The sequence below is a fragment of the Roseicyclus sediminis genome (assembly GCF_025515305.1).
GTDB lineage: Bacteria > Pseudomonadota > Alphaproteobacteria > Rhodobacterales > Rhodobacteraceae > Roseibacterium > Roseibacterium sediminis.
Genome location: NZ_JAOPHT010000015.1, coordinates 1 through 56635, shown reverse-complemented (window position 1 = coordinate 56635; position 56635 = coordinate 1). Strand labels below are relative to the sequence as shown.

53 protein-coding genes are annotated in these 56635 nt (G+C 68.6%); 33 read left to right on the top strand and 20 right to left on the bottom strand.

The genetic code is table 11. The annotated features are described in order from the left end of the window. Positions 1-41 precede the first annotated feature (41 nt). On the bottom strand, positions 42-3569 hold the full coding sequence (dnaE, locus tag N8I71_RS16510) for a DNA polymerase III subunit alpha (RefSeq protein ID WP_406676165.1): 3528 nt from the start codon (positions 3567-3569) through the stop codon (positions 42-44). 49 nt (positions 3570-3618) lie between these two features. On the opposite strand from dnaE, the gene N8I71_RS16505 reads away from it, so the two are divergent. The 15 genes from N8I71_RS16505 (at position 3619) to N8I71_RS16435 (ending at position 20115) form a co-directional block, all read left to right on the top strand. Continuing rightward, a complete protein-coding gene (locus tag N8I71_RS16505) occupies positions 3619-4602 on the top strand; it encodes a glycoside hydrolase family 5 protein (RefSeq protein WP_262879112.1) in 984 nt (327 codons plus the stop codon). A gap of 168 nt (positions 4603-4770) precedes the next feature. Next, positions 4771-6153 (top strand): xanthine dehydrogenase small subunit, encoded by a 1383-nt coding sequence (gene xdhA, locus N8I71_RS16500; RefSeq protein ID WP_262879111.1) that lies wholly within the window; start codon positions 4771-4773, stop codon positions 6151-6153. Continuing rightward, positions 6150-8585: a xanthine dehydrogenase molybdopterin binding subunit gene (gene xdhB / locus N8I71_RS16495; protein ID WP_262879110.1), complete on the top strand. Its 2436-nt coding sequence runs from the start codon at positions 6150-6152 to the stop codon at positions 8583-8585. Before xdhA ends, xdhB begins: the two co-directional genes overlap by 4 nt. Next, positions 8582-9340 carry a xanthine dehydrogenase accessory protein XdhC gene (gene xdhC / locus N8I71_RS16490; RefSeq protein ID WP_262879109.1) on the top strand — a complete coding sequence of 253 codons (759 nt, stop codon included), beginning with the start codon at positions 8582-8584 and terminating at the stop codon, positions 9338-9340. Before xdhB ends, xdhC begins: the two co-directional genes overlap by 4 nt. A gap of 16 nt (positions 9341-9356) precedes the next feature. Next, positions 9357-10889 (top strand): ABC transporter ATP-binding protein, encoded by a 1533-nt coding sequence (locus N8I71_RS16485; protein WP_262879108.1) that lies wholly within the window; start codon positions 9357-9359, stop codon positions 10887-10889. Then, on the top strand, positions 10886-11971 hold the full coding sequence (locus tag N8I71_RS16480) for an ABC transporter permease (protein ID WP_262879107.1): 1086 nt from the start codon (positions 10886-10888) through the stop codon (positions 11969-11971). The genes N8I71_RS16485 and N8I71_RS16480 overlap by 4 nt, the downstream gene beginning before the upstream one ends. Further along, positions 11968-12228, top strand: coding sequence for a hypothetical protein (locus N8I71_RS16475; RefSeq protein WP_262879106.1), 261 nt, complete (start codon positions 11968-11970; stop codon positions 12226-12228). Before N8I71_RS16480 ends, N8I71_RS16475 begins: the two co-directional genes overlap by 4 nt. Next, complete coding sequence (locus N8I71_RS16470) at positions 12225-13145, top strand: ABC transporter permease (RefSeq protein WP_262879105.1); 921 nt, start codon at positions 12225-12227, stop codon at positions 13143-13145. Before N8I71_RS16475 ends, N8I71_RS16470 begins: the two co-directional genes overlap by 4 nt. Positions 13146-13153: 8 nt before the next feature. After that, a complete protein-coding gene (locus tag N8I71_RS16465) occupies positions 13154-13930 on the top strand; it encodes an ion transporter (RefSeq protein WP_262879104.1) in 777 nt (258 codons plus the stop codon). Between the two features lie 5 nt (positions 13931-13935). Beyond that, positions 13936-15018 (top strand): BMP family ABC transporter substrate-binding protein, encoded by a 1083-nt coding sequence (locus N8I71_RS16460; RefSeq protein ID WP_262879103.1) that lies wholly within the window; start codon positions 13936-13938, stop codon positions 15016-15018. A 175-nt stretch (positions 15019-15193) separates the two neighbouring features. Next, the gene (locus tag N8I71_RS16455) at positions 15194-16285 is read left to right on the top strand and encodes an NAD(P)/FAD-dependent oxidoreductase (RefSeq protein WP_262879102.1); all 1092 of its coding nucleotides are present in this window, start codon (positions 15194-15196) and stop codon (positions 16283-16285) included. 64 nt (positions 16286-16349) lie between these two features. Next, positions 16350-16850 carry a hypothetical protein gene (locus N8I71_RS16450; RefSeq protein ID WP_262879101.1) on the top strand — a complete coding sequence of 167 codons (501 nt, stop codon included), beginning with the start codon at positions 16350-16352 and terminating at the stop codon, positions 16848-16850. Between the two features lie 4 nt (positions 16851-16854). Then, entirely contained in the window at positions 16855-17484 is a 630-nt protein-coding gene (locus tag N8I71_RS16445; protein WP_262879100.1) for a class I SAM-dependent methyltransferase, read from the top strand. Between the two features lie 122 nt (positions 17485-17606). Next, on the top strand, positions 17607-19427 hold the full coding sequence (locus N8I71_RS16440) for a patatin-like phospholipase family protein (protein WP_262879099.1): 1821 nt from the start codon (positions 17607-17609) through the stop codon (positions 19425-19427). A gap of 154 nt (positions 19428-19581) precedes the next feature. Next, positions 19582-20115, top strand: coding sequence for a dihydrofolate reductase family protein (locus tag N8I71_RS16435; RefSeq protein WP_262879098.1), 534 nt, complete (start codon positions 19582-19584; stop codon positions 20113-20115). A gap of 3 nt (positions 20116-20118) precedes the next feature. Here N8I71_RS16435 and N8I71_RS16430 read toward each other — a convergent pair whose 3' ends face one another. The 4 genes from N8I71_RS16430 to N8I71_RS16415 all read right to left on the bottom strand — a co-directional run bounded on the left by N8I71_RS16430 (position 20119) and on the right by N8I71_RS16415 (position 25249). Beyond that, positions 20119-20511: a hypothetical protein gene (locus N8I71_RS16430; protein WP_262879097.1), complete on the bottom strand. Its 393-nt coding sequence runs from the start codon at positions 20509-20511 to the stop codon at positions 20119-20121. Continuing rightward, entirely contained in the window at positions 20508-23009 is a 2502-nt protein-coding gene (locus N8I71_RS16425; protein ID WP_262879096.1) for a GcvT family protein, read from the bottom strand. The genes N8I71_RS16430 and N8I71_RS16425 overlap by 4 nt, the downstream gene beginning before the upstream one ends. Positions 23010-23123: 114 nt before the next feature. Next, the gene (locus N8I71_RS16420) at positions 23124-24062 is read right to left on the bottom strand and encodes a polysaccharide deacetylase family protein (RefSeq protein ID WP_262879095.1); all 939 of its coding nucleotides are present in this window, start codon (positions 24060-24062) and stop codon (positions 23124-23126) included. Between the two features lie 200 nt (positions 24063-24262). After that, positions 24263-25249 carry a 2-hydroxyacid dehydrogenase gene (locus N8I71_RS16415; RefSeq protein ID WP_262879094.1) on the bottom strand — a complete coding sequence of 329 codons (987 nt, stop codon included), beginning with the start codon at positions 25247-25249 and terminating at the stop codon, positions 24263-24265. Positions 25250-25620: 371 nt separating this feature from the next. Between N8I71_RS16415 and N8I71_RS16410 the strand changes: the two genes are divergently transcribed. Together N8I71_RS16410 and N8I71_RS16405 are read left to right on the top strand one after the other, a co-directional pair. Further along, on the top strand, positions 25621-26109 hold the full coding sequence (locus N8I71_RS16410) for an SH3 domain-containing protein (RefSeq protein ID WP_316249261.1): 489 nt from the start codon (positions 25621-25623) through the stop codon (positions 26107-26109). Between the two features lie 30 nt (positions 26110-26139). Next, positions 26140-27270, top strand: a complete 1131-nt coding sequence (locus tag N8I71_RS16405; protein ID WP_262879093.1) for an MFS transporter — start codon at positions 26140-26142, stop codon at positions 27268-27270. On the opposite strand, the gene N8I71_RS16400 is transcribed toward N8I71_RS16405, so the two are convergent. The 9 genes from N8I71_RS16400 to N8I71_RS16360 all read right to left on the bottom strand — a co-directional run bounded on the left by N8I71_RS16400 (position 27267) and on the right by N8I71_RS16360 (position 35984). Next, a complete protein-coding gene (locus tag N8I71_RS16400; protein ID WP_262879092.1) occupies positions 27267-29294 on the bottom strand; it encodes a M3 family metallopeptidase in 2028 nt (675 codons plus the stop codon). The genes N8I71_RS16405 and N8I71_RS16400 overlap by 4 nt on opposite strands. A 66-nt stretch (positions 29295-29360) precedes the next feature. Continuing rightward, a complete protein-coding gene (locus N8I71_RS16395; RefSeq protein ID WP_262879091.1) occupies positions 29361-29780 on the bottom strand; it encodes a DUF4399 domain-containing protein in 420 nt (139 codons plus the stop codon). 70 nt (positions 29781-29850) lie between these two features. After that, positions 29851-30651: an amino acid ABC transporter permease gene (locus tag N8I71_RS16390; RefSeq protein WP_262879090.1), complete on the bottom strand. Its 801-nt coding sequence runs from the start codon at positions 30649-30651 to the stop codon at positions 29851-29853. 61 nt (positions 30652-30712) lie between these two features. Further along, a complete protein-coding gene (locus N8I71_RS16385) occupies positions 30713-31504 on the bottom strand; it encodes a substrate-binding periplasmic protein (protein ID WP_262879089.1) in 792 nt (263 codons plus the stop codon). Between the two features lie 71 nt (positions 31505-31575). After that, positions 31576-32628 carry a HesA/MoeB/ThiF family protein gene (locus N8I71_RS16380; protein WP_262879088.1) on the bottom strand — a complete coding sequence of 351 codons (1053 nt, stop codon included), beginning with the start codon at positions 32626-32628 and terminating at the stop codon, positions 31576-31578. Then, complete coding sequence (gene dut, locus N8I71_RS16375; protein ID WP_262879087.1) at positions 32628-33095, bottom strand: dUTP diphosphatase; 468 nt, start codon at positions 33093-33095, stop codon at positions 32628-32630. Before dut ends, N8I71_RS16380 begins: the two co-directional genes overlap by 1 nt. A 48-nt stretch (positions 33096-33143) precedes the next feature. Beyond that, positions 33144-34340: a bifunctional phosphopantothenoylcysteine decarboxylase/phosphopantothenate--cysteine ligase CoaBC gene (gene coaBC, locus N8I71_RS16370; RefSeq protein ID WP_262879086.1), complete on the bottom strand. Its 1197-nt coding sequence runs from the start codon at positions 34338-34340 to the stop codon at positions 33144-33146. 29 nt (positions 34341-34369) lie between these two features. Then, a complete protein-coding gene (locus tag N8I71_RS16365) occupies positions 34370-35134 on the bottom strand; it encodes a hypothetical protein (protein ID WP_262879085.1) in 765 nt (254 codons plus the stop codon). Between the two features lie 37 nt (positions 35135-35171). Next, on the bottom strand, positions 35172-35984 hold the full coding sequence (locus N8I71_RS16360) for a ChaN family lipoprotein (protein WP_262879084.1): 813 nt from the start codon (positions 35982-35984) through the stop codon (positions 35172-35174). Between the two features lie 98 nt (positions 35985-36082). Here N8I71_RS16360 and N8I71_RS16355 point away from each other — a divergent pair, with 98 nt between their 5' ends. Then, positions 36083-36535: a hypothetical protein gene (locus N8I71_RS16355; RefSeq protein ID WP_262879083.1), complete on the top strand. Its 453-nt coding sequence runs from the start codon at positions 36083-36085 to the stop codon at positions 36533-36535. 1 nt (position 36536) lies between these two features. Here N8I71_RS16355 and N8I71_RS16350 read toward each other — a convergent pair whose 3' ends face one another. Next, positions 36537-36671, bottom strand: a complete 135-nt coding sequence (locus N8I71_RS16350) for a hypothetical protein (protein WP_262879082.1) — start codon at positions 36669-36671, stop codon at positions 36537-36539. A gap of 53 nt (positions 36672-36724) precedes the next feature. After that, complete coding sequence (locus tag N8I71_RS16345; RefSeq protein WP_262879081.1) at positions 36725-37606, bottom strand: RNA polymerase factor sigma-32; 882 nt, start codon at positions 37604-37606, stop codon at positions 36725-36727. Between the two features lie 97 nt (positions 37607-37703). Here N8I71_RS16345 and cobU point away from each other — a divergent pair, with 97 nt between their 5' ends. From cobU to N8I71_RS16325, 4 genes are read left to right on the top strand one after another with little or no spacing between them, the layout of a single operon-like run. Next, positions 37704-38315, top strand: a complete 612-nt coding sequence (gene cobU / locus N8I71_RS16340; protein ID WP_316249259.1) for a bifunctional adenosylcobinamide kinase/adenosylcobinamide-phosphate guanylyltransferase — start codon at positions 37704-37706, stop codon at positions 38313-38315. Continuing rightward, entirely contained in the window at positions 38309-38890 is a 582-nt protein-coding gene (locus N8I71_RS16335; RefSeq protein ID WP_262879080.1) for a histidine phosphatase family protein, read from the top strand. The genes cobU and N8I71_RS16335 overlap by 7 nt, the downstream gene beginning before the upstream one ends. Positions 38891-38948: 58 nt before the next feature. Then, a complete protein-coding gene (locus tag N8I71_RS16330; protein WP_262879079.1) occupies positions 38949-39815 on the top strand; it encodes a glutathione S-transferase in 867 nt (288 codons plus the stop codon). A gap of 24 nt (positions 39816-39839) precedes the next feature. Beyond that, positions 39840-41381, top strand: a complete 1542-nt coding sequence (locus tag N8I71_RS16325) for a YifB family Mg chelatase-like AAA ATPase (protein WP_262879078.1) — start codon at positions 39840-39842, stop codon at positions 41379-41381. On the opposite strand, the gene gshB is transcribed toward N8I71_RS16325, so the two are convergent. From gshB to rsmI, 3 genes are all read right to left on the bottom strand, one after another. Next, a complete protein-coding gene (gene gshB, locus N8I71_RS16320) occupies positions 41378-42316 on the bottom strand; it encodes a glutathione synthase (RefSeq protein WP_262879077.1) in 939 nt (312 codons plus the stop codon). The two genes, N8I71_RS16325 and gshB, sit on opposite strands and share 4 nt — an antisense overlap. A gap of 64 nt (positions 42317-42380) precedes the next feature. Further along, positions 42381-42758, bottom strand: a complete 378-nt coding sequence (locus N8I71_RS16315) for a YraN family protein (protein ID WP_262879153.1) — start codon at positions 42756-42758, stop codon at positions 42381-42383. Positions 42759-42816: 58 nt separating this feature from the next. After that, positions 42817-43773: a 16S rRNA (cytidine(1402)-2'-O)-methyltransferase gene (rsmI, locus tag N8I71_RS16310; protein WP_262879076.1), complete on the bottom strand. Its 957-nt coding sequence runs from the start codon at positions 43771-43773 to the stop codon at positions 42817-42819. Between the two features lie 169 nt (positions 43774-43942). On the opposite strand from rsmI, the gene N8I71_RS16305 reads away from it, so the two are divergent. The 3 genes from N8I71_RS16305 to murJ are packed head-to-tail and all read left to right on the top strand — an operon-like array spanning position 43943 to position 49503. After that, a complete protein-coding gene (locus N8I71_RS16305; RefSeq protein ID WP_262879075.1) occupies positions 43943-45112 on the top strand; it encodes a penicillin-binding protein activator in 1170 nt (389 codons plus the stop codon). Further along, positions 45093-47897, top strand: a complete 2805-nt coding sequence (locus N8I71_RS16300) for a [protein-PII] uridylyltransferase (protein WP_406676152.1) — start codon at positions 45093-45095, stop codon at positions 47895-47897. The genes N8I71_RS16305 and N8I71_RS16300 overlap by 20 nt, the downstream gene beginning before the upstream one ends. 1 nt (position 47898) lies before the next feature. Continuing rightward, positions 47899-49503 (top strand): murein biosynthesis integral membrane protein MurJ, encoded by a 1605-nt coding sequence (gene murJ, locus N8I71_RS16295; protein WP_262879074.1) that lies wholly within the window; start codon positions 47899-47901, stop codon positions 49501-49503. Here the strand turns inward: murJ and N8I71_RS16290 are convergent. Then, a complete protein-coding gene (locus tag N8I71_RS16290) occupies positions 49500-50183 on the bottom strand; it encodes a rhomboid family intramembrane serine protease (RefSeq protein WP_262879073.1) in 684 nt (227 codons plus the stop codon). The two genes, murJ and N8I71_RS16290, sit on opposite strands and share 4 nt — an antisense overlap. Positions 50184-50281: 98 nt before the next feature. Between N8I71_RS16290 and trpS the strand changes: the two genes are divergently transcribed. The 8 genes from trpS (at position 50282) to N8I71_RS16250 (ending at position 56585) form a co-directional block, all read left to right on the top strand. Then, on the top strand, positions 50282-51307 hold the full coding sequence (gene trpS, locus N8I71_RS16285) for a tryptophan--tRNA ligase (RefSeq protein WP_262879072.1): 1026 nt from the start codon (positions 50282-50284) through the stop codon (positions 51305-51307). Positions 51308-51437: 130 nt separating this feature from the next. After that, positions 51438-51920 carry a VOC family protein gene (locus N8I71_RS16280; RefSeq protein WP_262879071.1) on the top strand — a complete coding sequence of 161 codons (483 nt, stop codon included), beginning with the start codon at positions 51438-51440 and terminating at the stop codon, positions 51918-51920. A gap of 375 nt (positions 51921-52295) precedes the next feature. Further along, complete coding sequence (locus N8I71_RS16275) at positions 52296-53162, top strand: branched-chain amino acid aminotransferase (protein WP_262879070.1); 867 nt, start codon at positions 52296-52298, stop codon at positions 53160-53162. 69 nt (positions 53163-53231) lie between these two features. Then, positions 53232-53687, top strand: a complete 456-nt coding sequence (locus N8I71_RS16270; protein WP_262879069.1) for a universal stress protein — start codon at positions 53232-53234, stop codon at positions 53685-53687. An 85-nt stretch (positions 53688-53772) separates the two neighbouring features. Beyond that, entirely contained in the window at positions 53773-54336 is a 564-nt protein-coding gene (locus tag N8I71_RS16265; RefSeq protein WP_262879068.1) for a NifU family protein, read from the top strand. Beyond that, complete coding sequence (gene tsaB / locus N8I71_RS16260) at positions 54323-54985, top strand: tRNA (adenosine(37)-N6)-threonylcarbamoyltransferase complex dimerization subunit type 1 TsaB (RefSeq protein ID WP_262879151.1); 663 nt, start codon at positions 54323-54325, stop codon at positions 54983-54985. Before N8I71_RS16265 ends, tsaB begins: the two co-directional genes overlap by 14 nt. After that, positions 54982-55428, top strand: coding sequence for a GNAT family N-acetyltransferase (locus N8I71_RS16255; protein WP_262879067.1), 447 nt, complete (start codon positions 54982-54984; stop codon positions 55426-55428). The genes tsaB and N8I71_RS16255 overlap by 4 nt, the downstream gene beginning before the upstream one ends. A gap of 158 nt (positions 55429-55586) precedes the next feature. Further along, positions 55587-56585 carry a BMP family lipoprotein gene (locus N8I71_RS16250; RefSeq protein WP_262879066.1) on the top strand — a complete coding sequence of 333 codons (999 nt, stop codon included), beginning with the start codon at positions 55587-55589 and terminating at the stop codon, positions 56583-56585. The last annotated feature ends 50 nt before the right edge of the window (positions 56586-56635 follow it).

Below are 56635 nucleotides of genomic sequence, written 5' to 3'. Positions count from 1 at the left end.
GAAGCAAGCTCCATCCGGTCGACTTCGGGAGATGCGAGGGCCTAGACTTCCTCTACCGTCACGACCCCGGGCAGGCTTTTCAGCGCACCCTTGATCTGCGGCGAGACTGGCAGCCGCTCCCCCACGAGGGCCTCGACCTCGGCCGCGCCTTCGGGGAAATCGGGAGCCATGGCGCAGATGTAGACGGGGCCGAGCGGCATGCGACCGCCCTCCCCCGCGATCCGGGTCAGGAGCTGCGCGACGGAGGCCGGCGCGCCACAGTCGCCGACGAAGACGCGCAGGCCGCGCGCCTCGGCGGCCACGGCGTCGTCCACGAGTTGCACCGCCTCGCCGCGCAGTCGGACCTGCCCCTCCTGCACCTCGGCGCGGACCTGGATGCGGACATTCGTGCCGGGCTCGAGGATGTGGCGGTGCGCCTCCAGTGCTTCGGAGAACAGCATCACCTCGAAGGTGCCGGTCGGGTCGGACAGCCCGACGAAGGCGAAGCGCGTGCCTTTCTGGCTTTTCCGTTCCTGCCGGACCGAAACGGCGCCGGCCATCCATGTCACGAAGTCGCCGCCCTTCGCGCGCTCCTCCACCTCGACGCAGGTGAGGCAGCCCTTGCGCTTCAGCGCCGGCATGTAGTCGTCGAGCGGGTGGCCCGAGAAGTAGAAGCCGACGGCCTGATGCTCCTCTGTCAGGCGCTTGGCGGGCATCCAGTCGGGCGGATCGGGCAGGCGCGGCTCGGGCAGGTCTTCGCCAGCCTCGCCGAAGAGCGAGACCTGATTCGACGCCTTCTGCTCGTGGATCGCGGCGGAATAGAGCGTGAGGGCGTCGAGACTGTCGAAGACCCGCGCCCGGTTCGCGTCGAGCATGTCGAAGGCGCCGGCGCGGGCCAGCATCTCCAGCGGGCGCTTGCCGATGCGCTTGAGGTCCGCGCGGCGGGCGAGATCGAAGAGGGTCGTGAAGGGCTTGTCGCCCCGCGCCTCGGTGATGAGCTTCATCGCCTCGACACCCACGTTCTTCAGCGCGCCGAGCGCATAGACCAGCCGCCCCTTGTCGACCGTGAAGGCCGCGCCGGAGCGGTTCACGCAGGGCGCGACGACCTCGATCCCCATCCGGTCGGCCTCGTGCTTGTAGGACGAGAGCTTCTCGGTGAGGTGGATGTCGCAGTTCATGACGGCGGCCATGAATTCGACGGGGTGGTTCGCCTTGAGCCAGGCGGTCTGGTAGCTGACCACCGCGTAGGCGGCGGCGTGGGACTTGTTGAAACCGTAGTTGGCGAACTTGTCGAGGAGGTTCCAGACCTCCAGCGCCTTGCCCTCGTCCACCCCGTTCTCGGCCGCGCCCTTCAGGAACTTCGGCCGTTCGGCGTCCATCGCCTCCTGGATCTTCTTGCCCATGGCGCGGCGCAGCAGGTCGGCGCCGCCGAGCGAATAGCCCGCCATCTCCTGCGCGATCTGCATCACCTGTTCCTGGTAGACGATGATGCCCTGCGTCTCGTCGAGGATGTGATCGACCGAAGGGTGCAGGTAGTCGCGTTCGCTGAGGCCGTTCTTGACCTGGCAGTACTTCGGGATGTTCTCCATCGGCCCGGGCCGGTAGAGCGCCACGAGGGCCACGATATCCTCGATGCAGGTGGGCTTCATCTGCAGAAGCGCGGACATCATGCCCGAGCTTTCCACCTGGAACACCGCGACCGTCTTGGCCGAAGCGTAGAGCTCGTAGGTCGCGGGATCGTCGAGCGGGATCGCGTTGATCTGGTTCTCGGCCCCCTCGGGAGGATCGTAGAGGCGGCGGCCGTCCGCGGCCTCGTGCAGCTGCCGCCCCTGCCCGTGGATCAGCTCGATCGCGTTCTGGATCACGGTCAGCGTCTTGAGGCCGAGGAAGTCGAACTTCACCAGCCCCGCGGGTTCCACCCATTTCATGTTGAACTGGGTCGCCGGCATGTCCGAGCGCGGATCGCGGTAGAGCGGCACAAGCTCGTCAAGCGGGCGGTCCCCGATCACGACGCCCGCGGCATGGGTCGAGGCGTTCCTGAGAAGCCCCTCGATCTTGCCCGCGTAGTCGAAGAGGCGCCGGACCGGGTTCTCACGCCCCTCGCGGCGGTCCTGCTCGGTCTCGGCCATCTCGTTGCGGATGCGCTCTTCCTGCGCGATGGCCTTCTCGATGGAGACGGGTTTCACCCCCTCCACCGGGATCATCTTCGACAGCTTGTCGACCTGGCCGAACGACATCTGCAGCACGCGGCCCACGTCGCGCACGGCGGCCTTGGACAGAAGCGCGCCGAAGGTGATGATCTGGCCCACCCGGTCGCGGCCGTATTTCTCCTGCACGTAACGGATCACCTCCTCGCGGCGATCCATGCAGAAGTCGATGTCGAAGTCGGGCATGGAAACCCGCTCGGGGTTCAGGAACCGCTCGAACAGGAGCGAATAGCGCAGCGGGTCGAGGTCGGTGATCGTGAGCGCATAGGCGACGAGCGAACCCGCGCCCGACCCCCGCCCCGGCCCGACGGGGATGTCATGGTCCTTGGCCCACTTGATGAAGTCGGCCACGATCAGGAAGTAGCCGGGGAAACCCATGCGCTCGATGATGCCAAGCTCGAAATCGAGGCGCTCATGATATTCCGCCACCGTCGCGGCATGGGGGATCACCGCCAGCCGTTCCTCCAGACCCTCGCGGGCCTGCCGGCGCAACTCCTCCACCTCGTTCTCGGCGAAACGCGGCAGGATGGGGTCGTGCGTCCGCGCGCGGAAGGCGCAGCGCCGCGCGATCTCGACGGTGTTCTCAATCGCCTCGGGCAGGTCGGCGAAGAGCGCGGCCATCTCCTCGGGCGACTTGAAGTGGTGCTGTGGCGTGAGCCGGCGGCGCGGCTCGGACTGATCGACATAGGCGCCGTCGGCGATGCAGAGCATCGCGTCATGGGCGTCGTACATGTCCGGCCCGGGGAAATGCACGTCGTTCGTCGCCACCAGCGGCAGGCCCAACTCGTAGGCAAGTTCCACGTGCCCGCGTTCGGTCAGACGCTCGGCTTCGGGAAGGCCGCCGTCGCCGGGGTGACGCTGCAACTCGACATAGAGGCGGTCGGGGTAGATGGCCGAAAGCTCCTGCAAAAGGGCCCGCGCCCGCGTCTCTCCCCCGGTCCTCAGGCAACGGCCGACGGGTCCGTCCGGCCCGCCGGTCAGGCAGATGAGCCCCGCGCCATGGGCGGCAAGCTCTTCCATCGTGACATGGGGCAGGGTCCCGTCGCCGCGCAGGTAGAGGCAGGAGTTCAGTTTCAGGAGATTGCGATACCCCGTTTCGTCCTGCACCAGCAGCACCAGCGCGGCATAAGGGTTGGGGTTCTCGCCCGGGCGCACCGGGGCGTGATCCACGTCGATCTGGCAGCCGACGATTGGCTGCACCCCCGCCTTGGCCGCCGTCTCGGAGAATTCCAGCGCACAGAACATGTTGTTCGTATCCGTCACCGCGACAGCGGGCATGCCGGCCTTTGCGACGAGACCGGGCAGCTTTTTCACGCGCATCGCGCCCTCGAGCAGGGAATACTCGGTATGAACGCGCAGATGGATGAATCGGGGTGACGACATGATGCCGGAGGTTAGGAGAGGGCGCCGCCCATGGGAAGCCTCCGCCTACATGATCTTGTGGATTGCGTTGCTCGTCCTGCCGTCCATTGCGGTCGCCGGCCCCGTCGGACGCTGCGTGAACCTGTCGAATTTCCTCGAGGTTCCGCGCGGCGAGGTCTGGGGCCCCGAGATCACGACAGACCATCTCGATGCCATCGTCGCGGCCGGCTTCGACACGGTCCGCCTTCCCGTGCGGTTCTCTGACGGCTGGAACGGCGCGATCGATCCCGCGCGGCTCGACCGAGCCGACCGGATGGTGCAGGCGGCGCTCCGGCGCGGGCTGCAGGTGATCGTCGTCCTGCACCATTTCGAGGAGATCATGCAGGACCCCGCTGAACATGCGGCGACCTTCCGCGCAATCTGGGCGGAACTCTCCGACCACTGGCGCGGCGCGCCCGATGGCCTGATGTTCGAGCTTCTGAACGAACCCAACGGCGCACTGACGACCGCGGGTGCGGTCGCGTTGTTCGAGGACGTGGTTCCGACGATCCGGGCCGGGCACCCCGACCGCTGGCTGGTGCTCGAGGGCGGCGACTGGGCGGCGTCCACCGGTCTCGGCCACCTGCCCCGGACGGACGCGCGGATCGTGCATTCCTTCCACTACTACACACCCTACGAGATGACCCACCAACTCGCCCCATGGGCGTGGCAGGGCCCTCGACCGGCCCGCGCCTGGCAGTTGGAGACGGGCGGCGCCGCGGTGACGCGCGACCTGGAGGACGCGGCGCGGGCCACGGACGCACCGATACTCCTGGGCGAATTCGGCGTCTACCGCGAGGCGGAGCTCGCCACGCGCGCGGCCTGGACCCGACATGTCCGGCGCGAAGCGGAGCGGCTGGACATGGGCTGGTGCGTCTGGGGCTTCGCCGCGGACTTCCGGATCTTCGATGCCGCGCGGGACAGGTTCCTCCCGGAGCTGCTGTCGGCCCTGTTCGACGACGCGCCGGCATCCCCCACTTGCGAGCGCACGATCCGCCGCGAATGCCCGGATTAGAGGCATTTGCCCGCGCGACAGGCGCGTCACCCTGTCCAAAGGCTTGCAAAGGACGCAACCTGCCGCTTTTCTACCGTCCGGTCGAACAGGACAAACGGGGCCGCGCTCTACGCCGCATCGAGCGCGGGACGACCTCCCCGGATCAGGTACCGCGGCGGGTGTTTTCCCATGACGATCCGGTTTCTTCTCAACGGGGAACCGCAGGAGGCCGATGCGTCGCCGACCACGACGCTGCTGGACTGGCTGCGCGAGCGGAAGGGTCTGACCGGCACCAAGGAAGGCTGCAACGAGGGTGACTGCGGCGCCTGCACGGTGATGGTGACGGACGTGGACGGCTCGCGCGCGCTCAACGCCTGCATCCTGTTTATGCCCCAGCTTCAGGGTCGCGCGGTGCGCACCGTCGAGGGGATCGCGGGACCCGACGGCACGCTCCACCCGGTTCAGGAGGCGATGGTGGCGCATCACGGCTCCCAATGCGGCTTCTGCACGCCGGGGTTCATCGTCTCCATGGCCACGGCCCATCTCAACGGCCGCCGCGACCACGACGATCAGCTTGCCGGCAATCTGTGCCGTTGCACCGGCTACGCCCCCATCATCCGCGCGGCCAAAGCCGCCGCCGAGGCGCCGGTGCCCGACTGGATGACCGGGGACGCCGAGGCGCTGGACTTGTTGCGTCAGGACATGCCGGCGACAGGCAATGTCGCCATGCCGACCTCCTCCGACGACCTCGCCGCCTGGTACGAGGCGCATCCGGACGCCGTCCTGATCGCCGGGGCGACCGATGTCGGGCTTTGGGTGACCAAGGCGCTGCGCGACCTCGAACCCGTCGCGTTCCTTAACAATTGCTCAGACCTTAAGGGTATTGTTTCTGATGGGGGGGCAATCCGCGTTGGCGCGATGACCCAACTCACCGATTTCGGCGATTTCATCGCCGACCGGCATCCGAGCTTCGCCGAGATGATCCGCCGTTACGGGTCGGTCCAGGTCCGCAACGCCGCGACCATTGGCGGGAACATCGCCAACGGCTCGCCCATCGGCGACGGCCCGCCGCCGCTGATCGCGCTCGGCGCGACGCTGCATCTCAGGCGCGGCGATGCGCGCCGGAGCATTGCCCTGGAGGACTTCTTCCTCGACTACGGCCGGCAGGACCGCGCCCCGGGCGAGTTCGTCGAGGCCGTGTCCATCCCGGTTCAGCCCGACCGGCTCCGCGTCTACAAGCTGTCGAAGCGTTTCGACCAGGATATTTCTGCCGTCTGCGGCGCGTTCAATGTCACGGTGGAGGACGGCACGGTGTCCGCGGCGCGGATCGCTTTCGGCGGCATGGCGGGCATTCCGAAACGGGCGGCCCATGCCGAGGCCGCGCTGATCGGACAGCCATGGACCACGCGCACCGTGCAGGCCGCCAAGGCCGCCTTCGCGGAGGATTTCACGCCGCTGACCGACATGCGCGCCTCGGCGGGCTACCGGCTGGAGGCGGCCGGCAACATGCTCCTGCGCTACTTCCGCGACATGGCCGGCGAAACCGTCTCGGTGCTGGAGGTGCGGCCATGAGCGTCCACAAGGCCCTGCCCCACGACGCGGCCCCCCTCCACGTCACCGGAGCCGCGCGCTACGTCGACGACGTCCCCGTCCCGCGCGACTGCCTGCACCTCGCCTTCGGCCTGTCGAAGGTGGCGAAGGGCCGCCTTGTCCGCCTCGACCTCACGGCGGTGCGCAGCGCGCCGGGCGTCGTTCTCGTGCTCGCGGGCGAGGACTTTGCGCAGATCCCGGATTGTTCCCCCTCGGCCCATGACGAACCGCTCCTGAGCGACGGGACGATCCACTACGCGGGCCAGCCCCTGTTCCTCGTCGCCGCCGAAAGCCACCTGCTGGCCCGCAGGGCCGCGGCGCTTGCGGTGGTCGAGATCGCCGAGGAGCGGCCGATCCTGACCATCGACGAGGCGATCGCGGCGGGTTCGATCTTCGAGGAGGGCCCGCGCGTCTATGCCAAGGGCGACGTCGATGCCGCGCTCGCCCGCGCCCCGCACGTGATCGAGGGAAGCCTCGAGATCGGCGGGCAGGAGCACTTCTACCTCGAAGGACAGGCGGCCCTCGTCCTGCCGCAGGAGGCGGGCGACATGATCGTGCATTCCTCTTCGCAGCACCCCACCGAGATCCAGCACAAGGTGGCCGACGCGATCGGCCGTCCCATGCACGCGGTCCGCGTCGAGGTCCGGCGCATGGGCGGCGGTTTCGGCGGCAAGGAAAGCCAGGGCAACCACCTCGCCATCGCCTGCGCGGTGGTGGCCGCGCGCACCGGCCGGCCCGCCAAGATGCGCTACGACCGGGACGACGATTTCACGGTCACCGGCAAGCGCCACGACGCGCGGATCGACTATCGCGCCGGCGTCGACCGCGACGGGCGGCTGCTCGGCGTCGACTTCGTGCAGATGATCCGCTGCGGCTGGTCGATGGACCTGAGCCTGCCGGTGGCCGACCGGGCGATGCTGCACGCCGACAACGCCTATCTCCTGCCCAATGCGCGGATCACCTCGCACCGGCTGAAGACCAACACCCAGAGCGCGACGGCCTTCCGCGGCTTCGGCGGCCCGCAGGGGATGGTGGGGATCGAGCGGGTGATGGACCACGTGGCCCATACGCTTGGCCTCGACCCCCTGGAGGTGCGACGGCGGAATTTCTACGCGGAAGCCGAGGCGCATGGGGCAAACGCCGCAATGCGTACTTCGGGAAAGATGAAGGGGGAAGTGCTGGACACGGCCGACCTCGCGGGACGCGGATCGGTGAAGGTCGAGACCGGTTCGGGGCATTCGAAACGGTTCGGGGGGGCGCATTCGCCGGTGCCGATGGAGGCCGGGAACACCACGCCCTACGGGATGGAGGTGGAGGATTTCATCCTGCGCGCCATGACCGCACGGCTGGAAGAGGTCGCGGAGATCGAGGCGCGGCGCACGGCCGTGGCGGCCTGGAACGAGGCGAACGAGGTCCTCAAGCGTGGGATCGCCGTGACGCCGGTGAAGTTCGGCATCTCCTTCACGCTGACGCATCTGAACCAGGCGGGCGCGCTGGTCCATGTCTACCAGGACGGGTCGATCCACATGAACCACGGCGGGACCGAGATGGGACAGGGCCTGTTCCAGAAGGTGGCGCAGGTGGCCGCCGACAGGTTCGGCGTGGGCCCCGAGCGCGTGAAGATCACCGCGACGGATACCGCGAAGGTTCCGAACACGAGCGCCACGGCGGCGTCCTCCGGCTCGGACCTGAACGGCATGGCGGTGAAGGCCGCCTGCGACGAGATCCGGGACCGGATAGCCGAGGTCGTGGCCCCCGAATTGCAGGCCGAGCCCGCCGCGGTGGTCTTCGAGGGCGGGATGGTCAGGGCGGGGTCCGCGGAGATGACCTTCGAGGAGGCCGTGAGCCGCACCTACATGGCCCGCGTCAGCCTCAGCGCGACGGGGTTCTACCGCACGCCCAAGATCGAGTGGGACCGCATCGCCGGGCGCGGGCGGCCGTTCTTCTACTTCGCCTATGGCGTCTCCTGTTCCGAGGTGGTGATCGACACGCTGACGGGCGAGAACCGGATCCTCAGGACCGACATCATCCACGATTGCGGGCGGTCGCTGAACCCCGCGCTCGATATCGGGCAGATCGAGGGCGGCTTCGTGCAGGGGGCCGGCTGGCTGACGATGGAGGAACTGGTCTGGGATGGCGCCGGACGGCTGCGCACGCACGCGCCCTCGACCTACAAGATCCCGGCCTGTTCCGACCGGCCGGAGGTTTTCAACGTGGAGCTCTGGGACGGCGAGAACCGCGAGGAGACGATCTATCGCTCCAAGGCCGTGGGCGAGCCGCCCTTCATGCTGGGGATCAGCGTGTTTTCCGCGCTCGGCAATGCCTGCGCCGCAGCTGGTCCGAACTTTCCCGATCTGCAGGCGCCCGCGACCCCCGAGGCGGTGCTGGCGGCGGTCGGCCGCGCCCGGGGATGAGGGGCGTTCGCGTCACGGTCGTCTCCACGCGAGGCTCGGCCCCGCGCGAGGCCGGGACGCAGATGCTTGTCACCGTAGACGGCATCGAGGGCACGATCGGCGGCGGCGCGCTGGAATGGGAGGCGATGGCCGAGGCGCGGCGGATGCTGGCCGATGGGCGGGGCACGGACACGCGGCAGATGGCGCTCGGTCCCGGGCTCGGGCAGTGCTGCGGCGGGGCGGTCACCCTGCGTTTCGAGGTTGCGGAGGCGCTGGAACGGGGCGAAGGCGCGCCGGCCTGGATCTGGGGTGCGGGGCATGTGGGCCGCGCGCTGGTATCGGTCCTTGCACCGCTGCCGGACCTCTCGGTCACGTGGGTCGATACGGCGGCCGAGCGCTTCCCGGCGGCGATTGCACAGGGGGTCGCGAAGCTGATCGCGGCAGATCCGCCGCGGCTGATGCCGCATGCGCCCGGCAACGCCCATCACCTGATCCTCACCTATTCCCACGACATCGACCTCGCGCTTTGCGACGCGGCGCTGCGCCGGGGGTTCGCCACCTGCGGGCTGATCGGGTCGGAAACCAAGTGGGCGCGGTTCCGGTCCAGGCTCGCCGCGCTTGGCCACGCGGATGCTGAAATTTCGCGCATCGACTGTCCGATCGGGGATCCGGGACTTGGCAAACACCCTCAGGCCATTGCCGTCGGCGTGGCCGCGCGGCTACTGAAAGAGCAGTTGCACAAAGAATCGGCAGGAAGGCCGGTCCGACAGGGATGACGGGGGACGGGAACGCGTGACGGCACTCCTCGAGATCAGGGGGCTGACCAAGGCCTATCCGGGGGTCGTGGCCAACGACGACGTGTCGTTCTCGATCGCGCCCGGAGAAGTGCACGCCCTTCTGGGCGAGAACGGCGCGGGCAAGTCGACACTGGTCAAGATGATCTACGGTCTCGTGCGGCCGGACTCGGGATCCATGACGCTCGGGGGCTCGGCCTACACGCCGGCCGAACCGCGCGCGGCGCGCGCCTCGGGCGTGGCGATGGTGTTCCAGCATTTCAGCCTGTTCGAGGCCCTCAGCGTCGCCGAGAACATCGCGCTCGGCATGGAGGATCCGCCCAGGCCCCGCGACCTCGCCCGCCGCATCCAGGACGTGAGCCGCGCCTACGGCCTCCCGCTCGACCCCGCACGGATGGTGGGCGACCTTTCGGCCGGCGAGCGCCAGCGGGTCGAGATCATCCGCTGCCTGCTGCAGGACCCCAAGCTCCTGATCATGGACGAGCCGACCAGCGTGCTGACGCCGCAGGAGGTGGAGATCCTGTTCCACACGCTGCGGAAGCTTTCCTCCGAAGGAACGGCGATCCTCTATATCAGCCACAAGCTCGAGGAGATCCGGACGCTGTGCGACGCGGCCACGATCCTGAGGCTGGGCAAGGTCGTCGGAAGCTGCACGCCGCGCGAGGTGTCGGCCGCCGACATGGCCGAGATGATGGTGGGCAAGTCGCTCGCCACGCCGGCGCGGGATGCGTCCGAACCCGGCGAGGTCCTTCTGCATGTCGCAGGCCTTTCGCTGGAGCCGGCGACGCCCTTCGGCACGCCGCTGCGCCATATCGGGATGGAGGTGCGCGCGGGCGAGGTTCTTGGGATCGGCGGCGTCGCGGGCAACGGGCAGGACGAGCTTCTGGCCGCGCTTTCCGGTGAGCGGCCGGTCGCGCCGGGCATGATCGAACTCAAGGGAACGCCCATCGGCGCGACCGGGCCCGAGGCACGGCGGCGCGCGGGGCTGCTTTGCGCCCCGGAGGAGCGGCTGGGCCATGCCGCCGCGCCCGACATGAGCCTGATCGAAAACGCCGTTCTGACGGGCAGGGTCCGCCGGGGCCTCGACCGCTCGGGCTTCGTCGGCTGGGGCCGCGCGCGCGCCTTCGCCGAAGAGATCATCGAACGCTTCGACGTGCGCACGCCCGGGCCCGCGGTCGCCGCGCGCGCGCTGTCGGGCGGCAATCTCCAGAAATACGTGATCGGGCGCGAGATCCTGCAGGCGCCCGATGTCCTCGTCGTGAACCAGCCGACCTGGGGTGTCGACGCCTCAGCCGCCGCGTCGATCCGGCAGGCGCTTCTGGATCTCGCGCAGAACGGGGCGGCGGTGGTCGTCATCAGCCAGGATCTCGACGAGTTGCTGGAGATATCGGACCGCTTCTGCGCGCTGAACGAGGGGCGGCTTTCGGCGTCGCGCCCCGCGCGCGGGCTGACAATGGAGGAGATCGGCCTGATGCTCGGAGGCGCACACGACATGCACGACATCGCGCCCGAGCCGGAGGCGGCGCAGTGATCCGGCTGGAAAAACGCCCCACGCCGTCCCGCTTCTGGGGCGCGGCAACGCCTGTCGTCGCGGTGATCCTGACGATGATCGCGGGCGGGATCATGTTCGCGCTGCTCGGCAAGGACCCGGTCGCCGCGATCCGCATCATCTTCTGGGACCCGCTGTTTTCGGAGCAGTTCGCGAGCTACTCGCGCCCGCAACTGCTCATCAAGGCGGGACCGCTCATCCTGATCGCGATCGGCCTGTCGCTCGGGTTCCGCGCGGGCATCTGGAACATCGGTGCCGAGGGGCAATACATCATCGGCGCTATCTGCGGGGCGGGATTCGGCCTGGCCTTCTACCCGTCGGAAAACCCGCTGATCTTCCCGGGCATGGTGATCGCCGGGCTTCTCGGCGGATGGGCCTGGGCGATGATCCCCGCGATCCTGAAGACCCGGTTCCGCACCAACGAAATCCTCGTGTCGCTCCTGCTCGTCTACGTCGCAGAGGCCATCCTCGCCTCCGCCGCGACGAACTGGCTGAGGAACCCCGACGCGATGGGCTTCCCGGGAAGCCGCAATCTCTCGCGCCATCCGGGCACCGACAACCCCGAACTGATCGCGGGAACCGGCATGCACTGGGGCGTCCTCGCCGCCTTCATCGCCGTCATCGCGGCCTATGTGCTGATGAACCGGCACGTGCTGGGTTACCACATCAGGCTGGCGGGGCAGGCACCGCGCGCGGCGCGCTTCGCCGGCGTGGAACCGAACCGCCTCGTGCTGCTGTGCCTCGGCATATCGGGCGCGCTGGCGGGTGCCGCGGGCCTGTTCGAGGTCTCGGGGCCCGCGGGCCAGATCTCCATCGACTTCAACTCGGGCTATGGCTTCACCGCGATCATCGTGGCCTTCCTCGGGCGGCTGAACCCGATCGGCATCCTTTTTGCCGGCCTGCTCATGGCGCTGACCTATATCGGGGGCGAGCTTGCGCAGCTCATGCTCGGCATCCCCGCGCCCGCGATCCAGGCCTTCCAGGGAATGCTTCTGTTCTTCCTTCTCGCGCTCGACGTCCTGTCGAACTACCGCATCAAGTGGGCACGGGAGGCCGCAGCATGAGCGGCCGGCGCGCCATGTCACCGGGCCACTGGCTGAAGAACACGGTCAACGTGGTGGTCGGCCCGTTCCTCGGGATGGCCGCACATGGCCGCGCGGGCCGGGCCCACTCCAGCGGGGTCCGTGCGGCCCGCATCGAACCCAAGACCGACGCGAAGCCGCGGGCGCGCGTCCCGGGCCTGCCGCTCGGTTTCGTCTCCGGCATGGTCGCGGCATGCCTCTGGCCGAGCGACCCGAACCTGGCGGGGCTGTCACTATGATCGATCCCGTCACCCTCATCGTCGCGCTCATCATCGTCTCGACGCCCGTCCTTCTGGCGGCGATCGGCGAGTTGGTGGTCGAGAAGACCGGCGTCCTCAACCTCGGCGTCGAAGGAATGATGATCATCGGCGCCGTCACGGGCTTCATCACCGCGGTCGAGACCGGGTCCGTGACGCTCGCCTTTCTCGCGGGGATGGCCGGCGGCATGATCCTGTCGGCGGTGTTCGGCGTCCTGACCCAGCTTCTGCTTTCCAACCAGGTGGCGACAGGGCTCGCGCTGACGCTTTTCGGCATCGGGCTCGCGGCGCTTCTGGGCGTGGGTTACCCGGGCTCGTCCCTGCCCCCGGTGCCCGATCTCTTCCCGGCGTCGATGCAGGCCATTCCCGTCGCGGGGCCGATCCTCTTCAGCCATCCGCTCATCATCTACCTCGCCGTCCTGCTCGTGGTGGCGGTCTGGTTTCTCCTGCAGCATACGCGAACCGGCCTCGTCATCCGCGCCGTCGGCGAAAGCCACGACGCCGCCCATGCGCTGGGCTACAAGGTCATCCGCATCCGCTTTCTCGCGATCCTTTTCGGCGGCGCCTGCGCCGGCCTCGGTGGCGCCTTCCTGTCGGTGGCGCGGGTGCAGAACTGGATCGAGGGGATGACGGCGGGCGCGGGCTGGATCGCGCTGGCGCTCGTTGTCTTCGCCTCGTGGAAACCCTGGCGGGTCCTGCTCGGCGCCTGGCTCTTCGGCGGCATCTCGGCGTTGCAGCTGCGCCTCCAGGCAGCCGAGGTGAACGTGCCGGTCGCGCTCCTTGACAGCTCGCCCTACCTCGTGACGATCATCGTTCTCGTCCTCATCTCGTCAGACCGCGCACGTGCCGCGTTGAACGCGCCCGCAGCCCTTGGCAAGGTGTTCCATGCCAGCGGCTAGGGGGGTCCATGCGGCGCAGCGAGATCATCGACATTCTCGATGGAACCCATCCGCGGATCGGGCGCAGCGTGGCGCTCGTGATCTACGCGCTGATCTTGGTGTCGGCCATCGTGATCGCGGTCGAGACGATGCCGGGGCTCCCGGAACGCCTCTACGCGCCGCTGGCGGGTCTCGAAATGGCGATCCTCGCGGTCTTCGCGGTCGAGTACGTCCTGCGGCTGGCCTGTTCGCCGAAGCCGTTATCCTATGCCTTCAGCTTCTGGGGGATCATCGACTTCGTGGCCGTGGTGCCGGCGGTCGTGTTCCTGTTTCCCGACCTCACGACGATCCGCGCCATGCGGCTTCTGCGGCTGATCCGGCTGATGAAGCTGTTCAAGGCCAACCGGGCGCTCGACCGGATCGCGCGCGCCTTCCAGGAGGTCAGGGCGGAGCTCGGCATCTTCCTCTTCATCGCCGGGGTGGTGCTCTACCTCTCGGCGGTGGGGATCTACCATTTCGAGCACATCGCGCAGCCCGAGGTCTTCGGCTCGATCCCGTCGAGCCTGTGGTGGGCGCTCGCGACGCTGACGACGGTCGGCTACGGCGACGTCTACCCGATCACGGTGGGGGGGCGGATCTTCACCGGCCTCGTGCTGATGGTCGGGATCGGCGTCATCGCGGTGCCTGCGGGCCTCATCACGGCCTCGCTCATGGACAGCCGGAAGGGCGCGGCCCCGCCCCCGGTTTCCGACGGCAAACCCAAGTCCCGGAACACCAACACTGAGAATACCAACCTGGAGGATTGAACCACATGAAAACCCCGATCAAGACACTGGCCGCGGCGCTGACGGCCCTGAGCCTCGCCGCAGGCGGCGCCATGGCGCAGGACGACCCGTTCAAGGTCGGCTTCGTCTATGTCGGCCCGATCGGCGACTACGGCTGGACCTGGACGCACGACCAGGGCCGCCTCGCGGTCGAAGAGCACTTCGGCGATGCGGTCGAGACCGTCTATGCCGAGAGCGTCCCCGAAGGCGCGGACGCCGAGCGGGTCATCACCCAGATGATCCTCGACGGCGCGGACATGATCTTCACCACGTCCTTCGGCTACGGTGAGGCCACGAACGCCGCCGCGGGCCGCTTCCCCGATGTCTATTTCGAGCATGCCACGGGCTACCTGCGCGAGCATCCGAACGTCTCGACCTACTCGGCGCGCTTCTACCAGGGCCGGGCGGTGATCGGCCATATCGCCGGACACATGACGGAGTCGAACATCGTCGGCTACATCGCCTCCTATCCGATCCCGGAAGTGATCCGCGGCATCAACTCGGCCTATCTCCACGCCCGGGCAGTGAACCCCGACGTCGAGTTCCGCGTCATCTGGGCCTACACCTGGTTCGATCCCGCCGCCGAGGCCGACGCGGCCCAGGCGCTGATCGACGCGGGCGCCGACGTGATCATGCAGCACACCGACTCGACCGCGCCCCAGACCGTGGCGCAGGAAGCAGGTGCGATCAGCTTCGGCCAGGCCTCCGACATGATCCAGTTCGCCCCGCTGCCGCGCGTGGCCTCGATCATCGATAACTGGGGCCCCTACTACATCCGCCGCATCGGCGAGGCGATGGAAGGAACCTGGGAACAGTCGGACACCTGGGAAGGCATGCCCGAGGGCATGGTGCTGATCGGCGAAATGTCGGAGGCGATCCCGGAAGAGGTCCGCGCATCGGCCACCGCGCTGATGGAGTCGATGCAGTCCGGCGAGTACCACCCGTTCACCGGCCCGATCAACCGGCAGGACGGCACCGCATGGCTTGCCGAGGGCGAGATCGCCGATGACGGCACGCTTGCCGGCATGGCGTTCTATGTCGAGGGCCTGACGGGCGAGATCCCGAACTGATCCAGGGAAAATCCGAAGGCGAAAGGGCCCGCCCGGCGCGGGCCCTTTCATTTTTTTGCCTGCAGGGGGCGCTGCCCCCGGCGCCCGGATGGGCGCCTCCCCCGGAGTTTCTCGCCAGGATGAAGCAAGAGCGCAGGGGTTGCCGGGCGCGCGCGCCCATGCCATCCCCTGCGTCATGGTCCACGATTTTCTCGTCATCGGCGGCGGCATCGCCGGCACGTCCGCAGGCGCGGCCCTCTCCGCGCTCGGTTCGGTTCTTCTGCTCGAGGCCGAGGATGCCCTCGCCTACCATACCTCCGGACGTTCGGCCGCGCTCTATGAAGCCAACTACGGCCACCCGGTGACGATCGCGCTCAACCACGCGTCGAAACCTGCGCATGAAAGCATCGATGGCGGGGTCCTGTCGCCGCGCGGGCTTTTGCTTCTCGGGGGTCCGGGCGAGGAGGCGACGGCAGACGCCGATATCGCGGCGATGAGCCTCGAGCCCATCACGGCGGAAGAGGCGCAGGCCATCGTTCCGATCCTCGACCGGACCCATATCACGCGGGCGGCCTGGCACGGGGATGCCTGGGACATCGACACCGACCGCTTGGTGCAGGTCTACGCGAGGTCGATCCGGGCCGCGGGCGGCGACGTGCTGACCCGTGCGCAGGTGACCGCGATCACGCGGGACGGACGCCGGTGGCGCGTCGAGAGCACATCGGGGTCCCACGAGGCACGTGTTCTCGTAAACGCCGCCGGAGCCTGGGCCGACCAGCTTGCCGGGATGGCGGGCGTCGCGCCACTCGGGCTCGTGCCGTTGCGCCGGTCGATCGCGCGGATGCCGGCGCCGGGAGGTCATGATGTGTCGGGCTGGCCCGTGCTGCTCGGCGCGGGCGAGCGCTGGTATGCCAAGCCCGACGCCGGCGCCTGGATCGTCTCTCCGGCCGAGGAGGATCCGGTCGATGCGCCCCACGACGCTTATGCCGACGACATGGTGCTGGCCGAGGGGATCTCGCGATACCAGCCCTTCGTCACGGAGGAAGTGACGCGGGTCACGGGGTCTTGGGCGGGCCTGCGGACCTTCGCGCCCGATCGCTGCCTCGTGCTCGGTCCCGATCCGGATTGCCCGGACTTCGTCTGGGTCGCCGGCCAGGGTGGCTACGGCTTTCAGACAGCGCCCGCGGCGAGCCGCCTTGTCGCCGACCTCGTGGGCGGCCGCGCCCCGGAGCTTCCCGCCGAGATCGTCGCCGCGCTCAGGCCGGACCGCCTCCGCCGGGGGGACTGAGCCGCCGGCGGATTTCCGGCATCCTGACGCCCCGAGCACCGATGCGCTTGGCATCGGGGCCGACTTGCCCGAGATTGGCGCCGAACACCCCACCGAGGACCTCATCATGCCCCGCCCCGACCGCTTCATCGCCGCCGCCGTGCTTGCCCTGTCGGCCAGCCCGGCGCTGGCCCAGTCGCAACTCGACCGGCTGGAGGTTCTGGACGAGCGCATGAACGGCGTGATCTTCGCCGCGCTGGAGGCCCAGATCCCTGCGCTTTCGGGCTACATGCCGTCGCTCGACTGGGACGACACGATGCGCCAGAGCGGCACTTGCCTGCTGCAGGCCGTCGAAGCGCAGACCGGAACGGACGGCGTGGAGCAGCTTCTGGCGAATTACGAAACGACCGTGGCAGAGGCCACGGCGGCGCCCGGCGATCTCGGGGGCATCCGGCTGAATCCGCCCGATGGCATGGCGACCTCGGAGTTCCAGGAGGCATACGCCGAGTGCGGCATGCTCGAGTGGTTGAGCAACCGGCTGGCCGAGTCCGGCGCGCTCGCGATCATCCTCGAAAGCAGCCAGTAAGCCCATGGCCGGGCCGAGCGAGACCGGCGTCGATGCACGGCGCTCGGCGCCCGCGGCGCAGCGCAACCGCGAGGCGATCGCGCGCGAGGTCCTGAAGCTCGCGCCCGAGCGGGGCCGCGCGCTCGAGATCGCGTCGGGCAGCGGCGAGCATATCGTGCGTTTCGCCGCGCTCATGCCCGGGCTCGACTGGCACCCGACCGACCCCGATCCCGGCCAGCGTGCCTCGATCGCCGCCTGGACCGAGGCGGAAGGCCTGACGAACATCGCGCCGCCGCGACCTGTCGATGTGAGCAATCCCGGCTGGGCGGAGCAGGAGCCGCCGACCGATCTCGTCGTCCTGGTCAACCTCCTGCACCTTGTGACGGATGCCGCGGCCTGGTCCGCGATCGACGGGATCGCGGCGGCGCTTGCGCCGGGCGGGACCGCCGTGATCTACGGGCCGTTCCTGCGCGACGGCGAAACCACGAGCGAAGGCGACGCCGCGTTCCACCGCAGCCTCAGGGAGCGCGACCCCCGCATCGGCTACAAGGATGTGATCGACGTCGTCGCGCGCGCCGTGGCCGCCGGTCTGTGCCATGTCGAGACCGTGCGGATGCCCGCCAACAACCTTCTTCTGGCCTTCGCGAAGGACTGAGCCGGGGCGCCGCGGACAACGGCGACGCGATGGCCCGCGCGCCGCGCAAGCCGGGTTGGCAGTGGCCGCATTCTCCTCCTATTGTCCCCGGACGCGGACGACAGGGACGAAAGAGGCTGCGCATGCGCGACCAGGGGGCCGGAACGGACGGAACGCCGGAGGGGCTGTTTGCCCTGCTGGAGGGGCCGGCACTCGAGCGCCTCGGGCGCGAGACCGTGCCGCGCGGCTCACGACTGATCGAGGCAGGCAGCCCGGCGGGCGAAATGTACCTCGTCGAGACGGGGCGCTTCGAGGTCCGCCGCGACGGGGTGGAACTGGCCGAGATCGCCGCGGGCGGCGTGATCGGCGAGATCGCGTTTCTCGCCGGGGGAACCCGCACCGCCGATGTGGTCGCGGCCCGCGACTCCGTTGTTCTTCGCATCGACCGCGAGGCCTACGATCAGCTCTGCGAAGCGACGCCCGGCCTGCAACAGGCCATCGCCTCGGAGCTTGCCGGACGGCTGGCGCGAACCTCCGCCCGCGTGGTGCCCGACCCGTCGCGCCCCCCGGCAAGAACCATATGCATCGTCCCATCGGCCGGCGCGCCGCTTCCGGAACGCTTCGTGCCCGAACTGACCGCCGCGATGCAGGCCCATGGCGCCGTTCGCACCGTCACCGAGGCCGGTTTCCGGGAGGCGCTCGGGACTGCGGCGGAGCCCGCGAGCCCCGAGGCCATGACCTGGCTGAACGCGCAGGAGCGGCGCGGCGGCCGGGTCCTGTTCGTTGCCGGGACCGAGGCGACCGCGTGGTCGAAGGCCGCCGTCAGGCAGGCCGACCACGTGGTGTTCGTGGCCCAGGCGCTGCGGCCCGCACCGCCTTCGGAGATCGAGGCCTTCGCGCTCGACCTCATTCCCGAGGCGCAGCGGCGGCTCGTCCTGATCCATCCGCACCGGATGCAGAAGGCGCCCGGCACAGCGCACTGGCTGACCTCGCGTCCGGTCTTCATGCACCACCACGTCGCCCTGACGACGGACGGGGCCGATATGGCCCGGCTCGGGCGGTTCCTGGCAGGCCACGCGGTGGGCATGGTGATGTCGGGCGGCGGGGCCTTCGGCGTGGCCCATGTGGGCGTCTGGCGCGCGATGGCCGAGCGCGGCATCCCCATCGACATCGTCGGCGGCACCTCGGTGGGCTCGGCCATGGCCGGCGCGATCGCGCTCGGCGTCCCGGCCGAGGAGATCGGACCACGGGTCGAGGACATCTTCGTGCGCTCGGGCGCGATGCGGCGGGTCACCGTGCCGAAATACGGCTTCCTCGATCACAAGGTTCTCGATGCCGCGCTGCACAAGCACTACGGCGAGACCCCGATCGAGGATCTCTGGCTGCCGTTCTATGCCGTGGCGGCGGACCTGTCGGCGATGGACATGATCGAGATCCGGCGCGGCCCCCTCTGGGAGGCGGTGCGCGCGTCCTCCGCGATCCCCGGCATCCTGCCGGCCTTCTACACCTCGGAGGGGCAGATGCTGGTCGATGGCGGCTGCATCGACAACATGCCGTTCCGCACCATGCACCGGCTGAAGTCGGGGCCGAACGTCATCGTCAACGTGCAGAAGACCGGCGGGCAACGCTACAGCGTGGATTACGCAAGCCTGCCGGGGCGCGCGGAGCTTCTGAAGCGGTCGGTCATGCCCTTCGGAAAGGGCGCGCCAAGGGCGCCGGGACTGATCTCGACGGTGATGCGCTCGCTTCTCGTCGGGCAGTCGGACATGCTCAAGGCGCTGCAGCCGACCGACCTGATGCTCCGCCCGCCCGGCCTGAGCGGTGCGGGTTTCCTCGCCTGGAACAAGCACAAGCTGTTTCACGAACTGGCCTACAGGCACGCGGCCGATGTGTTCGGTGATCTGGGCGGTTCGGATGACCCGGCCATGCGCGCGCTGGCCGATGCGGCGGGACTGAAGGCGTGAGGGGACGGCCCCGCGAATGACTTGCCATGGCGTCCGGGCGCCGGTAGATCCGAACCCGCGATACAGGAGTGCCCTGACAGTGATCAAGACGGTCTGATCCGACACACCCGCCCCGACAACGGGGTCTTCAGACCATCTTGCAGGGGAGCACTCCATGCACCCGATCATCTATGACGTGGCGGTTTCCGCCGACGGCTTCATCGCTGCCCCAGGCGGCGCGGTCGAGGCCTTTCCCCATGACGGCGCCATCGTCGCCGACTACCGCGCCCGGCTCGCGGATTACACGGTCGCCCTGATGGGGCGGTCCACCTACGAGTTCGGCTACCGCTACGGGTTGCCGCCCGGCGCGAACCCCTATCCGCACATGCGTTCCGTGGTCGTGTCCTCGGGTCTCGAGCTGCCCGGCGACGCCTCGGTCGAACGCTGGCCATCGCTCGATCCGGGCCGCCTCGGGCGCCTGCGGGACGAGGCCGGGGGGCCGGTCTACCTCTGCGGCGGCGGCGTGCTGGCCGCCTCGCTTCTGGCGATGGGGGCGATCGACCGGCTCCGGCTGAAACGCGCGCCGATCCTGCTTGGCGGCGGAACGCCGCTTTTCGCCGGAGACGGGCCACGGCCCGCGCTGAGGATGACGGGGCAGGTCGACCACGGTGGCGGCCTCCTCTACCAGGAGTTCGACGTCCTCACCTGAGGCTCAGCCCGCACCGCCCGTGATGGCAAGAAGACCGGAGGAAACCGCGAGGACCAGGGCGAGCGGCACGCCATGCAGCCGCTCGGCCCGGCTCTTGCTGGCTGCGTTTCCGACAACGCTCAGCGCGAAAAGGGCGGCGAAGACGCCGAGAAGCGGGCGGAGCATGATCCCCGGAAGGGGGCCGGCGATGAAACCGGCCGCCTGCGCGACGGTGACGAGGCCGAGCATCGCAAAGGCCGCCGAGGCGAGGCTTGCCAGCCTCAGCCGCCCGGGAAGAACACGCTGTGTCCCGCCCCAGGCCATGTGCCCGTAGGAGAGACCGGCCGCGAGCCCCAGCTGGAACAGGACAAGCCACGCGAAACCAGCCGTGCCGAGGTATCCGGCCAGCACGTTCATCCGTCGAGCCGGATGACCGCGTTCGCCGGATCGTAGGGGCTGTCCTCCACGACCTCGGCATCCCAGAGCTCACAGAACATCCGAACCTTCAGCTTCGTGCCAACCTCGGCGAGGTCTGGCCGCACATAGCCCATGCCGATCTGCTTGCCGAAATGGACCGAGTAGCCGCCCGAGGTCAGCCGGCCGATCTTCGCGCCGTCGTGCAAAAGCGCCTCGCGGCCCCAGGGGTCGGCGTCCGCCGGACCGTCGATGAGGACGGTCACGCATTTCGCGCGGATGCCCGTTTCCAGCATCGCCGCCTTGCCGGTGAAGTCCTTGTCGAGATCGACGAAACGGTCGAGCCCGGCCTCGAGCGGCGTGGCGTCCCGGCCAAGCTCGGTGCCGAAGGCGCGATAGGATTTCTCCTGCCGGAGCCAGTTCTGCGCCCGCGCGCCCACGAGTTTCAGCCCGTGCTTCCCGCCCGCCGCCATCAACTGGTCCCAGAGGTAGGTCTGCATCTCGATCGGGTGGTGGAGTTCCCATCCCAGCTCGCCCGTGTAGGCCACGCGGATCGCGCGCACAGGGCACATGCCCAACTCGATCTCGCGCATCGAGAGCCAGGGGAACCGCTTGTTGCCCAGCACCGTGTCGGGGTCCGCGTCCTTCACGATCTCCTTCAGGATGTCGCGTGATTTCGGACCGGCGATGGCGAAGACGCCCCATTGCGTGGTGACGTCGTGGATATCGACCCAGCCGCCGCCCGCGCCCATGAAATCCTCGCCCGATTTCCTGAGGTAGTCGGCATCGTAGGCCGTCCATGCCCCGGCGGAGACAAGGTAGTACTCGTGCTCGCCCAGCCGCACGATCGTGTATTCCGTCCGCGTCGTGCCCGTCTCGGTCAGGGCATAGGTCAGGTTGATGCGCCCGACCTTCGGCAGCTTGTTGCAGGTGAAGCGGTCGAGGAACTCCGTCGCGCCGGGGCCGCGCACCAGGTGCTTGGTGAAGGCGGTCGCGTCAATCAGGCCCGCGCCGGTGCGGATCGCCTCGGCCTCGGCCTTCGCGTATTCCCACCATCCGCCGCGCCGGAAGCTGCGCGCGTCATGGTCGAAACTCCCGGGCGCGTCCTTGGGGCCATAGTAATTGGGCCGTTCCCAGCCGTTCACCTGCCCGAACTGCGCGCCCAGCGCCTTCTGGCGGTCGTAGACGGGCGCCGTGCGCAGCGGGCGGCAGGCCTCCCGCTCCTCGTCGGGGTGGTGCAGGATGAAGACGTGCTCGTAGCATTCCTCGTTCTTGCGCGCGGCATACTCGGTCGTCATCCAGTCGCCGTAGCGCTTGGGGTCGAGGGCAGCCATGTCGATCTCTGCCTCGCCTTCGACCATCATCTGCGCGAGGTAGTAGCCCGTGCCGCCCGCTGCCGTGATCCCGAAGGAGAAGCCTTCGGCCAGCCACATGTTGCGCAGGCCCGGCGCGGGACCGACCAGCGGGTTGCCGTCGGGCGTATAGCAGATCGGACCGTTGTAATCGTCCTTGAGGCCCACCGTTTCCGAAGACGGAATGCGGTGGATCATCGACATGTATTCCTCCTCGATCCGCTCGAGATCGAGCGGGAAGAGATCCGCGCGGAAGCTCTCGGGCACGTCGTAGAGGAACCGCGCGGGCGCGTTCCGCTCGTAGGGGCCGAGGATCCAGCCGCCGCGTTCCTCGCGCACATACCACTTGGCGTCGGCATCGCGGAGCACGGGATGCTCGGGGTTCGTCTTGCGCCATTCGACGAGAGTCGGGTCAGGCTCCGTCACGATGTACTGGTGCTCGACCGGGATCGCGGGGATCTTGATGCCGAGAAGCCGGGCGGTCCGCTGCGCGTGGTTGCCGGTCGCGGTCACCACATGTTCGGCGGTGACGACCACCTTCTCGTCGGAGGGGACAAGGTTGCCGCCCTTCTCCACCATCTTCGTGCAGGTCACGCGCCAGTCCGAACCCGTCCATTCGTAGCCGTCGACCTGCCATTTCCGCTCGATCGCGACGCCCCGCTGCCGCGCGCCCTTGGCCATCGCCTGGGTCACGTCCGCCGGATTGATGTAGCCGTCTGTGGGGTGGTAGATCGCGCCCTTCAGATCCTCGGTCCGCACCAAGGGCCAGCGCGCCTTGATCTCGTCCGGCGTCAGCCACTCGTAGGGGATCCCGACCGTTTCGGCGGTCGAGGCATAGAGCATGTATTCGTCCATGCGGGCATCGGTCTGCGCCATGCGCAGGTTGCCAACGACGTAGAAGCCGGCATTGAGGCCCGTCTCCTCCTCCAGCGTCTTGTAGAACTTCACGGAGTAGTCGTGGATGTGGCTGGTCGCGTAGCCCATGTTGAATAGCGGCAGGAGGCCCGCGGCGTGCCAGGTCGAGCCGCTCGTCAGCTCGTCGCGTTCCAGCAGCATCACGTCCTCCCACCCCGCGCGGGCGAGGTGATAGGCGATCGAGGTGCCGACGGCGCCGCCGCCGACGACGAGGGCTTTCACATGGGTCTTCATTTCGCGGAGCGCTCCGAAGGGGGATTCTGACGTCTCATCCTACCTGCCCGAGCGCGCGCCCGCCCGCCTCGCCCAATCGACCGATTCCGCGCCGAAAGCGACACGCCATGAACATCAGGGGCGCGACCCTTCCCAGCCATTCGGCCACGGGCGCATATTCTGAACCAGGATCCCGCGCCGCGGGGGTCGAAGCGGCGTCGCCAATTCGAAGACCCTCTCGAGGCACGCCTTGTGCGTCGGCGGAACCGCGTCCAGATGGCGACCTTCCGCGAGCGCAACCTTGTTCTGGTAGACAAGGAAGGCATCGGACACGGACGTTCCAGATTGCGCATACGCCGGATCTTGCAGAGCTTCGGCAAGCGGAACGAACGAGACACCCTCTGCGAAGAGCCTTTCGAAGAACTTGTCTGCAACCTCGGTGAAGAAGGCGACCGGGTGAATGAGGCCGATAGCGACCAAATCATGCCCGAAGACCGTCTTGCAGGTCGCCGCATCATGCGCGACCTGGGCCGCCACATAATCCACGAACTCCGACTTCAGAGCCTCGGCCTCGTCGGCGCGTCCTGTTTGGAGCAGATGCCGCCAAGCCCGGTCCCATTCCCATTCATAGAACCAACTCGTGACGCCGGCACAGTGATAGTCGAGCGCCTCCAGATGCGCATTCACTCGAACGCGCTTGTCCTCCGTATTGCCCCACAGTTCGAGCGGATGTCGAAAAACGCGCAAAGGGGCCTTGCACGTCCAACGCTCAAGCAGTGCATCGGCGACAGACACATCGTGGTTGAATTCCTCGGCCGATACGTCGTTCAGCAAGGGATGGGAATGCGTGTGGTTGCCCACGTGATGGCCTGCCGCCACCCAGTCGTCCAGGATACGTGCAAGCTCGGGATCCGTGTCGAGCGGCCACGAATTGGCAAGGGCAAAGACACCCGACACGCCGTTGCGATCCAGCGCGTCGATGATCCGGGCCGCGACCGACACCGGCGTGTGTCCGTCCGGCAATGCCAGATGCGGATAGACCGGAAGATCGTCGAGCGTGAATGCCATGCGCATGAGTCTTACTCCTCAGGATCTGTCCGGGGCGGGCGAGCTATCGGATTTACGAAACCGACCCTTGAGATTCGGAGCGGTTGTCCCATGGCTCGCATGAGCCCACGCCTATTGCACGAGGCCAGGCCCGGGAACCCCACCAAAGCGCGAGGCCCAGTTTGCCCATGGCCAGACCGCGCGTCGATGGCCACCCGGCCGATCGCTCACAGCATCGACGGCACGACCATGTCCGGCGGCCGGTGGCCGTCGGCGAAGGTCTTGATGTTGATGATGACCTTCTCGCCCATCTCGGCCCGCCCCTCCCGCGTGGCCGAGCCCATGTGCGGCAGAAGGACGACGTTCGACAACTCGCGCAGGCGCGGGTTCACCTCGCGGCCCTTCTCGAAGACGTCGAGGCCCGCACCTGCGATCTCCCCGCTGCGCAGCATCCGGGTCAGCGCGTTCTCGTCGATCACCTCGCCCCGCGAGGTATTCACGATCACCGCCTGCGGCTTCATCAGTTTCAGACGCCGCGCGTTCATCAGGTGGAAGGTCGAGGGCGTGTGCGGGCAGTTCACGGACACAACGTCCATCCGCGCGATCATCTGGTCGAGGCTTTCCCAGTAGGTCGCCTCGAGCGCGGTCTCGATGTCGGCATGGAGCCGGCGGCGGTTGTGGTAGTGGACCTGCATCCCGAAGGCCTGCGCGCGGCGCGCCACCGCCTGCCCGATCCGACCCATCCCGAGGATGCCCAGCCGCTTGCCGCCGACACGCCCGCCCATGAAGGCGGTGGGCGCCCAGCCTTTCCAGTTCCCCTCCTGCATCACGGCCATGCCCTCGGGCACGCGGCGCAGGACGCTCAGGATCAGCGCCATCACCATGTCGGCGGTATCGTCCGTCATCACCCCCGGCGTATTAGACACGAGGATGCCCCGCTGCCGGGCGGTCGCCACGTCGATATGGTCCACGCCAGCGCCGTAATTGGCGATCAGCTTCAGCTTCTCGCCCGCCTGCCCGAGCATTCCGGCATCGATCCGGTCGGCGATGCAGGGAACCAGAACATCGGCGCGGTTCATGGCGCTGACGAGGTCGGACTTGCTCATCGGCAGGTCGTCCTCGTTGAGCTCGACGTCGAAAAGCTCCTTCAACCGCGTCTCGACGGCCTCGGGCAACCGTCGCGTCACGACAACACTCAACCGCTCTCCTGGCATGCGACGCTTCCCTCTTCTGGCGTTCCGGGACCGTTCGTGACACTCTCCCATCCGCCGGGGAGGCGCAAGAACGACCGCCCGGCCCGCGACAATAACCGCAAGGCACCGCGCCCGGCAGAAAGACCGGAAAACGGCGCCGCGACAGAGGCAGAGCAGTGCGAGGCGATCTCTTCAAGGCGCTTGGGTGCGTGTCGGCCGTTGTGGCCGCGCTTGCCCTCTACTCCTTCGGCCCCACCCATGCCGAAACGGAAACCGCTTCGGCGGTCGAAGCCGTCGTCGACGGCGCGCAGGGCCCGGCGGTCGTGGCCGGCGCCGAGGAAGTGGCCGAGGCCGCATCCGATGCCGGGCTTCCACCCGCGCTCCGGCCCGCACTGGCGACGCGCGAGGACGCGTCCGATCCGACCCCCGCACGCGCCGAAGCCAGTCCCGTCCGCCGCGGACCGGAGACCGGCTTTCCGCTTCCCCGCTTCGTCTCGCTCGGGGCCTCCGAGGCCAACGCCCGGCGCGGTCCCTCGCGCAGCCACCGGATCGACTGGGTCTTCACCCGCCGCGGCATGCCCGTGATGATCGTGGCCGAACATGGCCACTGGCGGCGTGTCGTCGACCGCGACGGCGTGGGTGGCTGGATGCACTACTCGCTTCTGTCGGGTGTGCGCACCGCAATCGTCGAGGAGGACATGCTCCCCCTCTACAGCCGCCCCGATACCGGCAGCCCGGTGCGGGCCCGTGCCGAGATGGGTGTGATCGGACGCCTGCGCGAATGTCGCCCCGACTGGTGCCTGATGGAGGTCGGCGGCTATCGCGGCTGGGTCGAGGCGGACGCGCTCTGGGGTGTCGAAGCCGGCGAGGTCTTCGACTGAGCTGTTCCTGTCCCTGTCCGGAACCCTAAAATGACCGCGACCAATCTCACGCGGGCGGCACTTGCCACCCGGCTCGCCTTTCTCGCGGCGGGTTTCGTCATGGCCTGCTGGGCGCCGCTCATCCCCTTCGCCAAGGCGCAGGTGGGTGCGAGCGAGGGCACCTTCGGCCTCCTGCTCCTGTGCCTCGGGCTCGGCTCCATCGTGGCGATGCCGGTGACCGGCTACATCAGCGCCCGGACGGGTGCCCGGCCGATGATCCTGCTGGGCGGCTTCGGCCTCGTGGCGCTGCTGCCGCTTCTGGTGCTGGCACAGACGGTGCCCATGCTGGCGGCCGCGCTGGCGCTCTTCGGCGCGGCGCTCGGCACGATCGACGTGGCGATGAACGTGCATGCCGCCGAGGTCGAGACACGGGAGGGCCGGCCGATGATGTCCGGCTTCCACGCGATGTGGAGCGTGGGCGGCATCCTTGGCGCGGGCGGCGTGACGGCGCTGCTCTGGACGGGGGCGGGTCCACTGACGGCCGCGCTCTCGGGGAGCGCGCTCGCCTTCGTCGCAATGGTCGTGGCCACGCCCCGTTTCCTCCGGGCGGCGGGTGGCACGCCACCGACCCTTGCCTTGCCGCGCGGCACGGTCCTGCTGCTCGCGGTGCTTGCGGCGATCTGCTTCCTCGTGGAGGGCGCGGTGCTCGACTGGGGCGCGCTCCTGATCGTGGCGCAGGGGCTCATGGAGCCCACCGGCGCGGGCATCGGCTACATGCTGTTCTCGATCGCGATGACGGTGGCGCGGCTGACCGGCGACCGGATCGTCGCGGCGCTCGGCCAGACGAGGGTCCTGATCCTCGGCGGACTGGTGGCCATCGCGGGGATCGGCCTGACCCTGGTGCCGGGCGCGGTCGCGGTGGCGCTGGCGGGCTTCGTCCTGATCGGGCTGGGCTGCGCCAACCTCGTGCCCGTCGTTTTCAGCCTGGCCGCGCGCCAGCCCGACATGGCGCCGGGACTGGCCGTGGCGGCCGTCACGACGACAGGCTACGCGGGCATCCTGCTCGGTCCCGCGCTGGTTGGGTTCGCCGCGGAGGCAACCAGCCTCGCCATGGCCTTCGCGCTCCTCGCCGGGCTGATGCTGGCCTTCCCTCTGACCGCCCGGCGGATAACCCGGGCCTAGGCCACCTTGTCGAGCCCGCGCCCCTTGAGAAGCGCCTCGACCCCCGGCATCCGGCCCCGGAAGGCGGTGTAGAGGGCGTCCGCCTCCTCCGAGCCACCGGCCGACAGGATGTGCTGCTCCAGCTTCTGCGCGAGGTCCTCGTCGAAGGCGTCCCCCGCCTCCTCGAAGGCGGCGAAGGCATCGGCATCCATGACCTCGGACCACATGTAGCTGTAGTAGCCGCTGGAATAGCCGTCGCCCGCGAAGACATGGGCGAAATGCGGGGTGGCGTGCCGCATCCCGATGGCGCGCGGCATCCCGAGCCGGGCAAGCGTCGCCTCCTGCGCCACCATCGGATCGGCGGGCGCGTCCCCGTCGTGGAAATCGAGATCGACCAGCGCCGAGGCGACGTATTCCACCGTCTGAAAGCCCATGTCGTATGTCTGTGCCGCCAGCAGCCGGTCGAGAAGGTCGCGCGGCATCGCCTCGCCCGTGTCGGCGTGACGGGCGTGCTTCTCCAGCACCTCGGGCACTTCCAGCCAGTGCTCATATAGCTGGCTCGGCAGTTCGACGAAGTCACGCGCGACGCTCGTCCCGCTGATCGAGCCGTAGGTCACGTCCGACAGCATCTGGTGCAGCGCGTGGCCGAACTCGTGGAACAGCGTCCGCGCGTCGTCGTAGGACAGGAGCGCGGGGTCGGCCTTGGCGAAGTTGCAGACGTTCACGACGATCGGCCGCACCTCGCCGCCGAGCTTCTTCTGGCTGCGCATCGCCGAGCACCAGGCGCCCGATCGCTTGGACCCGCGGGCGAAGTAGTCGCCGACGAAAACCGCCATGTGCCGGCCATTGCGCGTGACCTCCCAGGCGCGGGCATCGGGGTGGTAGAGGTCGGCATCGACCGGACGGAACTCCAGCCCGAAGAGGCGGTTGGCGCAGTCGAACGCGGCCTCGATCATCGCGTCGAGCCGGAAGAAGGGCTTCAGCTCCGCCTCGTCGAGATCGTGTTCGGCCTTGCGCCGCTTCTCGGCGTAGTGGCGCCAGTCCCACGGCTCCAGCGGCCCATTCACGCCATCGCCCCGCATCATGTCTTCGAGGACGGCCGCATCCGCTTCGGCCGCGGCCTTTGCCGGTTCCCAGACCGCCATCAGGAGGTCGCGCACGCGATCGGCGCTGCCGGCCATCTCGGTTTCAAGCTTGTAGGCGGCGAAATCGGCGTAGCCGAGCAGCTTCGCCCGCTCGTCACGGAGCTTCAGGATCTCCGCCGCGATCTCCCGATTGTCGGTGTCCCCGCCATTGGCACCGCGCGCGGCCCAGGCGCGCCACGCCTTCTCGCGGAGGTCGCGGCGTGGCGAGAACTGCAGGAAAGGCACGATCAGCGAACGCGACAGCGTCACGACCGCCCCCCCGGCCCCCTTCTCCTCGCCCGCGGCACGGGCGGCTTTAACGACGAAATCCGGCAGGCCTTCGAGGTCGGACTCCGAAAGCGTCATGAACCACTCCCGCTCATCGGCCAGAAGGTTCTGCGTGAAGGAGGTGCCGAGGACGGCGAGGCGGCTTTTCACCTCCGTCAGCCGGTCGCGCGCCGCTCCTTCCAGCGCGGCGCCCGAGCGGACGAAGCTCCGGTGCGTGAGGTGGAGAACGCGCATCTGCTCGGGCGTGAGGCCGAGACTCTCCCGGCGGTCCCAAAGCTCGGCGATCCGCGCGAAGAGCTTCGCATTGGTCACGATCTCCGAGGAATAGGCCGAGAACTTGGGAGCGAAGTCCCGTTGCAACGCCTCCCGCGCGGGGTTCGAGTCCGAGCCCGCGAGGTTGAAGAAGACGCCCGCCACCCGGTCGAGCGTCGCGTCGGCCAGCTCAAGCGCCTCGATCGTGTTGGCGAAGGTCGGCGGCTCGGGGTTCTCCGCGATGGCTGCGATGGCCGCGCGCCCCTCGGCCAGTGCGGCGTCGAGCGCGGGCGCGAAATGCGCGTCCTCGATTTCCGCGAAGGGCGGCAGGCCGAAAGGCGTGTTCCAGGCGGCAAGAAGCGGGTTGGCGGCGTCGGTCATGTCGGGTTTCCCTCTGGTTCAGGAGAAACCTAGTCCGCCGCCGCCGCCGTTGCGAGGGGCGCGCCCCTATTCCACCGTGACCGAGATCACCGCGCTCACCACTGGCGGGTCGTGGGGCACGTGGTTGAGATCGGCCAGAACCAGTTGCAGCGTATGCGTTCCGGGCGGAAGCTCCAGCGTCACCTCCGTCTGCCCGGCGCCGAAGTGCCGATGGTTGTCGTCCGCGGGAACGCCGAAGCCGACGTCGTCGGCACCGAAGGGCGCGCGGTTGATCAGCAGGTGATGGTGCCCGGTATTGGGCAGATCGACCCCCACCGGGGCCACACCCATGCCGGACAGGCCGAAATGCAGGGTGACCGGGTTCGAGACGGTGGCACCGTCCTCAAGACCGATGAAGTAGACGCGGGCGCCGTCCGGCGACGGCGTGGATTGCGCGAAGACCGGCGATGCGGCCAGCGCGGCGATGAAGAGTGCAGTCCTGAACATTGTACTTCTCCCTCATGACGATGACTGGTGAGGGAGGAGGTAGCGCGACGGAACGCCGCAACCATGGTGCTCAGCGTCGCTCGGCCCCGTTGCGCATCCGCGTCTCCAGACGGCGCAGGAGCAGCGACAGCGTTACCGTGATCGAAAGGTAAATCAGCGCCACGACGTTGTAGGTCTCGAAATAGCGGAAGTTGGAGGCCGCCGTGACCTTGCCGAGCTGCGTCACGTCGAGGACGCCCAGCGCGGAGACGAGCGAGCTGTCCTTCACCATCGCCACGAAGTCGTTGCCCAGGGGCGGCAGGATCGTGCGGATCGCCTGTGGAAAGACGACGAGGCGGAACCGCTGCCAGCGGTTGAGACCGAGCGACAGGGCCGCCTCGATCTGGCCCCGTTCCACCGATTGCAGACCGGCGCGGAACACCTCGGCGATGAAGGCGGAATATCCGATCGCCAGCGCGATGATCGCCCGCCACAGCAGCGGGAAGTCGCGGGTCCGGATGGTCCCGGCGCCCACCTGCTCGGCCAGCCAGTTGTAGCCAGCCACCAGAGCAGGAGCGAAAACGAATGCGATATAGAGCAGCAGCACGATGATCGGCACGCCGCGCACGATCTCGATGTAGAAGCGGGCGACCTGCCTCAGGATCAGGCTTCCCGACAGGCTCATCAGCGCGAGGCCGAGGCCCATGAGGCTCGCCATGGCAAAGCCCACCAGCGTGACCATCACGGTGATGACCATACCGCGGCGGAGGGTGTCGAGGACCTGAAGATAGATATCGTCGGTGACGATCTGCCAGAATGCGAACAGCCCCAGCGCGATCAGCGCCACGAGCCAGTAGGGGAAATCCCGGTCGGGAGGGGCGGAAGGGATCATGCAGCAAACCGAACGCCGGCCCCGAACGGGACCGGCGCCTTGATGTCAGGGGCAGGCAGTCTCACTCGCCCAGTACGTAATCCACGAACCAGCGCTGATCGAGTTCGGCCAGCGTCCCGTCCGCGCGCATCGACTCGATGGCGGCGTTGAAGGGTTCGACGAGGTCCGAGCCATTGGGGAAGATGAAACCGAACTCCTCGGTCCCGAGCGGCTCGCCGATCATCTGGATCCGGTCCGGATTCGCGGTGACATAGCCCTGCCCACCCGCGCTGTCGGCCAGCACCATGTCCACGTCGCCCGTGATCAGCGCCTGGATCGCGGCGGGGATCGTCTCGAACAGCACGAGGCGCGGGTTGGCCTCGTTCCCGTCGAGCACGTCGTAGACGCCGACATAGAACGGCGTGGTGCCGGCCTGCGTCCCTATCAGGAGTTCCTCGTTCGCGGCAAAGCTGGCCGCGTCGGTGAAGCGGTCCTCGCCCGCGGCGACCAGCATGCGCATCTGGCTGACCATGTAGGGCGCCGAGAAATCCACCAACTCGTCGCGGTCGGCGCGGATGGTGATACCGGTCATGCCCATGTCGTACTGGCCTTCGGACACCGCGGCGATCATCGCGTCCCAGCTGATGTTCTCGATCACCGGCGTGATGTTGATCCGCTCGGCGATGATCTCAAGCGCGTCGTATTCCCAGCCGATCTCGTGGCCCGATTGCGGATCGATGAACTGCAGCGGCGGATAGGCGTTCTCGGTGACGATCACGACCTCGCGGCCCTCGAGGTCGGGCAACTCCTGCGCCGTCGCGGACAGCGGCAGGGCAAGGGTGGCAATGGCCATGACGGCGGTAAGGCGGAACATCGGAAAGACTCCCTGTTGTCGTTCTGTCGCGCAAGTATGGCCGGCCCCGCCAGCGCGGCAAGCGAAAGAGCTCAGACGCCCCCGCAGACCGGGCAATCGGCACGGCGCTGCACGCGAATGATGCGGGTCTCGGCATGAAGCGCGTCGTAGATGAGCATCCGCCCGCGCAGGCCCTCGCCCGCGCCGGTCAGGTGCTTCACCGCCTCCAGCGCCATCATGGCGCCCACCACACCCGGCAGCGCGCCGATGACGCCGGTCTCGGCGCAGGTCGCGGCCAGCCCCGGCGCGGGCGGCTCGGGAAAGACACAGGCCATGCAGGGCGCACCCGAGGCCGGATCGTAGAGCGTCACCTGCCCTTCCCACGCGCTGATCGCCCCGGCGATCACGGGCCGACCGGCCGCGACGGCCGCCCGGTTCACCAGTGCCCGGGTCACGTAGCTGTCGGTGCCGTCGAGGATCAGGTCGTACTCGGCGAACAGGTCCTCGGCGATCTGTTCGGTCAGCGCGCGATTGTAGGGCCGGACCTCCACATGGGGGTTCAGCGCGCGCATGGCCTGTTCCGCCGAGAAGACCTTGGGCATGTCGATGCGGTCGTCGGTATGGATCACCTGCCGTTGCAGGTTCGACACCGCCACGATGTCGGGGTCGATGACCCCGATCCGGCCGACGCCGGCGGCGGCGAGATAGAGAAGCGCCGGAGAGCCGAGCCCGCCGGCGCCCACCACCAGCACGCCCGCGCGTTTCAGCGCCAGTTGCCCCGCCCCGCCGATATCCGGAAGCGTGATGTGGCGGGCATAACGCTCCAGTTCCGGCCCCGAGAACGGCGCGCCCTCGCCGGGGGCCTCGGGGGCCCGCGCCGCTTCGGCCTCCTCGGCGCGCCCACGCAAGCGGGCAAGCCCGAAGCGATAAAGAAGAACCAATGCCACGAAACCGCCGAGGATCAGCCAGAGCGCCGGCGAACCGCCTGTCAGCTCCCGCGCCGGGTGCCCCTCCGGCAGCACCACCTGCAGGGCAAGCACCGCCACGTAGAGAAGTCCCAGCATGTTGATGCGTGCTGCCCGGGGCGCCCCCATCAGGTGCCCCAGCCCCCAGAGCGCGGCGGCGAGGAACAGGACGAACAGCATCAGCCGACCCCGGTCGATCCGAAGCCGCCCTCGCCGCGCGCCGTGCCCCCCAGCGCGTCCGCCACGCGGTACTCGGCCCGCACCACAGGCGCGATGACCGCCTGCGCGATCCGGTCGCCATGGCCCACGGTGAAGGGGGCATCCCCGAGGTTCATCAGAATCACGCCAAGTGGCCCGCGATAGTCGCTGTCGATCGTGCCGGGCGTGTTGGGCAGCGTGATCCCGTGCTTCAGCGCCAGACCCGACCGCGGGCGCAGCTGCATCTCGTAGCCCTCAGGCACCGCAACGCGCAGGCCCGTGGGCACCAGCCTCCGCGCCATCGGCAGCAGGAGCAGCCCCGCCTGCCGGTCCTCCGGCCGCAGGTTCGCGCGCAGGTCGGCACCGGCCGCCCCGGCCGTGGCATAGTCGGGGAGGGGCACATCCGCGTCGGCCCAATCCTCGCGAAGGACCTCGATCAGAACAGCCACCCCGTCCCCTTCATCTTTCTCAAAATACGCATTTGCAGGCCGCGCCGTTCAGCCCAACGCCGACGCGATGCGCGCCGCCAGACGCCGCGCGGTCTCGTCCTTGGACAGCCGCGGCCATGCCTCCGGCCCCTCGGCGGTGATCAGCGTCACGGCGTTCTCCGTCCCGCCCATGATGCCGGTCCCCGGGGAGACATCGTTCGCGACGATCCAGTCGCAGCCCTTTCGCGCCCGCTTCTCGGTCGCGTGCCGTTCCACGTCATGGGTCTCGGCGGCGAAGCCGACCACCAGCTTCGGGCGCCCTTCGCTCATCCGTGACACCGTCGCGAGGATGTCGGGGTTTTCCGCGAATTCGAGCGCGGGAAGCCCCCCCGCCCCGTCCTTCTTCATCTTCTGCCCGGCGGCGTTCGACACGCGCCAATCCGCCACCGCGGCCGCGAAGACCGCGGCATCGGCGGGCAGCGCGGCCTCCACCGCCTTCAGCATCTCCGCCGCCGTCTCGACCCGGACAACCTCCACGCCGGCCGGCGGCGGCACGGATGCCGGTCCGGTCACGAAACTGACCCGCGCACCCAGATCGCGGAGTGCCGCGGCGATGGCCGTGCCCTGCGCACCGGACGAACGGTTGGCGATATAGCGGACCGGGTCGATCGGTTCATGGGTCGGCCCCGACGTCACCAGAACGTGACGGCCAGCCAGCGGGCCCGCCGACAGCGCCCCCTCGATCGCAGCGATGATCTGCGGGACCTCGGCCATGCGCCCCGGCCCGAACTCGCCACAGGCCATGACACCCTCGTCGGGACCCACGATAAGGATGCCGTCGCCCCGGAGCGTCGCGAGATTCCGCTGCGTCGCGGGGTGGTCCCACATCCGCACGTTCATCGCGGGCGCGATCAGCACCCGCTTGTCGGTCGCCATCAGGAGCGTCGAGGCGAGGTCGTTGGCGTGGCCACCGGCCATCTTCGCCATAAGGTCGGCGGTGGCGGGCGCCACCACGACGAGATCGGCGGCGCGGGACAGCTCGATATGGCCCATCTCCGCCTCGTCGGTCAGGTCGAAGAGGTCCTGAAAGACCTTCCGCCCGGCAAGTGCCGAGACCGTCAGCGGGGTCACGAATTCCTGCCCCGCCCGCGTCAGGACCGGCACGACGCCCGCCCCACGCTCGCGAAGTCGGCGGATGAGGTCGAGCGACTTGTAGGCCGCGATACCGCCGCCGATGATGAGGAGGATTTGCCTGTCGGCCAGCATGTCCGCTCCCGCCGTTTCCGGGGCGGAGGTTAGGTTCCGGCCCCCGCAGGGGCAATGCCGAATTGCGGCACCACCGGGCAGGCGCCGTCCGGGCCCATGTCGACGCCGAGCGCAAACAGCGCGTCGAGATCCCCCGACAGTCGCGCGAGCGCCAGTGTCACGCAGACCCGTTCGCGTGCATAGGTGCCCCAGAGCGCGGCGGGCAGGGCCGCACCGGATTGCGCCAGCGCCACCATGGCAGGCGGCGCGGGCCCGAGCGCGACATAGTCCGCGAAGCCTTCGTTGACCCAGCGTGGCATGCGCACCACGGCCATGCGTCCGACCCGTTCGGCGACCATCAGGTGGGTGATCTCGTGCACGAGGTAGTAGCTGAGCGTCCGAGGCGGCGACACGACGAGGTCCCCGCGAACGAGGCGATTGCGGGGCAGATCGGCATGCCGCAAGAACACGTTGCGGGTGGAGGCGACGGGATACGTCAGACCCGAAGCGCGCCGGCTGCCCGCGAAAAAGAGCAGGACCGGCCACCCTTCGTCCACAAGCCAGACATCGACCGCGTGATCCGGCAGGCCCAGGGGCGCGGCGACGAAAGCGGCGGTCACCTCGCGCGCCAGACCCTCGGCCTCTGCCGGCAAGGGCGACGTTGAATGGAAGGTCACGAGGCCCCCGCCGCGCGCATGACGGAAGAACGGATCGGGCCAGGCGATGGCCGCCACCAGCCCGGCATAGGCCGCGAGCGTCAGGACGAACCCGGCAAGGCCGATGCGGAAGAGAAGGCGGACGACAGGCGGCGACATTGCGGCATTCTCGATCCGGCGCACGCCCCTGCGCCAGTCAGCGAAACGCCGCGCAGGGGTCGGGGCGGTCGATCGGGGCCGCGACCGACCAGAGATCGAAGGGGACCTCGCCCTCGGGCGCCGCCTCGAACTGGCCGAGGCTCAGGACCGCGACCTCCGGGGCGGCGACGGCGAGGACCGCCGGCATGCCCCAGTCGCGCCGGGCGTGCCCGTTGCCGGTGATGACGACGACCGGCGCCCCGTGCTCCTCGAGTGCGGCCAGCGCGGCGGCGGCAAGCGCCGCGTCGCGCAGGCGCTGCGCCTCCACGAAACCGGGCAGGATCTCGGGCGGAAGCGCATCGCAATGGGCGGCCAGCTGTTCGGCCTCACGCGCCGCCTGTTCCGCCTCCGGCAAGGCGGTATGGAGGCCGAAGCGGGCCGCGTCGCCCGCGAAGACCGCTGCGGCACCCTCCGAGAACGCCCCCTGGGCCGCTTCCCGCGGAACCTCGGCGCCAAGGATCGGCCCCCCTGCGGCGAAGGCGAGGAGCGGGTAGTACATCGCGAAGTCCGGCCAACCCGATGCCTCCCAGTCGAGGGCGTCCTCGAGCGCCGCGGCATCGCGTGCCAGTTCCGGTGTGACGAGGCCGGCCTCCTCGTCGGTCAGCATCTCGAACACGATCGCGCTGGGGGACAGCGCCGCCACCGCTTCGGCCTGAAGGTCGTGGTGGGCGGGATTGTCATGCACCTCGCCAAGGATAACGATCTGCGCCCCTGCCGCCGCCGATGCGATGCCGGGCCCGGTCGAGACCTCGTCGGAAAAAGCCGGCGTGGCGATCAGCGCCACGACGAGAGCCGCGCGAATTGCGGTCATGTCTTGCCCTCAGCGTTCGGGGTGCAAATATCGGGGCCGCTACGGGACGGCCAGCCGGCCGCCTGCTCCGCTGTCCTGCCGCGGAAAGGCCTGGTGTGATGAGCCTGCGCACGATCGAGATCGCCTGCCACCTCGACGCGGAGCCCGACCGCGTCTGGCAGACGGTGCTGCGCCCCGCCACGATGGTGCATGTCGCGCGCCCCTGGGTGGAAATCGTGCCGATCGATCTGCCGCAATGGCCCGAAACCTGGGCTTCGGGGCTCTACCGCGCGCGCCTGACCGGACCCTTGGGTGTGCCCCTCGGTTTCCAGATCATAGGCGTGGAGTTTCCACCGACGGACGGTCCCGCGCGCTGCCTGCGCGACAACGGAGAGGGGCAACTCGCCCGGACCTGGGATCATCTCATCACGGTAGAACCGGAAGGACGCGGAACGCGCTATTGCGACAGGCTTGCGCTCGACGCCGGGGGCCTGACAGGCGTGGCCGTCCCGATGGTTCGGGCCTTCTTCCGCCATCGCCAGCGCAGGCTTGCCTGGCTTCTGTCGGGATAAGTCAGTTCGCAAGCGCGAATTGCGTCGACACGCCGAACCGCGATGCATCCGGGCGGGGCGCCTCGGCGACGCCCGCCGCCGCGCGCTCGGCAATGCCGAACGGCGCCCCGGTCAGGCCGCCGTCGGGTGCGCGCACCACAAGGGTCACCGCGAAGAGGAGCGCCAGAAGCGCAAGCGGCGTGTGCAGGATCAGATGGCGAGGAATGACCGCACCTCCTTGGACTGCGCCTCGAGCGTCTTGCGCATCTTGGCGAAGGCCGCGGCCTCCAGCTGGCGCACGCGTTCCTTGGAAAGGCCCAGCTCGTTCCCGAGGCTTTCCAGCGTGCGGGGCTCCTCGCGCAGCTTGCGTTCGCGCACGATGAAACGCTCCCGCTCGTTGAGGGCGCCCATCGCGCTGATCAGCCATTCGCGCAGCGTAGCCATATCGTGGCTGAACTCCACCGTCTCGGCGGCCTGCTGGCTTTCGTCCTCGAGGGTGTCGATCCACTCCCGCCCTTCGTCCTCGACGGACTGGGTTGCGTTGAGCGAGTAGTCGGAGCCGGCGAGCCGACCCTCCATCATCTCGACGTCGTGGAGCGGCACGCCCACCTCGGTCGCGATCATCTGGCGCAGCTGATGCTTGTCGAGCGACTGGCCATTGGCCAGCGCTTCACGCTCCAGCCGGGCCTGAACGCGGCGCATGTTGAAGAAAAGGGATTTCTGGGACGAGGTGGACCCGGTGCGCACCATCGACCAGTTGCGCATCACGTAGTCCTGGATCGACGCCTTGATCCACCAGACGGCGTAGGTCGAGAACCGCACGCCCCGGTCGGGATCGAACTTGTCGGCGGCCTTCATGAGGCCGAGGCCCGCCTCCTGGATGAGGTCGTTCATCGGCGCGCCGTAACGCTTGAACTTCGCAGCCATCGAGATGGCGAGGCGCATGTAGGCGGTCACGAGGCGGTGGAGCGCCTCTTCGTCCCGATGATCGCGCCACGCGTAGGCGAGCCTGAGTTCCGTTTCGGCGTCAAGCAGCTCGGCCTTCATGGCGCGGCGTGACAGCGATTGATCTCCACCCATATCCAGTGCCATAGCGCACCCCCGTTAAGATTCCCTGATGGTCTCGCAAGCAGTGTTTTCCCGTGATACGCAGCGAAACACCGATTGGTTCACTTTCCGGGAAAGAAAATTGCGGCTGCCCCCTCTCACACTCATCATCGGCGGCGCATCGTCGGGAAAATCGGCCTTCGCCGAGAAGCTCGTGCTGCAAAGCGGACTGGCGAAGGTCTACGTCGCCACGGCCGAGGCGCATGACGACGAGATGAAGGCCAAGATCGCGTCCCATCGCGCGCGGCGCATCGGGCATGGCTGGCGCACCGTGGAGGCGCCGCTCGACCTCGAGAACGCGTTGGCTCAGACCGAACCGGGGGAGATCGTGCTTGTCGACTGCGTCACCTTCTGGCTGACAAACCAGATGCTTGACGGCGCCGACCTGCAGGAAGAGGCGGATGTCCTCTTCGACGTCCTCGACCAGATGAGCCAGCCCGTCGTCATGGTGACGAACGACGTCTCGGGCGGCATCGTGCCGGAGAACGCCATGGCCCGCGCCTTCCGAAACGCGCAAGGCCGGCTGAATCAGCGCCTTGCCGCGGAGGCCGACCTCGTCGTGCTGATCACCGCGGGCCTGCCGATGATCCTGAAGGGAGAGGCCCCGGCCGTCTCCGGCACCGCGACCTGGGACGATCCCGACGACGCCGACGACTTCGCCTTCTCGCACCGGTCGGGCAGCCTGCTGTGGTAGCGCGGCTCTGGTGGGTGCGCCACGGGCCGACCCATGAAAAGGCCTTCACAGGCTGGCGCGACGTGCCCGCCGACCTTTCCGACGGCGATGCGGTCGCGCGGCTGGACGCGCATCTGCCCAAGAGTGCGCTTGTCGTCGCATCGGACCTTTCGCGCGCCTCGGCCACGGCGGACGTCCTGTCTGCAGGGCGTCGCCGTCTTCCGGACGACCCGCGCCTGCGCGAGTTCGATTTCGGCGCCTGGGACGGGCTGACCTCGGATGCCGTCGCGGCCCGCGACCCCGAGCTTTCGCGCATCTTCTGGGAACAGCCCGGCACGATCGCGCCGCCGGGCGGCGAATGCTGGGACGCGGTCGCGGCCCGCGTGGCCGACGCGATCGCGTCCCTGTCGCGCGACCACCCCGGCGCCGACCTTGTGGCGGTCGCCCATCTCGGGGTGATCATGGCGCACCTCGGCACCCAGGCGGGCCTCGGCGCCCGGGCGGCGCTGGGCCACATGATCGAACCGCTTTCGGTCACGCGCCTCGACCGGGACGGGGCCGGATGGCGCGCCGTCAGCATCAATCACCGCGCCTGATCGGGGCCATCAGCCTTCGGCGATTGACGCGATGCACCGGGCCAACGCCAATGGCGCCATGACATACCGCCTTCTCATCGGACAACGGTCCTACTCGTCCTGGTCGCTGCGCGGCTGGCTGCCCTTCGCCGTCTTCGGCATCCCCGTCGAGGTGAGCACCGCCCGGCTCTATTCGAACGATTTCGAAGGCGACGTTGCGGCCTTTGGCGGTGCGGGAACCGTGCCCGTGGTGCGGACACCCACGGGCGGCATCCTGACCGACAGCGTGGCCATCGCCTGGCATCTGGCCGAGGCCTTTCCCGACCTGCGCCTTCTGCCCGAGGACCCCGCTTGCCGGGCCGAAGCGCAAAGCATCATCGCCGAGATGCATTCCGGCTTCACCGCGCTGCGCGGCCAATGCCCGATGAACCTCCGCACGGGATGGGCCGGTTTCGTGACGAAGCCCGAGGTGCAGGCCGACCTCGACCGGATCGGCGAGATCTGGAGCCGTGCGCTAGACCGCTCGGGCGGGCCGTTCCTCTATGGCGAGTACACGCTCGCCGACGCCTTCTACGCGCCGGTCGCGACCCGGATCGCGACATACGGCTTGCCAGCGACGCCGACCATGCGGACCTATGTCGAAACGCACCTTGCGCAGCCCGATTTCCGCCGCTGGCGCGCGCTTGGCGCGACCGAGGGGCCGGACATCGACAAATACGAGATGCCGCTTGCACGGGCGCCCTTCCCCGCCCCCGCAACGATCGCGGCCGAGGCCATCTCGGACGGCGCGCCCGAGAACGCCGCCTGCCCCTACTCAGGCGCCCCGGTGACCCACCTCGCCCGGATCGGCGGGCGCGTCTTTGGCTTCTGCAACGCGGCCTGCCGGGATAAGACGGTGGCGGACCCTGAAGCCTGGCCGCGGTTCATGGAAATTTACCATTCGTAAACGGTTGCGGCCTATCCGTTAACCATGTTCGACGGACCCCGGCCCGAAAGCGTCGCGCGCTGCCATTCCGTTGCCTTCGAGGGGCTCGAAGCGCGGCGCGTGGAGGTGCAATGCGCGGTCACCGCGGGACTGCCGGGTTTTGCCGTCGTAGGCCTGCCGGACAAGGCGGTATCGGAGGCGCGCGAACGGGTGCGCACCGCGCTTCAGGCCATGGCCATCGCGCTTCCCTCCAAGCGGATCACGGTGAACCTCTCTCCCGCCGACCTGCCCAAGGAAGGCTCGCATTTCGACCTGCCCATCACGCTGGCCCTGCTTGCAGCCATCGGGATCGTGCCGCCCGACCGGGTCGCGGACAGCATGGCGCTGGGCGAACTGTCGCTCGACGGCCGCCTCGTGGCCGTGCACGGGGCGCTGCCCACGGCACTGGCGGCGGGAGAGGATGGGCGCGTGCTGCTGTGCCCTTCGGGGTGCGGGGCCGAAGCCGCGTGGGTCGGTGCGACGCCCGTCTTCGCCGCGGCGAACCTCGCGGAACTCGTCGCTCACCTGACGGATCGCGCGCCCCTCGAACCCGCACGTCCCGGCGAGGTGCGCGAGACGCCGGTCGCCGGCTGCCTCTCCGAGGTCCGTGGACAGGAACGCGCCAAGCGCGCGCTGGAGATCGCGGCGGCCGGACGCCACCACCTCCTGATGATCGGCGCGCCGGGCTCGGGCAAGTCGATGCTCGCGGCCCGCCTGCCCGGCCTCCTGCCGCATCTTTCCGCGGCCGAAGCGCTGGAGACCTCGATGATCCATTCGATCGCGGGCCTTCTCGACGAAGGCGGGATATCGCGGACCCGCCCCTTCCGCGCGCCGCATCATACCGCGTCCATGGCCGCCGTTGTCGGCGGCGGGCGCGGAGCGAAGCCCGGGGAGATCTCGCTCGCCCATAATGGCGTTCTCTTTCTCGACGAATTCCCGGAATACCCGCGCGCCGTGCTGGAAACCCTGCGCCAGCCCATCGAGACCGGCGAGGTGGTGGTGGCGCGGGCCAATGCGCACGTGAAATACCCCTGCCGCTTCATGCTGATCGCCGCGGCCAATCCCTGCCGCTGCGGGCACCTCTATGACGCAAACGAGGCCTGCGGGCGGGCGCCCATCTGCGGGCAGGACTACCTCGGGCGCATCTCGGGTCCGCTCATGGACCGCTTCGACCTCAGGATCGAGGTGCCCGCCGTCTCCTACCGTGACCTCGATGCGGCGCCTGGGGGCGAAACCTCCGTCGCCATCGCCGCCCGCGTCAAGACCGCGCGCGACGTGCAGGCGGCGCGATTCGCGAAGCTCGGCTCGACGGCCCGCGTGAACGCCGACGCCGAGGGAGCGCTGCTGGACCGGATCGCGATGCCGGACGCGGCGGGCAAGGAAATGCTGCTGAAGGCCGCCGAGCGGTTCCGGCTTTCGGCGCGCGGCTATCACCGGGTGCTCAGGCTCGCACGTACCATCGCCGATCTCGAGGGAAGCGAAACCGTATCGACACCGCACGTGGCCGAGGCCGTCAGCTACCGGCTGATCGGCGCGCCGGAGCTCTAGGCGGCGAGCCGACGCTCGACCGCGTCCCAGATCATCGCCGCGACGTTGACCCCGTCGAAGCGCTCGAGCTCCTGGATGCCGGTGGGCGAGGTCACGTTGATTTCCGTCAGCCAGCCGCCGATCACGTCGATGCCGACGAAGACCTGCCCCATTTCGCGCAGGCGGGGCCCGATCGCGGCGCAGATCTCCCGCTCGCGGGCGGTGAGCGTCGCCTGCTCGGGACGGCCGCCGACATGCATGTTCGACCGCGTCTCTCCGGCCGCTGGGACGCGGTTGATGGCACCGGCCGGTTCGCCATCGACGAGGATGATGCGCTTGTCGCCCGCGGAGACGTCGGGAAGGAACTTCTGCACGATCAGGGGCTCGCGGCTCATTCCCGTGAACAGCTCGTGCAGCGACGCGAGGTTGCGGTCGTTGGGGTCGAGCCGGAACACGCCCGCACCGCCATTGCCGTAGAGCGGCTTGAGGATGATGTCGCCGTGGCGGGACTTGAACTCGCGCAGAACGCCGATGTCGCGGGCGATCGTCGTGGGTGGCGTGAGATCGGGGAAATCGAGAACGAGCAGCTTTTCAGGGGAATTGCGGACCCAGAACGGGTCGTTGACCACGAGGGACTTCCCCTTCAGCCGGTCGAGGATGTGGGTGGTCGTTATGTAGCCCATGTCGAAGGGCGGATCCTGGCGGAGCCATACGACGTCCACTTCGGCAAGGTCGAGATCCTCGGTTTCACCGAGATGAGCATGGTCGCCCCTCACCCGCTGCACCCGGAGCGGCTGTGCCCGCGCCATGACGTGACCCTCCCTGAAGGAGAGGCAATCGGGCGTGTAGTGCCAGAGTTCGTGACCCCGCGACTGCGCTTCCTCGGCCAACCGGAACGTGCTGTCGGCCTCGAAGTTGACGGACCCGATCGGGTCCATCTGGAATGCCACCTTCATGTCCTGCCTCCCAAGCCGGGTCCGGGCCACTTGATGGCGCGGTCACCGGCCGAGTGCAATGGGGTCACGCGCAGAGCGCGTTCGGAATGATGTCGAGCCGTCCGCTCCGATCCACGAGCGCCACGTCGAACCGCATCGGCGTCAGGGATCCGGCAGGCAGCAGCCCGAGATAGGCCTCCGCACTCCGGAGGAGGCGACCGACCTGGCGCGCGGTCAGGGATTCTGCCGCACGGGCATGCGTGGTGGAGGCCTTCACCTCGACGAAGACGATTTCTCCCGCCTTCTCGAACACCAGGTCGATCTCGCCGGCCTTGCCGCGCCAACGACGGGTGCGCACACGATGCCCGCTGCGTTCATAGAAACGCGCGACCTGCTCCTCGGCGGCGACGCCTGCGTGGTAGTTGCGCTGCCCGCGCCGTGCGCGAGGCGCCTTGACGGCGATGGGCCCTTCCGGTTCTCGGGGCAGGCGATCCTGGCCGCGGAGGCTGTCTACCGGTCCGTCAGCGGCCGCCCGCTCTGCCATCGCGCACCTGCTCATCGCCACTTTCCTCCTTCAGGCGAAGGGCCGCCTGGTAGACCTCCCGCCGAGGGAGGCCGAGCCGTTCCGAAACTTCCGCCGCAGCGGCCTTCACGCTAAGCCGTGTCAGGGCCGCGCGCAGTTCGTCCTCCAGCACGTCATCGGAGGCACGGACCGCGGGGGCGCGGTCCAGCACGAGTACGCATTCCCCACGGGGCGGATCATCGGCGACCGCGTCGCGCAGGGTGCCGAGCGATCCCCGGCGCACATCCTCGAACCGCTTGGTCAGTTCCCGGCACAGCGCCGCCGGACGCTCGTCTCCCAGAACCTCGCACAATTCGCCTAACAACCGATGAACGCGCTTGGGACTTTCGAAAAGGATCACGGTGCCCCCTGCCGCGTCGAGATCGGCGAGCCAAGCCTTCCGCGCACCCGCCTGCGTCGGCGGAAACCCCGCGAAGAGGAACCGGTCCGACGGCAGGCCCGACACCGTCAACGCCGCGAGGACCGCCGAGGGACCCGGCGCGGCGGTGATCGGGATACCGGCTTCGATCGCGGCGCGGGCCAGCTGGTAGCCCGGGTCGGCGACGAGCGGCGTGCCCGCGTCGGAGACATAGGCCACGCGCAACCCCTCCTTCAGCATCGCGATCAGCCGCGGGCGCATCGCGGGGCCGTTGTGATCGTGGTAGGGCAGGATCGGCCGACCCGCGACCGGGACGCCGTGCAGTTCCATGAGGCGCCGGGCGCTTCGGGTGTCCTCGGCGGCGATCGCGTCAGCCTCGCGCAGGGTGTCGAGCGCGCGCAGCGTGATGTCGCGCGCCGTGCCGATGGGCGTGGCGACGAAATGCAGGCCCGGCGCCAGCGCCGCGGCCGAAACCGGCGGAGCGCCGCCGTCCGCGCCCTGTGCGTCGCGCCGCGTCTTGCCATCGCTCTGCGCCATGGGTCATGCCCTCCCTGTGATCATTACCGAGTGTCCCGTGCCGCGGCGATGGTCCGTTTACTATCCTGCCCCAAGGCCGTAGCTTTGGCGCAGGCCTGCGGCCCGCCCTTCGGACAGGTCGGAACCGCGGGACCCGGACAGAAGAATGCCCCACGGAGGACCAGAGCAGATGTTTTCCGCTTTCCGCCGACTACGCAACCCGCTTCGGCTGGCATGGCTCGGGCTCGCGGCGCTCGTGCTGGCCGGCTGCCAGGTCGGCGGGCCGGTTCTCGGCACCGGTCCCCGGATCAGCGGGCAGACCGTCGAGGTCGCGATGCTCCTGCCGCTCAGCTCGCAGCAGGGCGGTGACGCGATCATCGCGCGCTCGCTGGAGAACGCGGCCCGGCTCGCGGCCAGCGAACAGACCGGCGTCACCCTCGACATCCGCGTCTACGACACCGGCGGCGACTCGGCCCAGGCGGCCTCGGTCGCACGGCAGGCCGTTCAGGAAGGCGCCGACGTCATTCTGGGCCCGCTCCGCTCGGAGGCCGCGGCCGCCGTCGGCGTCGCGGTTGCGAATTCCGGCGTCGCCGTCCTGAGCTTCTCCAACAACACCGAGGTCGCGGGCGGCAATGTCTTCGTGCTCGGCCATACCTTCGCCAATGCCGCCGACCGGATCGTGTCCTATGCTGCGCGCCAGGGGCAGGGCAACATCGTGCTGGTACACGCCTCGAACCTCGCGGGCGAGGTCGCGCGCGAGGCCGTGCAGCGGGCCGCCGCGCGGTCCGGTGCGACGATCGCGGCAACCGTGCCCTACGAATTCTCGCAGACCGGCGTCATCAACGCTGTGCCGCAGGTCGTCGAGGCGGTGCGCCAGAACGGGGCGAACGCGGTGCTGCTGTCCTCCGACAGCGCCGGGGCGCTGCCCTTCTTCGCGCAGCTTCTGCCGGAGAACGGCCTCGACCTGACGACCGTGCGGGTGCTGGGGCTGACGCGCTGGGATACGCCGCCGCAGACGCTGGAATTCCCCGGGCTGCAGGGCGGATGGTTCACCATGCCCGACCAGGGCGCGCTGTCGACCTTCGAGGCACGTTACGCCGCGGCCTATGGCACTCCGCCCCACAACCTGGCCGCGCTGGCCTATGACGGGATGCGCGCCGTGGCCGACACGGCCGCGACCGCGGGTCGCCTCGGCGGGGCGGAACTCACGGCCTCGACCGGGTTCGAGGGGGCCAACGGGGCCTTCCGGCTTCTGCCCGACGGAACCAACCAGAGGGCGCTGGCGATCGCCCAAGTGATCGACAACCAGGTGGCCATCATTGACCCCGCCCCAAGACGTCTTGGCGGTCCCGGTCTCTGACCGGAACCCCCGCCTCACCCCCGCCACCGAACCCGGGACGCTGATCGCCCCCGGCGAGGCCATCTTCGATACCGCGAGCGTGCGCGCGCGGATCGATGCCGCCTGCGCCGCCGCCCCCGATGCCGCGGCGATACGCGCCGCCGCGGTGACAGAACTTACGGCGGCGAACGCGCAGGGGCGCGCGGCCATAGAGGCCGCATTCGAAGCCCAACCCCTCGCGGCCCGCCGCGCCACACGGGCCTATTGCCACCTGACCGACTGCCTCGTGCGCGAGGTCCTCCGCGTGGCGGAGAAGCACCTGCATCCCAACCCGCTGCCCTCCGAGGCCGAGCGCATGGGGGTGATGGCCGTGGGCGGCTACGGCCGCGGCGAGATGGCACCCTATTCGGACGTCGACCTCCTGTTCGTCCTGCCCTGGAAGATGACGGCGGCCGTCGAGAGCGTGATCGAAAGCGCCCTCTACATGCTCTGGGATCTGCGGATGAAGGTCGGCCACGCCTCGCGCACGGTCAAGGAATGCCTGCGCCTGGGCAAGCAGGACGTGACGATCCGCACCAGCCTGCTGGAGATGCGTTATATCGCCGGGGACGAAGCGGTCGGCGAGGACCTGCAGCACGCCCTGCGCTCGCAACTCTTCGAGGGCACCGTAGGCGAGTTCATCGAGGCCAAGCTCGAGGAGCGCGCGAACCGGCACAAGAAACAGGGCGGCCAGCGCTACATGCTGGAACCCAACGTAAAGGAGGGCAAGGGCGGCCTCAGGGATCTCCAGACGCTCTACTGGATCGCCAAGTACGAACACGGCGTCACCCGGATCGAGGAACTGGTGGGGATCGGCGTCTTCCGCCCCGAGGAATTCGCCGCCTTCGACGCGGCCGAGCGGTTCCTCTGGGCCGTGCGCTGCCACCTGCACCTCATCGCAGGGCGCGCGCAGGACCAGCTGACCTTCGACAACCAGGTCGCTGTGGCCGAACGGCTGGGCTACGAGGACCATTCGGGCCGGCGCGCGGTGGAACACTTCATGCAGGACTATTTCCGGCATGCCACCCGTGTGGGGGAGCTGACGCGCATCTTCCTGACCGAACTGGAGGCCCGCCACGTCAAGCAGGCCCCCGCGATCCTCGGCTTCCTGCGCGGCCGGACGCGCCGCAAGAAGGTCAAGGACGGCTATGCGATCAAGCAGAACCGGATCACCGTGGAGAAGCCTGACGCCTTCTTCGCCGACAAGCTGAACATCCTGCGCCTGTTCGAGGAGGCGCTGCGCACGGGGTATCTCATTCACCCCGACGCGATGCGGGAAGTGCAGGCGCGGATCGGGACGATCGACGACGCGATGCGCCGCGATCCCGAAGCCTGCGGCATCTTCCTCGACCTGATGCTCAAGCACGGCAATCCCGAGCGTGCGCTGCGGCGCATGAACGAGTTGGGCGTGCTGGCGGCCTTCGTGCCGGAATTCGCCCCCGTCGTCGCGATGATGCAGTTCAACATGTATCACAGCTACACGGTGGACGAGCACACCATCCAGGTGATCTCGACGCTTGCGCAGATCGAGCGCGGCGAACTGGTCGAGGAACTGCCCGTCGCCTCCGGCATCCTCAAGCGCGGGGTGAACCGAAAGGTTCTCTATGTCGCCTGCCTTCTTCACGACATCGGAAAGGGCCGGAAGGAGGATCATTCGATCGTCGGGGCCCGGATCGCCCGCACGGTCGCGCCGCGCCTGGGGCTGAAGCCCGCCGAGGCCGAGACGGTTGAGTGGCTGGTGCGCTATCACCTCCTGATGTCGGACATGGCGCAGAAGCGCGACATCTCGGACCCGCGCACGGTGCGTGACTTCGCCAAGGCCGTTAAGACGCGGGAGCGGCTTGAGTTTCTGACCGTGCTGACGGTCTGCGACATCCGTGGCGTCGGGCCGAACACCTGGAACAACTGGAAAGCCACGCTTCTTCGCGGGCTGTACCGGGCGACGGCGACGGCGCTTGAGACGGGGCTCGAGGACCTCAACCGCGAGAACCTCGAAGGCGAGGCGAAGAAGGCCCTGCGCGATGCCTTGTCGGACTGGCCCAAGGCGGAACTCAAGACCGAGGTGGACCGCCACTACGGGCCGTACTGGCAGGGTCTCGACATCGCGACGCAGGTCACCTTCGCGCAGATGCTGCGCGGCCTGAAGGACGACGAGATCCGCATCGACACCCGGCAGGACCACGACCGCGACGCGACACGAGTCTGCTTCGTCCTCGCCGACCATCCCGGCATATTCTCGCGCCTCGCGGGCGCCCTGTCGCTGGTGGGGGCGAACGTCGTGGACGCGCGCACCTATACCTCCAAGGACGGCTACGCGACCGCCGTCTTCTGGGTGCAGGACGCCGAGGGCAATCCCTACGAGGCCGCGCGTCTGCCACGGCTCAAGGGCATGATCGGCAAGACGCTCAAGGGCGAGGTCGTGGCCTCGAAGGCGCTGGAAGGCCGGGACAAGATCAAGAAGCGCGAGCGCCCCTTCGCGGTGCCCACGAACATCACCTTCGACAACGACGGCTCCGAGATCTACACGATCATCGAGGTCGATACCCGCGACCGTCCGGGCCTGCTCTACGACCTGACGAAGACGCTGGCGGCTTCGAACATCTATATCGCCCATGCGGTCATCGCGACCTACGGGGCGCAGGTGGTCGACGTCTTCTACGTCAAGGACATGTTCGGGCTGAAGCTCTATACGACCGCCCGGCAGGAGGCACTGGAGCGCAAACTCCGCGACGCCATCGCCCGCGTCGCCGAGCGGGCCGGGGCCTGAGATGGCGGCGGCCAAGCCGATCCGCCTGGTAACGGGGTTCGTCACGGTCGGCTTCTGGACCCTGATGAGCCGTGTCCTGGGCTTCGCGCGCGACATCCTGATCGCGGGCACGATGGGCGCAGGGCCGGTGGCCGAGGCGTTCCTCGTCGCCTTCTCGCTTCCCAACATGTTCCGCCGCTTCTTCGCGGAAGGCGCCTTCAACACGGCCTTCGTACCGATGTTCTCGAAGAAGCTGGAATCCGGCGAGGACGCCCGCGACTTCGCGCGCGACGCCTTCTCGGGGCTGGCCGCCGTCCTGATCGTTCTGACCGTCGTCGCCATCATCTTCATGCCGTGGCTGGTGCTGGCCATGGCGGCGGGCTTCGCGGGCGACGTGAGGCTGGAGCTGGCCACCGATTTCGGGCGGATCGCGTTCGCCTATATCCTGTTCATCTCGCTCGCGGCCCTCCTGTCGGGAGTGCTGAACGCCTCGGGGCGCTTTGCCGCGGCCGCCGCGGCGCCGCTCCTGCTGAACATCATTCTTGTCTTGGCGCTTATCGCTGCCGAACGCGGCGCGCTGCCGGCGCTCGCCATCGACGTCACCTCGGTCGAGAGCGCCGAGGGCCTCATGCTGCGCCACGGAACGCTCCTGACCTGGGGGGTACTGATAGCCGGTGTCGCGCAGATGGGCCTCGTGTGGATCGCCGCCGCGAGGACTGGCTATGCGCTGGTGCCGCGGCTTCCGCGGCTGACACCGGACATGAAGCGGCTCGCCATCATAGCCCTGCCCGCGATGCTGGCCGGTGGCGTGGTGCAGGTGAACCTGCTCGTGGGCCGGCAGGTGGGCTCGTTTTTCGATGGCGCAATCGCCTGGCTTTCCTTCGCGGACCGGCTCTACCAGCTCCCGCTCGGCGTGGTCGGGATCGCCGTCGGCGTGGTGCTCCTGCCCGATCTCTCCCGCCGTCTGCGGGCGGGCGACGACATGGGCGGACGCGACGCGCTGAGCCGCGCCGGCGAGATCTCGATGGCACTGACGATCCCGGCCGCCGTGGCGCTTGTGGTCATGCCGGTACCCATCGTTTCCGTCCTTTTCGAACGCGGCGCCTTCGGGGCCGACGACACCGCCGCCACGGCGCTCGCCCTCGCCGTCTACGGCGCGGGTCTGCCCGCGTTCGTGCTGCAGAAGGTGCTGCAGCCGCTCTACTTCGCGCGCGAGGATACCCGCACGCCTTTCCGCTACGCCCTTGTCGCCATGGTCGTGAACGCGGTCGCCGCCATCGGCTTCGCCTGGCTGCTCGGCTTCATCGGCGCCGCGATCGGCACAACGCTCGCGGCATGGGCCATGGTCTGGCTGCTGCTGAGGGGGCGGCGCGGAATGGGCGAGGTCGCGCATTTCGACGAACGCTTCCGCCGCCGCATCTGGCGGATCGTGTTCGCCTCGATCCTGATGGGCGCAGGGCTCTGGTCGGGGCTGATCGTCTGGGGGCCGTTCCTGGGGATGCCCGGCTGGCGCTATGCCGCGCTCGCGATCCTGATCGTCGGCGCGATCGTCGTCTACGGCGTTCTGGGCCAGCTTCTCGGCGCCTTCCGCCTCGGCGAGTTCCGGCGCGCCCTGCGGCGCGGCTAGCGCTGCCGGAGCTTGTCGAGAGCGCGCCGCCAGCCGCCCGGACTGACGAGGAAGGACAGGAGGAACCCGGCGATGAAGCCCGACAGGTCCGCGACGACGCTGCCGAACTCGCCCTGGATGACGCCGAAGATCAGCTGGATGGCGAGAAGCGCGCCGATCAGGCCGAAGGCACGCATCCTGCTGTCGCCGCGCCGCGAGGCATCGACCCACATGAGGAAGGTGAAGGCTCCGATCAGGCCGTAGACGCCAGGATAGCCTCCCACCAGCGGATAGGGGCTGTCGAGAAGGAGAACGAAGCCCAGCGCCCCGACGATGGCGGAGACCCAGAAAACGGCGACGAAGGCCATGGGCGAAAAGACCTCGGCCACCATCTTGCCGATGGCGAGGATGAACACGACGACAAAGGCCGCGTGCACGAAACCGGCATGGATCAGCGGATAGGTCAGGAACCGTAGGAGTTGATCGGGCGGGAAGCGGCCATTGGCCAGCATCCAGTCGGCGACCTCGTTCAGGACCGCGTAATCCTGCATCGCGCCGAGCCGCCAGCCGACGCCTCCCTGCCCGCCGAGAAAGCCCGCCGTGGCGAGCTGGAACATCCCCTCGATGCCCGCGATGACGACGGCCAGCGCGACCACGACCGGCGGCAGCGCATTGAACGGCGAGACGTTGTGGTTCTCCATGGTGACGGGACCTTCGGTTGACGCCGATATGCCCCTTGGCTAAGCGATGCCGCGGCGGTTGGCCAGAGGGGCCTCGCGCATCCACGGGAAGGCAGAGCATGAGCGAGCCGACATTCACCCCCCGCGTCTTCTCGGGCATGCAGCCCTCGGGCGGCCTGACGCTCGGCAACTACCTCGGCGCGATGAAGCGGTGGGTCGACATGCAGGATGCCGGCGGGTTCGAGACCGTCTACTGCATGGTCGACCTGCACGCGATCACGGCAAAGCTGCTGGACCCCGATGTCCTTCGCAACAACACGCGGGAGCTTTGCGCGGGCTTCATCGCCGCAGGTATCGACCCGGAGAAATCCATCCTCATCAACCAGAGCCAGGTGCCCGAACACGCGCAACTGGCGTGGATCTTCAACTGCATCGCGCGGATGGGCTGGATGGGCCGGATGACCCAGTGGAAGGACAAGGCCGGCAAGAACGCCGAGGCCGCCTCGCTGGGCCTGTTCGCCTATCCCGCCCTGATGGCCGCCGACATCCTGGTCTACCACGCGACACACGTCCCCGTGGGCGAGGACCAGAAGCAGCACCTGGAGCTGACCCGCGACATCGCCGCGAAGTTCAACCACGACTACGGGGTGGAGTTCTTCCCGATCACCGAGCCCGTCATCGAGGGCGTGGCGACGCGGGTCATGAACCTGCAGGACGGCACGAAGAAGATGTCGAAGTCCGACCCCTCGGACAAGACGCGCATCAACCTGACCGACGACGCGGACGCCATCGCGAAGAAGATCCGCAAGGCCAAGACCGATCCCGACCCGCTGCCCGAGGTGGTCGGGGGGCTCGAGACACGGCCCGAGGCGCGGAACCTCGTGAACATCTATGCCGCCCTGGCCGAGACCACACCTCAGGCCGTGCTGGATGCGCATTCGGGCGCGATGTTCGGACACTTCAAGATGGCGCTGGCCGACCTCGCGGTCGAGAAGCTGGCGCCGATCTCGACCGAGATGAAGCGACTGATGAACGATCCCGCCGAGATCGACGCGATCCTCGGCCGCGGGGCGGAGCGGGCGCGCGAGATCACGGTGCCGATCCTCGAGCGAACCTACGATATCGTCGGGATGCTGCGGAGCTGAGGCGCCGGGTTTTCGTCCGAAAATCCGCTTCGCGGCGATCATTCATGCGAATAATCGCACATCCTCCCTGCGCTGGCGGGACTTTTGCGTTGCGGGCCGGGAAGGCATCTGTCGCGCAAAGGAGTAGACCATGCCCCACAGCACGCACCCCGAGACCCGCATCGGCCACGTCCACCTGAAGGTCTCAGACCTCGACCGCGCCATCGCCTTCTGGCGCGATGTCATGGGCTTCGACCTGATGCAGCGCTACGGCACGCAGGCCGCCTTCCTTTCGGCGGGCGGCTATCACCATCATATCGGGCTGAACACCTGGGACAGCCGTGGCGGACACCCACCTGGCCGCGGCACGACCGGCCTCTACCATGTCGCGCTGCTCTACCCTCACCGGCAGGCACTGGCGCAGACATTCGCTTCCGTGGTCGCCGCGGGCGTCCCGATCGACGGCGCCGCCGATCATGGCGTCTCCGAGGCGATCTATTTCCGCGACCCGGATGGCAATGGAATCGAGATCTACCGCGACCGGGCCGAGGCCGACTGGCCCCGAACCGCCACCGGAGAGCTTGCCATGTCGAACACGCCGCTCGACCTCGACGCACTTCTGGCCGAGGCGTGAGGGCCGGATCTGTGCAACTGCGCACATGTTAGCGCTGCCGGTTTCATTGGACTTTTACAAACGCGCGGTATACACCCCCGGTACTCAACACAATCCGCAGTAAGAGGGAGACTATCATGCGCAAGCCGCAGATGGCGGGGCGTCGGCCCTCCGAACGTATCATCGTCCGTGCAGACCGGTCGACAGAAGCCCCTAACGCCACGGGACCCGCAATGCGCGGCGCCCGGCCACACAAGAAACCGGCGGCGCCCATCGGGCGCACCGCATCGACGCGCCAGGGTGCGACGATGGACTACCAGATGGGGTTCACCTCCGGGTCTTCCCATTGACCTGAGCCCGGCCTAACCTCCGCCCGGAAACCGGCGGAGGTGAGGCATGGCGACGGGAACCAACATCAGGACCTATTTCGAAGGCCGGTGGCACGAGGGCGATGTCGCCATCATGCGCGCGGCCGATCATGGCTCCTGGCTGGGGACGACGGTCTTCGACGGGGCCCGGTACGTCGACGGGCTCGCCCCCGATCTCAAGGCGCACTGCGAGCGCGTCGTCGCCTCGGCCCATGCGCTGATGTTGCATCCCGCCCAGTCCCCTCAGGAAATCTTCGATATCGTCCAGGAGGGCCTGCGCCTTTATCCGAAGGACGCCGCCGTCTACATCCGTCCGATGTTCTGGGGCATCGAGGGCGGGCACATGGGCATTCTGCCCGGAGAGGCGCCCGCGGGTTTCTGCGTCTGCCTCGAGGAGGTGCCCATGGCCAAGCCCGGGGCCGCCTCGCGCCTGACCACGACGCAATTCCGTCGCCCCGTGCTGGCCGACGCGGTCTGCAACGCGAAGGCCGGGTGCCTCTATCCCAACAACGCCCGCATGCTCGCCGAGGCGCGGTCGAAGGGATACGACAACACGCTGGTGGCAGATGCGCTCGGCAACGTGGCCGAGACGGCGTCGGCCAACATCTTCATGGTGCGCGACGGTGTCGTCTTCACGCCGATCCCGAACGGCACCTTCCTTGCCGGCATCACGCGCAAGCGCCACATCGCCAACCTCCGCGCCGACGGGGTCGAGGTGGTCGAGACGGTTCTGACCTTCGATGATTTCCGCCATGCAGACGAGGTCTTCATGACCGGCAACCTCAACAAGGTGACCCCGGTCGCGGAGTTCGACGGAACACACTATCAGCAGGGACCGATGGCGAAGAAGGCCCGCGATCTCTACTGGGACTGGGCGCACAGCGGCGCGGACTGACGCGGCGCCTATGTCATTGCGCCCGGCGACGAGGTGGCGCAGACTTGCCCAGCGGAAGGGAGCCTCCGAATGCGCAAGTTTCTCGTGGTCCTGGACGACACGCGCGAATGCCTGAACGCGATGCGTTTCGCCGCCATGCGCGCGGCCAACACGGGCGGCGGTGTCGAGATCCTGTCGGTCATCCCGCCTGACGAGTTCAACCACTGGATCGGTGTGGGCGAAGTGATGCGCGCCGAGGCCCGTGAACGGATCGAGGCGCATTTCAACGTCTTCGCCAAGTGGATGCGCGACCGCCAGAAGGTCGACCCCTCCCTCGTGATCCGCGAAGGAGAGCCGGTGGACCAGATCCTCGCCCATATCCGGGCGACACCCGAGATCGGGGTTCTCGTCCTCGGCGCGGGTTCGGGCAAGGGCGGTCCGGGGCCGCTGGTGACCGCGATGGTCAAGCAGGCGGGCACCCTCCCGGTACCGATCACGATCGTTCCGGGCGAGCTGTCCAAGGAACAGCTCGAACAGATCACCTGATCGAGCCGAGTTTAGAACGGTTCCAAAACTTGACTTCGGCGGGGCCCGCCCGCATATCTCGGACAACCCCCGGAGGACCGACCGCATGTTCATCCAGACCGAATCCACGCCGAACCCCGCGACGCTGAAGTTCCTGCCCGGACAGTCCGTGCTGGAGATGGGCACCGCCGATTTCCCGAACGCCGACGCCGCGCAGAAATCGCCGCTGGCCCGGCGCATCTTCGACGTGGACAACGTGACCGGCGTCTTCTTCGGCACCGACTTCGTCACCGTGACCAAGGCCGAGGGCGCGGAATGGGACCACATGAAGCCCGCCATCCTCGGCGCGATCATGGAGCATTTCCAGTCCGGCGCGCCCGTGATGGAGGGCGAGGGCGGTGGCACCGGCGGCCATGCCGAACATGATGGCGAGGACGCCGAGATCGTGGGGCAGATCAAGACGCTGCTCGACACGCGCGTGCGGCCCGCCGTGGCTCAGGATGGCGGCGACATCACCTTCCACGGCTTCGACCGCGGCGTGGTCTACCTGCACATGCAGGGCGCCTGCGCTGGCTGCCCCTCCTCCACGCTGACGCTGAAGATGGGGATCGAGAACCTGCTTCGGCACTACATTCCCGAAGTGCTCGAGGTGCGTCCTGTCAACGTCTGAGCCCCTGATCCTGGGTTTCGACACATCGGCCGCGCATTGCGCGGCCGCTTTGCTGTCGGGCGACCGGGTGCTGGCGACGGCGCATGAGGACATGGGCAAGGGGCAGGCCGAGCGGCTGATGCCGCTTCTCGCGGAAGTGATCGAGGCGGGGGGCGCCGCGCCTGGCGATCTGGACGCCATCGGCGTGGGCATCGGCCCGGGCAATTTCACCGGCATCCGCATCTCCGTCGCGGCCGCGCGGGGCCTGGCACTGGCGCTCGGCATCCCGGCCGTCGGGGTCTCGACGCTCGAGGCGCGGTGCCATGGCCTGCCGCGTCCCATCACCGTGATCGAGGACGCGCGGCGATCCGAGGTATACGTACAAGCCTTCGACGGGGCCGGAGCCGGGACGCCCCGGCTTCTGGTCACAAGCGACCTGCCCCACACGATTGCCACGCCGAGGGTGACGGGCTCCGGCGCGGCGGAGGCGGCCGGAGTGATCCCGGGGCTCACCGTGCTTGCGCCCGCGATGCCGCTTGCCGAGGCGATCGCGAGGATCGCGGCGGCCCGCCGCCTCGATCCGGACCTGCCGCGCCCGGCACCGCTCTATATCCGCGCGGCCGATGCCGCCCCCTCGCGCGATGCGGGGCCGGTGATCCTGCCGTCATGAGCCCCGAACGGATGGCCGAGATCCACGCCGCAGCCTTCGCGGACGGCGAGGCGTGGGACAGGGATGCGATCGCGAGCCTGATGGAACGGCCCGGAACGGTGGCCGTCTCCGGTGGCGACCACGGCTTCGCCCTCCTTCAGATCATCCCGCCAGAGGCCGAGCTTCTGACCATCGCCATCGCTCCGGCGGCGCAGGGACAGGGACATGGCCACGCGTTGATGGAGATGGTCCTCGATGCGGCGACCGCCCGTGGATGCTCGGTCCTGCACCTCGAGGTCGCCGCCGACAACCGTGCCGCGCGCGCGCTATATGCCGCCGCGGGGCTGGTCGAAACGGGCCGACGGCAGGGTTACTACCGGCGGCCGGGTGGTGTGCGCACCGATGCCTTGACCCTGACCATTACGCTGCCTGCCCGGCAAACGGGCACGGCGGACGAAACCTGACGCTAGGGCAGCCTTCACGGGCCTGCGACGCGCCAGAAACCGGTTGACCACCTGCATGAGCTTTGCCCTTAATCGGCCCGGGGATCGTCACCGATCTTTTCGCGAGAGGACACGTGGCCGAGACACGGCCCGGTCCCGCCACCAACCGGGAGATACGCATGACCACAATGAAAAAACTCTTGAGCGCCGCCGCCGTCCTGGCGATGTCGGCGACCGGCGCGCTGGCCGACGGGCCGGCGATCATCTTCGACCTCGGCGGCAAGTTCGACCGCTCGTTCAACGAAGCCGCCTTCAACGGCGCCGAACGCTGGGCCGAGGAAACCGGCGGCACCTACCGCGAGATCGAGCTGCAGTCCGACGCCCAGCGCGAGCAGGCCATGCGCCGCCTCGCCGAGGCGGGTTCCAACCCGATCGTGATGGCCGGCTTCAGCCAGGCCACGCCGCTGTCGGTGGTCGCGCCCGACTATCCCGACACGACCTTCGTCATCATCGACGGCGTGGTGGACGAGCCCAACGTGCGCTCGGTCATCTTCTCCGAGCATGAGGGTTCCTACCTCGTCGGCATGCTGGCCGCGATGGCCTCCGAGACCGGCACCGTCGGTTTCGTCGGCGGCATGGACATCCCGCTGATCTCGCGCTTCGCCTGCGGCTATGCGCAGGGCGTCGTCGCCGTGAACCCCGAGGCCACCGTGATCGCCAACATGACCGGCACCACGCCCGCGGCATGGAACGACCCGGTGCGCGGCGGCGAGCTGACCCGCGGCCAGATCGCCCAGGGCGCAGACGTCGTCTACGCGGCAGCCGGCGGCACCGGCCTCGGCGTTCTGCAGGTCGCGGCCGACGAGGGCATCCTCTCGATCGGCGTGGACAGCAACCAGAACTACCTGCACCCCGGCTCGGTCCTGACGTCGATGCTCAAGCGCGTTGACGTGGCCGTCTACGACGCCTTCACGACGGGCGCAGATCTCGAGACCGGCATCCATGTCTTCGGCCTGGCAGAAGAGGGCGTCGGCTACGCGCTCGACGAGTTCAACGCGGAACTCATCACCGAAGAGATGATCGCCGCCGTCGAAGAGGCGCAGGCCGCCATCATCGCGGGCGAGATCATGGTGCACAACTTCACCGAGGACGGCTCCTGCCCCGTGCAGATGCAGTGATGCCCTGATACCATGACACCGGCCCGGGCCGCGGCGCGAAAGCTGCCGCG

What these genes read in the sequence shown, in the direction of transcription:
- N8I71_RS16385 (WP_262879089.1), bottom strand. Translation starts at nt 31,504, where the DNA reads ATGTTCCGCCTTACCGCCGTCATGGCCATTGCCACCCTTGCCCTGCCG.
- murJ (WP_262879074.1), top strand. Translation starts at nt 47,899, where the DNA reads ATGGCGGCGGCCAAGCCGATCCGCCTGGTAACGGGGTTCGTCACGGTC.
- N8I71_RS16435 (WP_262879098.1), top strand. Translation starts at nt 19,582, where the DNA reads ATGCACCCGATCATCTATGACGTGGCGGTTTCCGCCGACGGCTTCATC.
- N8I71_RS16470 (WP_262879105.1), top strand. Translation starts at nt 12,225, where the DNA reads ATGATCGATCCCGTCACCCTCATCGTCGCGCTCATCATCGTCTCGACG.
- N8I71_RS16445 (WP_262879100.1), top strand. Translation starts at nt 16,855, where the DNA reads ATGGCCGGGCCGAGCGAGACCGGCGTCGATGCACGGCGCTCGGCGCCC.
- N8I71_RS16330 (WP_262879079.1), top strand. Translation starts at nt 38,949, where the DNA reads ATGACATACCGCCTTCTCATCGGACAACGGTCCTACTCGTCCTGGTCG.
- N8I71_RS16265 (WP_262879068.1), top strand. Translation starts at nt 53,773, where the DNA reads ATGTTCATCCAGACCGAATCCACGCCGAACCCCGCGACGCTGAAGTTC.
- xdhA (WP_262879111.1), top strand. Translation starts at nt 4,771, where the DNA reads ATGACGATCCGGTTTCTTCTCAACGGGGAACCGCAGGAGGCCGATGCG.
- trpS (WP_262879072.1), top strand. Translation starts at nt 50,282, where the DNA reads ATGAGCGAGCCGACATTCACCCCCCGCGTCTTCTCGGGCATGCAGCCC.
- xdhB (WP_262879110.1), top strand. Translation starts at nt 6,150, where the DNA reads ATGAGCGTCCACAAGGCCCTGCCCCACGACGCGGCCCCCCTCCACGTC.
- rsmI (WP_262879076.1), bottom strand. Translation starts at nt 43,773, where the DNA reads ATGGCGCAGAGCGATGGCAAGACGCGGCGCGACGCACAGGGCGCGGAC.
- N8I71_RS16395 (WP_262879091.1), bottom strand. Translation starts at nt 29,780, where the DNA reads ATGTTCAGGACTGCACTCTTCATCGCCGCGCTGGCCGCATCGCCGGTC.
- N8I71_RS16325 (WP_262879078.1), top strand. Translation starts at nt 39,840, where the DNA reads ATGTTCGACGGACCCCGGCCCGAAAGCGTCGCGCGCTGCCATTCCGTT.
- N8I71_RS16360 (WP_262879084.1), bottom strand. Translation starts at nt 35,984, where the DNA reads ATGACCGCAATTCGCGCGGCTCTCGTCGTGGCGCTGATCGCCACGCCG.
- N8I71_RS16420 (WP_262879095.1), bottom strand. Translation starts at nt 24,062, where the DNA reads ATGCGCATGGCATTCACGCTCGACGATCTTCCGGTCTATCCGCATCTG.
- N8I71_RS16425 (WP_262879096.1), bottom strand. Translation starts at nt 23,009, where the DNA reads ATGAAGACCCATGTGAAAGCCCTCGTCGTCGGCGGCGGCGCCGTCGGC.
- dnaE (WP_406676165.1), bottom strand. Translation starts at nt 3,569, where the DNA reads ATGTCGTCACCCCGATTCATCCATCTGCGCGTTCATACCGAGTATTCC.
- N8I71_RS16415 (WP_262879094.1), bottom strand. Translation starts at nt 25,249, where the DNA reads ATGCCAGGAGAGCGGTTGAGTGTTGTCGTGACGCGACGGTTGCCCGAG.
- N8I71_RS16455 (WP_262879102.1), top strand. Translation starts at nt 15,194, where the DNA reads ATGGTCCACGATTTTCTCGTCATCGGCGGCGGCATCGCCGGCACGTCC.
- N8I71_RS16270 (WP_262879069.1), top strand. Translation starts at nt 53,232, where the DNA reads ATGCGCAAGTTTCTCGTGGTCCTGGACGACACGCGCGAATGCCTGAAC.
- gshB (WP_262879077.1), bottom strand. Translation starts at nt 42,316, where the DNA reads ATGAAGGTGGCATTCCAGATGGACCCGATCGGGTCCGTCAACTTCGAG.
- N8I71_RS16345 (WP_262879081.1), bottom strand. Translation starts at nt 37,606, where the DNA reads ATGGCACTGGATATGGGTGGAGATCAATCGCTGTCACGCCGCGCCATG.
- N8I71_RS16505 (WP_262879112.1), top strand. Translation starts at nt 3,619, where the DNA reads ATGATCTTGTGGATTGCGTTGCTCGTCCTGCCGTCCATTGCGGTCGCC.
- N8I71_RS16400 (WP_262879092.1), bottom strand. Translation starts at nt 29,294, where the DNA reads ATGACCGACGCCGCCAACCCGCTTCTTGCCGCCTGGAACACGCCTTTC.
- N8I71_RS16280 (WP_262879071.1), top strand. Translation starts at nt 51,438, where the DNA reads ATGCCCCACAGCACGCACCCCGAGACCCGCATCGGCCACGTCCACCTG.
- N8I71_RS16305 (WP_262879075.1), top strand. Translation starts at nt 43,943, where the DNA reads ATGTTTTCCGCTTTCCGCCGACTACGCAACCCGCTTCGGCTGGCATGG.
- N8I71_RS16405 (WP_262879093.1), top strand. Translation starts at nt 26,140, where the DNA reads ATGACCGCGACCAATCTCACGCGGGCGGCACTTGCCACCCGGCTCGCC.
- N8I71_RS16475 (WP_262879106.1), top strand. Translation starts at nt 11,968, where the DNA reads ATGAGCGGCCGGCGCGCCATGTCACCGGGCCACTGGCTGAAGAACACG.
- xdhC (WP_262879109.1), top strand. Translation starts at nt 8,582, where the DNA reads ATGAGGGGCGTTCGCGTCACGGTCGTCTCCACGCGAGGCTCGGCCCCG.
- N8I71_RS16290 (WP_262879073.1), bottom strand. Translation starts at nt 50,183, where the DNA reads ATGGAGAACCACAACGTCTCGCCGTTCAATGCGCTGCCGCCGGTCGTG.
- N8I71_RS16275 (WP_262879070.1), top strand. Translation starts at nt 52,296, where the DNA reads ATGGCGACGGGAACCAACATCAGGACCTATTTCGAAGGCCGGTGGCAC.
- N8I71_RS16465 (WP_262879104.1), top strand. Translation starts at nt 13,154, where the DNA reads ATGCGGCGCAGCGAGATCATCGACATTCTCGATGGAACCCATCCGCGG.
- N8I71_RS16390 (WP_262879090.1), bottom strand. Translation starts at nt 30,651, where the DNA reads ATGATCCCTTCCGCCCCTCCCGACCGGGATTTCCCCTACTGGCTCGTG.
- N8I71_RS16380 (WP_262879088.1), bottom strand. Translation starts at nt 32,628, where the DNA reads ATGCTGTTCGTCCTGTTCCTCGCCGCCGCGCTCTGGGGGCTGGGGCAC.
- N8I71_RS16250 (WP_262879066.1), top strand. Translation starts at nt 55,587, where the DNA reads ATGACCACAATGAAAAAACTCTTGAGCGCCGCCGCCGTCCTGGCGATG.
- N8I71_RS16440 (WP_262879099.1), top strand. Translation starts at nt 17,607, where the DNA reads ATGCGCGACCAGGGGGCCGGAACGGACGGAACGCCGGAGGGGCTGTTT.
- N8I71_RS16355 (WP_262879083.1), top strand. Translation starts at nt 36,083, where the DNA reads ATGAGCCTGCGCACGATCGAGATCGCCTGCCACCTCGACGCGGAGCCC.
- N8I71_RS16365 (WP_262879085.1), bottom strand. Translation starts at nt 35,134, where the DNA reads ATGTCGCCGCCTGTCGTCCGCCTTCTCTTCCGCATCGGCCTTGCCGGG.
- N8I71_RS16430 (WP_262879097.1), bottom strand. Translation starts at nt 20,511, where the DNA reads ATGAACGTGCTGGCCGGATACCTCGGCACGGCTGGTTTCGCGTGGCTT.
- coaBC (WP_262879086.1), bottom strand. Translation starts at nt 34,340, where the DNA reads ATGCTGGCCGACAGGCAAATCCTCCTCATCATCGGCGGCGGTATCGCG.
- N8I71_RS16460 (WP_262879103.1), top strand. Translation starts at nt 13,936, where the DNA reads ATGAAAACCCCGATCAAGACACTGGCCGCGGCGCTGACGGCCCTGAGC.
- N8I71_RS16255 (WP_262879067.1), top strand. Translation starts at nt 54,982, where the DNA reads ATGAGCCCCGAACGGATGGCCGAGATCCACGCCGCAGCCTTCGCGGAC.